At 69.2% G+C, this 56812-nt stretch carries 57 protein-coding genes and 1 pseudogene; 41 read left to right on the forward strand and 17 right to left on the reverse strand.

The features are described from left to right. Window positions 1–45: 45 nt before the first annotated feature. On the reverse strand, window positions 46–828 hold the full coding sequence (locus ACFTZB_RS02510; protein ID WP_378429953.1) for a hypothetical protein: 783 nt from the start codon (window positions 826–828) through the stop codon (window positions 46–48). 317 nt (window positions 829–1145) lie between these two features. Here ACFTZB_RS02510 and ACFTZB_RS02515 point away from each other — a divergent pair, with 317 nt between their 5' ends. Continuing rightward, window positions 1146–2480, forward strand: a complete 1335-nt coding sequence (locus ACFTZB_RS02515; protein WP_378429954.1) for a mannosyltransferase — start codon at window positions 1146–1148, stop codon at window positions 2478–2480. Here ACFTZB_RS02515 and ACFTZB_RS02520 read toward each other — a convergent pair. After that, window positions 2428–2712, reverse strand: coding sequence for a 4a-hydroxytetrahydrobiopterin dehydratase (locus ACFTZB_RS02520; protein ID WP_124389488.1), 285 nt, complete (start codon window positions 2710–2712; stop codon window positions 2428–2430). The two genes, ACFTZB_RS02515 and ACFTZB_RS02520, sit on opposite strands and share 53 nt — an antisense overlap. A gap of 58 nt (window positions 2713–2770) precedes the next feature. On the opposite strand from ACFTZB_RS02520, the gene ACFTZB_RS02525 reads away from it, so the two are divergent. Beyond that, window positions 2771–3151 (forward strand): (deoxy)nucleoside triphosphate pyrophosphohydrolase, encoded by a 381-nt coding sequence (locus tag ACFTZB_RS02525; RefSeq protein ID WP_378430016.1) that lies wholly within the window; start codon window positions 2771–2773, stop codon window positions 3149–3151. A 2-nt stretch (window positions 3152–3153) separates the two neighbouring features. Here the strand turns inward: ACFTZB_RS02525 and ACFTZB_RS02530 are convergent, their stop codons facing one another. Further along, on the reverse strand, window positions 3154–3330 hold the full coding sequence (locus ACFTZB_RS02530) for a hypothetical protein (RefSeq protein WP_005253649.1): 177 nt from the start codon (window positions 3328–3330) through the stop codon (window positions 3154–3156). Window positions 3331–3661: 331 nt separating this feature from the next. On the opposite strand from ACFTZB_RS02530, the gene typA reads away from it, so the two are divergent. The 6 genes from typA to ACFTZB_RS02560 all read left to right on the forward strand — a co-directional run bounded on the left by typA (window position 3662) and on the right by ACFTZB_RS02560 (window position 10663). Continuing rightward, window positions 3662–5569, forward strand: coding sequence for a translational GTPase TypA (gene typA, locus ACFTZB_RS02535; protein ID WP_276142009.1), 1908 nt, complete (start codon window positions 3662–3664; stop codon window positions 5567–5569). A gap of 122 nt (window positions 5570–5691) precedes the next feature. Further along, window positions 5692–7539 carry an ABC transporter family substrate-binding protein gene (locus tag ACFTZB_RS02540; RefSeq protein WP_378429955.1) on the forward strand — a complete coding sequence of 616 codons (1848 nt, stop codon included), beginning with the start codon at window positions 5692–5694 and terminating at the stop codon, window positions 7537–7539. Continuing rightward, window positions 7536–8414 (forward strand): N-acetyl-1-D-myo-inositol-2-amino-2-deoxy-alpha-D-glucopyranoside deacetylase, encoded by an 879-nt coding sequence (gene mshB / locus ACFTZB_RS02545; protein ID WP_378429956.1) that lies wholly within the window; start codon window positions 7536–7538, stop codon window positions 8412–8414. Before ACFTZB_RS02540 ends, mshB begins: the two co-directional genes overlap by 4 nt. A gap of 99 nt (window positions 8415–8513) precedes the next feature. Then, complete coding sequence (locus tag ACFTZB_RS02550; RefSeq protein WP_005239161.1) at window positions 8514–8672, forward strand: hypothetical protein; 159 nt, start codon at window positions 8514–8516, stop codon at window positions 8670–8672. A gap of 14 nt (window positions 8673–8686) precedes the next feature. After that, window positions 8687–9115 carry a hypothetical protein gene (locus ACFTZB_RS02555; RefSeq protein WP_378429957.1) on the forward strand — a complete coding sequence of 143 codons (429 nt, stop codon included), beginning with the start codon at window positions 8687–8689 and terminating at the stop codon, window positions 9113–9115. Window positions 9116–9145: 30 nt separating this feature from the next. Next, a complete protein-coding gene (locus tag ACFTZB_RS02560; protein WP_378429958.1) occupies window positions 9146–10663 on the forward strand; it encodes a catalase in 1518 nt (505 codons plus the stop codon). Here ACFTZB_RS02560 and ACFTZB_RS02565 read toward each other — a convergent pair. Next, on the reverse strand, window positions 10660–11037 hold the full coding sequence (locus ACFTZB_RS02565) for a VOC family protein (RefSeq protein WP_378429959.1): 378 nt from the start codon (window positions 11035–11037) through the stop codon (window positions 10660–10662). The genes ACFTZB_RS02560 and ACFTZB_RS02565 overlap by 4 nt on opposite strands. Window positions 11038–11076: 39 nt before the next feature. Here ACFTZB_RS02565 and ACFTZB_RS02570 point away from each other — a divergent pair, with 39 nt between their 5' ends. After that, entirely contained in the window at window positions 11077–11910 is an 834-nt protein-coding gene (locus ACFTZB_RS02570) for a uroporphyrinogen-III synthase (protein WP_378429960.1), read from the forward strand. Window positions 11911–11930: 20 nt separating this feature from the next. Here the strand turns inward: ACFTZB_RS02570 and ACFTZB_RS02575 are convergent. The 3 genes and pseudogenes from ACFTZB_RS02575 to ACFTZB_RS02585 all read right to left on the reverse strand — a co-directional run. Next, a pseudogene (locus ACFTZB_RS02575) lies at window positions 11931–12575 on the reverse strand (uracil-DNA glycosylase); the annotation flags it as partial. Further along, on the reverse strand, window positions 12560–14101 hold the full coding sequence (locus ACFTZB_RS02580) for a PH domain-containing protein (RefSeq protein ID WP_378429961.1): 1542 nt from the start codon (window positions 14099–14101) through the stop codon (window positions 12560–12562). The gene ACFTZB_RS02580 and the pseudogene ACFTZB_RS02575, both read right to left, overlap by 16 nt. Beyond that, the gene (locus ACFTZB_RS02585) at window positions 14098–14598 is read right to left on the reverse strand and encodes a PH domain-containing protein (protein ID WP_378429962.1); all 501 of its coding nucleotides are present in this window, start codon (window positions 14596–14598) and stop codon (window positions 14098–14100) included. Before ACFTZB_RS02585 ends, ACFTZB_RS02580 begins: the two co-directional genes overlap by 4 nt. A gap of 82 nt (window positions 14599–14680) precedes the next feature. On the opposite strand from ACFTZB_RS02585, the gene ACFTZB_RS02590 reads away from it, so the two are divergent. From ACFTZB_RS02590 to ACFTZB_RS02620, 7 genes are all read left to right on the forward strand, one after another. Then, window positions 14681–14866 (forward strand): hypothetical protein, encoded by a 186-nt coding sequence (locus ACFTZB_RS02590; RefSeq protein ID WP_378429963.1) that lies wholly within the window; start codon window positions 14681–14683, stop codon window positions 14864–14866. Between the two features lie 45 nt (window positions 14867–14911). Beyond that, the gene (locus ACFTZB_RS02595) at window positions 14912–17539 is read left to right on the forward strand and encodes a bifunctional FO biosynthesis protein CofGH (RefSeq protein ID WP_378429964.1); all 2628 of its coding nucleotides are present in this window, start codon (window positions 14912–14914) and stop codon (window positions 17537–17539) included. Continuing rightward, the gene (locus tag ACFTZB_RS02600; protein WP_378429965.1) at window positions 17536–18306 is read left to right on the forward strand and encodes a hypothetical protein; all 771 of its coding nucleotides are present in this window, start codon (window positions 17536–17538) and stop codon (window positions 18304–18306) included. The genes ACFTZB_RS02595 and ACFTZB_RS02600 overlap by 4 nt, the downstream gene beginning before the upstream one ends. 108 nt (window positions 18307–18414) lie before the next feature. Beyond that, window positions 18415–18738 carry a ferredoxin gene (gene fdxA, locus ACFTZB_RS02605; protein WP_005263360.1) on the forward strand — a complete coding sequence of 108 codons (324 nt, stop codon included), beginning with the start codon at window positions 18415–18417 and terminating at the stop codon, window positions 18736–18738. A 2-nt stretch (window positions 18739–18740) separates the two neighbouring features. Next, window positions 18741–19841, forward strand: coding sequence for a succinyldiaminopimelate transaminase (gene dapC, locus ACFTZB_RS02610; protein WP_378429966.1), 1101 nt, complete (start codon window positions 18741–18743; stop codon window positions 19839–19841). Window positions 19842–19886: 45 nt separating this feature from the next. Next, a complete protein-coding gene (locus tag ACFTZB_RS02615) occupies window positions 19887–20765 on the forward strand; it encodes a hypothetical protein (protein WP_378429967.1) in 879 nt (292 codons plus the stop codon). 54 nt (window positions 20766–20819) lie between these two features. Further along, complete coding sequence (locus ACFTZB_RS02620; protein ID WP_378429968.1) at window positions 20820–21239, forward strand: PPOX class F420-dependent oxidoreductase; 420 nt, start codon at window positions 20820–20822, stop codon at window positions 21237–21239. Here ACFTZB_RS02620 and ACFTZB_RS02625 read toward each other — a convergent pair. After that, entirely contained in the window at window positions 21236–21826 is a 591-nt protein-coding gene (locus ACFTZB_RS02625; protein WP_378429969.1) for a hypothetical protein, read from the reverse strand. The two genes, ACFTZB_RS02620 and ACFTZB_RS02625, sit on opposite strands and share 4 nt — an antisense overlap. Before the next feature lie 158 nt (window positions 21827–21984). Between ACFTZB_RS02625 and pruA the strand changes: the two genes are divergently transcribed. The 7 genes from pruA to ACFTZB_RS02660 all read left to right on the forward strand — a co-directional run bounded on the left by pruA (window position 21985) and on the right by ACFTZB_RS02660 (window position 31011). Next, on the forward strand, window positions 21985–23625 hold the full coding sequence (pruA, locus tag ACFTZB_RS02630) for an L-glutamate gamma-semialdehyde dehydrogenase (protein WP_378429970.1): 1641 nt from the start codon (window positions 21985–21987) through the stop codon (window positions 23623–23625). After that, a complete protein-coding gene (locus tag ACFTZB_RS02635) occupies window positions 23622–24599 on the forward strand; it encodes a proline dehydrogenase family protein (RefSeq protein WP_378429971.1) in 978 nt (325 codons plus the stop codon). Before pruA ends, ACFTZB_RS02635 begins: the two co-directional genes overlap by 4 nt. A 55-nt stretch (window positions 24600–24654) precedes the next feature. After that, the gene (locus ACFTZB_RS02640) at window positions 24655–25329 is read left to right on the forward strand and encodes a rhomboid family intramembrane serine protease (protein ID WP_378429972.1); all 675 of its coding nucleotides are present in this window, start codon (window positions 24655–24657) and stop codon (window positions 25327–25329) included. Window positions 25330–25341: 12 nt separating this feature from the next. Further along, the gene (locus tag ACFTZB_RS02645) at window positions 25342–26742 is read left to right on the forward strand and encodes an acyl-CoA synthetase (protein WP_378429973.1); all 1401 of its coding nucleotides are present in this window, start codon (window positions 25342–25344) and stop codon (window positions 26740–26742) included. Between the two features lie 52 nt (window positions 26743–26794). Then, window positions 26795–27835, forward strand: coding sequence for an NADP-dependent oxidoreductase (locus tag ACFTZB_RS02650; RefSeq protein WP_378429974.1), 1041 nt, complete (start codon window positions 26795–26797; stop codon window positions 27833–27835). 145 nt (window positions 27836–27980) lie between these two features. Continuing rightward, a complete protein-coding gene (locus ACFTZB_RS02655; RefSeq protein WP_378429975.1) occupies window positions 27981–29219 on the forward strand; it encodes a PucR family transcriptional regulator in 1239 nt (412 codons plus the stop codon). A gap of 145 nt (window positions 29220–29364) precedes the next feature. Continuing rightward, window positions 29365–31011: a substrate-binding and VWA domain-containing protein gene (locus tag ACFTZB_RS02660; RefSeq protein ID WP_378429976.1), complete on the forward strand. Its 1647-nt coding sequence runs from the start codon at window positions 29365–29367 to the stop codon at window positions 31009–31011. A 44-nt stretch (window positions 31012–31055) separates the two neighbouring features. Here ACFTZB_RS02660 and ACFTZB_RS02665 read toward each other — a convergent pair whose 3' ends face one another. After that, complete coding sequence (locus ACFTZB_RS02665) at window positions 31056–32420, reverse strand: amino acid permease (RefSeq protein WP_378429977.1); 1365 nt, start codon at window positions 32418–32420, stop codon at window positions 31056–31058. 31 nt (window positions 32421–32451) lie between these two features. After that, window positions 32452–33405 (reverse strand): 2,3,4,5-tetrahydropyridine-2,6-dicarboxylate N-succinyltransferase, encoded by a 954-nt coding sequence (gene dapD, locus ACFTZB_RS02670; RefSeq protein ID WP_378429978.1) that lies wholly within the window; start codon window positions 33403–33405, stop codon window positions 32452–32454. Between the two features lie 142 nt (window positions 33406–33547). Between dapD and ACFTZB_RS02675 the strand changes: the two genes are divergently transcribed. From ACFTZB_RS02675 to ACFTZB_RS02725, 11 genes are all read left to right on the forward strand, one after another. Further along, window positions 33548–34504, forward strand: a complete 957-nt coding sequence (locus ACFTZB_RS02675) for an SMP-30/gluconolactonase/LRE family protein (protein WP_378429979.1) — start codon at window positions 33548–33550, stop codon at window positions 34502–34504. Window positions 34505–34545: 41 nt separating this feature from the next. After that, window positions 34546–35619, forward strand: coding sequence for a succinyl-diaminopimelate desuccinylase (gene dapE, locus ACFTZB_RS02680; protein WP_378429980.1), 1074 nt, complete (start codon window positions 34546–34548; stop codon window positions 35617–35619). A 42-nt stretch (window positions 35620–35661) separates the two neighbouring features. After that, entirely contained in the window at window positions 35662–36462 is an 801-nt protein-coding gene (locus ACFTZB_RS02685; protein ID WP_124392210.1) for a TIGR00730 family Rossman fold protein, read from the forward strand. After that, window positions 36456–37019, forward strand: coding sequence for a TIGR00730 family Rossman fold protein (locus tag ACFTZB_RS02690; protein ID WP_378429981.1), 564 nt, complete (start codon window positions 36456–36458; stop codon window positions 37017–37019). Before ACFTZB_RS02685 ends, ACFTZB_RS02690 begins: the two co-directional genes overlap by 7 nt. 84 nt (window positions 37020–37103) lie before the next feature. Beyond that, window positions 37104–38879 (forward strand): long-chain-acyl-CoA synthetase, encoded by a 1776-nt coding sequence (locus tag ACFTZB_RS02695; RefSeq protein WP_378429982.1) that lies wholly within the window; start codon window positions 37104–37106, stop codon window positions 38877–38879. A gap of 74 nt (window positions 38880–38953) precedes the next feature. Next, window positions 38954–39853, forward strand: coding sequence for a dihydropteroate synthase (folP, locus tag ACFTZB_RS02700; protein WP_378429983.1), 900 nt, complete (start codon window positions 38954–38956; stop codon window positions 39851–39853). After that, window positions 39850–40809 (forward strand): glucosyl-3-phosphoglycerate synthase, encoded by a 960-nt coding sequence (locus tag ACFTZB_RS02705; protein ID WP_011598038.1) that lies wholly within the window; start codon window positions 39850–39852, stop codon window positions 40807–40809. Before folP ends, ACFTZB_RS02705 begins: the two co-directional genes overlap by 4 nt. 52 nt (window positions 40810–40861) lie before the next feature. Beyond that, window positions 40862–41173: a DivIVA domain-containing protein gene (locus ACFTZB_RS02710; RefSeq protein WP_378429984.1), complete on the forward strand. Its 312-nt coding sequence runs from the start codon at window positions 40862–40864 to the stop codon at window positions 41171–41173. After that, the gene (locus ACFTZB_RS02715) at window positions 41170–41742 is read left to right on the forward strand and encodes a DNA-3-methyladenine glycosylase I (RefSeq protein WP_378429985.1); all 573 of its coding nucleotides are present in this window, start codon (window positions 41170–41172) and stop codon (window positions 41740–41742) included. The genes ACFTZB_RS02710 and ACFTZB_RS02715 overlap by 4 nt, the downstream gene beginning before the upstream one ends. Before the next feature lie 149 nt (window positions 41743–41891). Further along, complete coding sequence (locus ACFTZB_RS02720; protein ID WP_003936084.1) at window positions 41892–42059, forward strand: DUF3117 domain-containing protein; 168 nt, start codon at window positions 41892–41894, stop codon at window positions 42057–42059. Window positions 42060–42149: 90 nt separating this feature from the next. Then, window positions 42150–42992, forward strand: coding sequence for a putative RNA methyltransferase (locus ACFTZB_RS02725; protein WP_378429986.1), 843 nt, complete (start codon window positions 42150–42152; stop codon window positions 42990–42992). Window positions 42993–42998: 6 nt separating this feature from the next. On the opposite strand, the gene glgA is transcribed toward ACFTZB_RS02725, so the two are convergent. Continuing rightward, entirely contained in the window at window positions 42999–44168 is a 1170-nt protein-coding gene (gene glgA / locus ACFTZB_RS02730) for a glycogen synthase (RefSeq protein WP_378429987.1), read from the reverse strand. 121 nt (window positions 44169–44289) lie between these two features. Between glgA and glgC the strand changes: the two genes are divergently transcribed. Continuing rightward, on the forward strand, window positions 44290–45504 hold the full coding sequence (gene glgC, locus ACFTZB_RS02735; RefSeq protein ID WP_015889769.1) for a glucose-1-phosphate adenylyltransferase: 1215 nt from the start codon (window positions 44290–44292) through the stop codon (window positions 45502–45504). 13 nt (window positions 45505–45517) lie between these two features. Here the strand turns inward: glgC and ACFTZB_RS02740 are convergent, their stop codons facing one another. Continuing rightward, a complete protein-coding gene (locus tag ACFTZB_RS02740) occupies window positions 45518–46156 on the reverse strand; it encodes an O-methyltransferase (protein WP_072949622.1) in 639 nt (212 codons plus the stop codon). A gap of 284 nt (window positions 46157–46440) precedes the next feature. Between ACFTZB_RS02740 and sigE the strand changes: the two genes are divergently transcribed. From sigE to tatB, 4 genes are all read left to right on the forward strand, one after another. Next, window positions 46441–47073 carry an RNA polymerase sigma factor SigE gene (sigE, locus tag ACFTZB_RS02745; protein ID WP_378429988.1) on the forward strand — a complete coding sequence of 211 codons (633 nt, stop codon included), beginning with the start codon at window positions 46441–46443 and terminating at the stop codon, window positions 47071–47073. Between the two features lie 16 nt (window positions 47074–47089). After that, the gene (locus tag ACFTZB_RS02750; protein ID WP_378429989.1) at window positions 47090–47452 is read left to right on the forward strand and encodes an RNA polymerase subunit sigma-70; all 363 of its coding nucleotides are present in this window, start codon (window positions 47090–47092) and stop codon (window positions 47450–47452) included. Window positions 47453–47546: 94 nt separating this feature from the next. Beyond that, complete coding sequence (locus tag ACFTZB_RS02755) at window positions 47547–49067, forward strand: trypsin-like peptidase domain-containing protein (protein WP_378429990.1); 1521 nt, start codon at window positions 47547–47549, stop codon at window positions 49065–49067. 69 nt (window positions 49068–49136) lie between these two features. Beyond that, complete coding sequence (tatB, locus tag ACFTZB_RS02760) at window positions 49137–49568, forward strand: Sec-independent protein translocase protein TatB (protein WP_378429991.1); 432 nt, start codon at window positions 49137–49139, stop codon at window positions 49566–49568. Window positions 49569–49634: 66 nt separating this feature from the next. Here tatB and ACFTZB_RS02765 read toward each other — a convergent pair whose 3' ends face one another. From ACFTZB_RS02765 to ACFTZB_RS02785, 5 genes are all read right to left on the reverse strand, one after another. Then, window positions 49635–50771, reverse strand: a complete 1137-nt coding sequence (locus ACFTZB_RS02765; protein ID WP_072949613.1) for an Mrp/NBP35 family ATP-binding protein — start codon at window positions 50769–50771, stop codon at window positions 49635–49637. 23 nt (window positions 50772–50794) lie between these two features. Then, entirely contained in the window at window positions 50795–51673 is an 879-nt protein-coding gene (locus ACFTZB_RS02770) for a lytic transglycosylase domain-containing protein (protein ID WP_378429992.1), read from the reverse strand. A gap of 293 nt (window positions 51674–51966) precedes the next feature. Beyond that, entirely contained in the window at window positions 51967–53142 is a 1176-nt protein-coding gene (locus ACFTZB_RS02775; RefSeq protein WP_378429993.1) for a lytic transglycosylase domain-containing protein, read from the reverse strand. Between the two features lie 115 nt (window positions 53143–53257). Next, window positions 53258–53779, reverse strand: coding sequence for a DUF1003 domain-containing protein (locus ACFTZB_RS02780; RefSeq protein WP_378429994.1), 522 nt, complete (start codon window positions 53777–53779; stop codon window positions 53258–53260). Beyond that, a complete protein-coding gene (locus ACFTZB_RS02785) occupies window positions 53776–55047 on the reverse strand; it encodes a magnesium transporter MgtE N-terminal domain-containing protein (RefSeq protein ID WP_015889779.1) in 1272 nt (423 codons plus the stop codon). The genes ACFTZB_RS02780 and ACFTZB_RS02785 overlap by 4 nt, the downstream gene beginning before the upstream one ends. Before the next feature lie 71 nt (window positions 55048–55118). Between ACFTZB_RS02785 and ACFTZB_RS02790 the strand changes: the two genes are divergently transcribed. Together ACFTZB_RS02790 and ACFTZB_RS02795 are read left to right on the forward strand one after the other, a co-directional pair. Beyond that, window positions 55119–56081: an HpcH/HpaI aldolase/citrate lyase family protein gene (locus tag ACFTZB_RS02790; RefSeq protein ID WP_378429995.1), complete on the forward strand. Its 963-nt coding sequence runs from the start codon at window positions 55119–55121 to the stop codon at window positions 56079–56081. 67 nt (window positions 56082–56148) lie between these two features. After that, a complete protein-coding gene (locus ACFTZB_RS02795; protein WP_141471962.1) occupies window positions 56149–56640 on the forward strand; it encodes a general stress protein in 492 nt (163 codons plus the stop codon). The last annotated feature ends 172 nt before the right edge of the window (window positions 56641–56812 follow it).

Consider the following 56812-nt stretch of genomic DNA (forward strand, 5'->3'; position numbering starts at 1 on the left):
CTCCGGACGGATCCGGAGGGCCCCTCGCTCGTCAGCTGTGAAGTGCTACGCGACCTGGAACATGCCGACGGTGGGGAGGAAGCTGCACGTGATCGGCGCCGCGCCCTCCTTCTGGGTCGTCAGACCGCCCGACACGACCGCGAGGACGCGGCCCGGGCCGGTGTCCGCGATCGCCGACAGGGTCGCCGGTCCGTCGGGGTTGATCTTGGCCTCGTTGGTGAGGTTCTGGGTGGCGCGCCGCTGGTTGTCCAGGTTGATCCACGTCACGGTCAGCGGATTGGGCTGTTCGGCGGCAACGGAACTGGTTCCGAGGGCGGTGAACACGAAACCGGCCTGACCTGCCTTGGGTCCGGGCGGGGGCAGCTGGGCCGGACCGGGGACCGCGAGCGCGGTGCCCACCGAGTCGGCGCCTTCGCCGATGCAGCCCTTGCCGATGGTCGGGTAGAGGAACTGTGCGATGACGGGTGCGTTCTCCTGCGGGATCTCGGGACCGCCGCCGCCGCTGCCGTCGAGGAACGTGATGACGCGCTCGAGGGTGGACTTGAGTTCCGGCGGGATGCCGGGGGACTCGAGGAGGTTGCGGGCCTGGTCCAGGATCGCGTCCTGGGGTCCTGCGGCGATGTCTTCGGTACCAGCGGCCGCGCCGATGATGGCGGGTGCGAACGATGCGAGCATCTCCACGGGGATGCCTTCGGGTACGGGCGGCGGCGTCGGCTGCGCGATCGCCTGGGCCGGCACTGCCATAGCGGCTGCTGCGGCCACGGCGAGAGCAGTCACTGCTCTGCGCATACCTCGGGTTCGAAGCACAGTCTCCCCATCCTTAGTCATAACAGCGTGGACGACAACTCAATCCACGTCTGACGGCTCGGGGGGTCACTCTATGTACAGCGCCCCCGGGTTGTACAGCTCACGAGTTCGTTCACCGGTAGCTGCGGCACCCCGGTGGGAGTGTATGGCATACAGACCCCGACGGTGATCCTCCGGTGACGATAGCGTGTGGTTCGTGTGGTTCGTGTGATTGGTGATGCAACTGTTACGCACGGCTACGGACACCTCGGGGGCCGCGGGCGGCGCCGTCTACGCTGTGCGGGACCGTTTCGGGATCGGCTGAGACATCTACACACCTCACGGGAGAGCGCCACACTGTGTCCGACCATGCAGCGTCCGACGGCGGAGCAGCCTCCGACGACCCGACATCCGAGCGTTCACCCACGTCGACGCGGGGAGTATCCGCCCTGCACACCCTGTTGCGATGCGCGCCTGTGCTTCTCGTGCTGTCGGTGCTCGGGCGGATGGCGTGGACGCTGTTGAGTCCCAACGGGATGAACCTCGTCGACCTGCACGTCTACGTCGACGGTTCCGAGGCGCTCCACGGTGGCAGTCTCTACGACTTCACCTATTCGGAAGTGACACCGGACTTTCCGTTGCCGTTCACCTACCCGCCGTTCGCGGCGCTCGTCTTCTTTCCCCTGCACTACCTGCCGTTCCCGCTGGTCGGGGTCGGCTGGCAGCTGCTCACCATCCTCGCCCTGTACGCGCTGGCGCGAATGAGCCTGGGGCTCGTACTCGGCGATGCCGCGCGCAGCCCGCACTGGCGTGCGGTCGCGGTGCTGTGGACCACGGTGGGGGTGTGGGTGGAACCGGTGCGCACCACGCTGGACTACGGCCAGATCAACGTCTTCCTGGCGCTGCTCGTGATGACCGCGGTCCGCAGTTCCCGGTGGTGGCTGTCCGGTGCGCTCGTCGGATTCGCCGCCGGGATCAAACTGACCCCGGCGATCACCGGCCTCTACTTCCTGATGCAACGCCGCTGGAAGGCCGCCGTGTTCTCGGGGGTCGCGTTCGCGGCGACCGTCGGAGTCAGTTACCTGCTGATCGGCTCGGAGGCGCGGGAGTACTTCACCCACCTGCTCGGTGACGCCGATCGCATCGGGCCGGTCGGCTCGGTCTGGAACCAGTCGCTGCGCGGTGCGTTGTCGCGGCTGCTCGGATACGACGTCGAGACGGGTGCCCTCTGGCTACTGGCGGTGGCGCTGACCGTCGTCCTCGCCGTCCTGGCCTGGCGGGCGATTGCCCGGGACGATCGGCTCGGCACCCTCGTCATCGTCGAGTTGCTGGGGCTGCTCGTCTCCCCGATCTCGTGGTCACACCACTGGGTGTGGGTGATCCCGATGCTGATCTGGTTGCTGCACGGCCCCTACGGGGCGATGCTCGGCACCCGGATCCTCGCCGGATACTGGCTCGTCACCACCCTCATCGGCGTGCCCTGGGTGCTCAGTTTCTTCCAGGACTCGATCTGGCTGATCTCCCGGCCCGCGGTACTCGCGTGGCTGGGCACCGTCGACGTCGTCGGCGCGTTCGGTGTCTACCTCTGGGTGGCCTACGCCGGGCGGCGCACGAAGCGTGCCGCCGCGGCCGTCGGCGAGATCAGCCCGCCAGTGAGTCGATCTGTGCAGCAAGATCCAGATCCAGCTGCGTGAGACCACCGGCGGAGTGCGTCGACAGCGTGTAGGTGACCTTGCGCCACCTGATGTCGATGTCCGGGTGGTGGTTCGCGGCCTCCGCCGCCTCCGCGACCTTCCGGACCAGCTCCACGGCTTCGGGGAAACTCGGCGATTCCACGGTGCGGGCGAGGGAATCACCCGCCCGCTGCCACCCGGGCAGTCCTGCGAGCGCGGTGTCGATCTCTCCGTCTGACAGCAACTCGGCCATACCTCATGATGGTGCCGTGCCCGAGGAACGTGCAAGACCTGTCGAGAACACCGGTGAGGTGGTGGCGGCCGCGATCATCGTCGACGGCCGGCTGCTGCTGGCGCAGCGGACGCGGCCCCCGGAACTCGCCGGACTGTGGGAGCTGCCCGGCGGCAAGGCGGAGGCGGGGGAGAGCGCCGAGGACGCGCTGCGCCGCGAACTGCGGGAGGAACTCGGCGTCGAGGTGTCGGGCGGCGACCGGATCGGTGACGACGTGCCGCTGCCCGACGGCCGGGTGCTGCGCGCCTATCGCGTCGAACTGGTGTCGGGCACACCTGCTGCGCTCGACCATGCGGAACTGCGGTGGGTGGACGAACGGGAACTGGGCGAGATCGATCTCGTCGGCAACGACCGCGGATGGGTGCCGGACCTGCGGCTGCACCTGAACGGGTGGGCCTGACCTCAGGCCGCGCGGGCCTTCTTGAGCCCCTTCTTCAGTTCCTTCTTGGACGCGCCCTCGTTCTCGAGCTTCTTCATGCGCATGATCACGACCGGACACTTGATGCACCGTGTCTTGCTGCGGCAACACTTCTTCTTCGGCTTGAGACCCGAGACCTTGCTGGCCTTCACCTTGCCCATCGGCTCGGCCTTCCTACTCCGGTGAACGCCGGTATCCACCGGCTCCGATCAGGTTAGCGTCCCCTCAGCTTTCGGCCTCACCGCACAGGCGAGGCAGGCCGAATTCGACGTGGCGCAGATCACTTTACGCTGGTCGGGCATGCCCCGCGAAGCCGGCGATGCGCGAAGTAGCCGTTCGGGCGGGTAGTATTCACGTGGCCGCGATGCCTGTACTGGGCGATTTACCATCGCCTCGACGAGGATTCTGAATCGAGATGACAAGGCGGCCGCCAGAAAGCCGTGCGAGGGAACTTTCGCGTGGCCGAATCAACTCAGCCAGGAGAGCCACCGCGTGACCATCACCAGCTTCCGTAACGTTGCCATCGTCGCACACGTCGACCACGGCAAGACCACTCTCGTCGACGCCATGCTGCGTCAGTCGGGGGCATTCGAGGAGCGCGCCGAACTGGTCGATCGCGTGATGGACTCCGGCGACCTCGAACGCGAGAAGGGCATCACCATCCTCGCGAAGAACACCGCCGTCCACAAGCACCACGGCGACGGCAGTGTCACGGTCATCAACGTCATCGACACCCCCGGTCACGCCGACTTCGGCGGCGAGGTCGAGCGCGGCCTGTCCATGGTCGACGGTGTCGTCCTGCTCGTCGACGCCTCCGAGGGCCCGCTGCCGCAGACCCGCTTCGTGCTGCGCAAGGCGCTCGCCGCGTCGCTGCCCGTCATCCTGGTGGTCAACAAGACCGACCGTCCCGACGCCCGCATCGAAGAGGTCGTCTCCGAGAGCCACGACCTGCTGCTCGACCTGGCGTCCGACCTCGACGACGAGGCCGCCGAAGCCGCCGAGCTCGCCCTCGACCTTCCCGTCCTGTACGCCTCCGGCCGTGAGGGCAAGGCGTCCAAGGTGCAGCCCGAGAACGGTCACGCGCCGGACGCCGAGAACCTCGACGCCCTGTTCGAGGTCCTCCTCAACTACGTGCCCGCGCCCAAGGGCAACGTCGACGCGCCGCTGCAGGCTCACGTCACCAACCTCGACGCGTCCGCATTCCTCGGCCGTCTCGCGCTGGTCCGCATCCACAACGGCGAGCTGACCAAGGGTCAGACCGTCTCCTGGTGCCGCGAGGTCGACGGCGAGCCCGTCGTCACCAAGGCCAAGATCACCGAACTGCTCGCCACCGTGGGCGTCGAGCGCCAGCCCGCCGAGAAGGCCGTCGCCGGCGACATCGTCGCGGTCGCCGGTTTCGCCGACATCATGATCGGCGACACCCTCGCCGACCTGGAGAACCCGGTGCCGCTGCCGCGGATCACGGTCGACCAGCCCGCCATCTCGGTGACCATCGGCACCAACACCTCGCCGCTCGTCGGCCGGGTCAGCGGACACAAGCTGACGGCCCGCATGGTGAAGTCGCGCCTCGACCAGGAACTGGTCGGCAACGTCTCGCTCAAGGTCCTCGACATCGGCCGCCCCGACGCCTGGGAGGTCCAGGGCCGTGGTGAGCTCGCGCTCGCCATCCTCGTCGAGCAGATGCGCCGCGAAGGTTTCGAGCTGACCGTCGGCAAGCCGCAGGTGGTCACCCGTCAGGTCGACGGCAAGGTGCACGAGCCCTTCGAGGAGCTCACCATCGACTGCCCCGAGGAGTACCTCGGCGCCATCACCCAGCTCCTCGCCAACCGCAAGGGCAAGATGGTGCAGATGGCCAACCACGGCGCGGGCTGGGTCCGGATGGAGTTCATCGTCCCCTCGCGCGGCCTGATCGGGTTCCGCACCGACTTCCTCACCGAGACCCGCGGCACCGGTATCGCGAACGCCGTCTTCCACGGCTACGCGCCGTGGGCCGGCGAGATCCGCGCGCGCCACACCGGCTCGCTCGTCTCGGACCGCACCGGCTCGGTCACCCCGTTCGCGATGATCCAGCTCGCCGACCGCGGAACGTTCTTCGTCGAGCCCGGCGCCGACACGTACGAGGGCATGGTCGTGGGCATCAACCCGCGCCAGGAGGACCTCGACATCAACGTCACCCGCGAGAAGAAGCTCACCAACATGCGTCAGTCCTCCGCCGACGTGATGGAGACCCTCGCCAAGCCGATCAAGCTGGAGCTCGAAGGCGCGATGGAGTTCTGCGCCGGCGACGAGTGCGTCGAGGTCACCCCGGAGGTCGTGCGGGTGCGCAAGGTGCACCTGTCGGCCACCGACCGTGCCCGTGAGCGTTCGCGTTCCAAGGCCCGCGACAAGGCGGCACTGTAGTCGGCACGTCCGACCACGTCGAACACAACCGGGCGGATGTACCTTCGATCGATCGTCGACCGAAGGTACATTCGCTCGTGGGTTTCCGGAGCCTTCCGGTATCTCTGAGGAAAGGCGGCGCGGTGGGTGCTGGGGGTCGACTCGAGAGGGTCCGAGCAGTTCGCGGAGTGCGGGCAGTTCGGGGAGCGCGGGGCCGAAGGCGCGGGAACGGTACGGCGGTGACCGCACTCCTGCTGGCCCTGTCGACGGCGGTACTCACGTCGTGCACCGCCGATCCGCCGCCCCCGGTCGAGAGCACCGACAGCCCCAAGCCGACGGTGTCGCCGACCGAGAAGCAGCCCGTCGTCGTCGCGATCGACGACGTGGGCAGCGGATTCAACCCGCACCTGCTGTCGGACCAGTCGCCGGCGAACTCCGCGGTCAGCGCTCTCGTGCTGCCCAGCCCGTTCCGGCCGGTACCCGCCCCGGCGCACCCGGGCGGCAGCACCTGGATCCCCGACTCCTCCCTCGTCGTCTCCGCCGACGTCACGTCGCAGGAACCGTTCACGGTCACGTACCAGCTGCGCAACGAAGCGCAATGGTCCGACGGCGCGCCCATCGCCGCCGAGGACTTCCGCTACCTGTGGCAGCAGATGATCAGCGCCCCCGGCGTGGTCGACCCCGCCGGCTACGACCTGATCCAGGACGTCCGGTCCTCGGGCGGCGGCAAGACGGTCACCGTCGTGATGAAGGCCGCCTACCCGGCGTGGCGTGAACTCTTCACCGACCTCCTGCCGTCCCACCTCATCAAGGATTCGCCGGGCGGCTTCGCGACCGGGCTGGCCGAGAACATCCCGGTGTCGGGCGGGCACTTCCACATCAAGTCGATCGACCGCGGCCGCGACGAGATCCTGCTCGAACGCAACGACCGGTTCTGGGACAAGCCGGCGACACCCGACCAGATCCTGATGCGTCGCGACGGCACCCCGTCGCAGCTCGCCGACTCGATGCGCAACAACGACACCCAGATCGTCCAGATTCACGGGGGCACAGCGACGTCCGCTCAGCTCGCGGCGATCCCGACGGTGCGGACCGGGGCGTCGTTCCAACCCCGCGGCCTCGACCTCACACTGAACGGCCGGGTGCCCGAACTCGCTGACGTCCGGGTGCGGAAGAGTCTGCTGAACCTGCTGGACACCGAACTGCTCGCCGTCGTCGGCGCGGGCAGCGAGGCGTCGGCGGTCCCGGCGCGCTCGCAGGTCTACGCCCCCTCCGATCCCGGTTACAGCGCGACCGCACCCGCTCGGCCGAGCCGCGAACAGGTGCTGGCACAGCTGGCCGAATACGGCTACGTCGCCGAAACGCCTACGGACACCGTCGTTCCCGCGGGCACGGTGCCGCCCACCCGGCTCGTCCGCGAGGGCGTCCCGCTCACGCTCGTCATCGGCACGCCCGAGGGCGACGACACGGCGAGCGCCGTCGCCAACACGGCGGCCGACCAGTTGCGCGGCGCCGGCATCGACGCCACCGTGACGTCGCTGCCGGCCGAGGAGTTGTACGGGGAGTCGCTGAGCAAGGGCGACATCGGAGCGGTCGTCGGCTGGTCGCGGGCCGGGTCCGACCCGGCGACGGCGCTGGCGTCCCGGCACAGCTGTCCGCCCGCAGTGGTCGCGACGACCCAGCCGAACGCGGAAACCGCCGGACCCGAGCGTGATTCGGTGTCGGAGGCCGAGGCCCCGTCGAATCTGTCGGGAGTCTGCGACCCCACCCTGCAGCCGTCGATCGACGCCGCGCTGCGCGGGGTCGGTGACGTGCCGCAGGCCCTCGCCGACGCCGATCGCAGGCTCTGGGACCTGGCCGCGGTGCTGCCGATCATGCAGGACCGCACGCTGGTCGCGGCCGGGCCCGGTGTCGACGGAGTATCGCTGTCGGGCGCGGTGCCGGTCGGAATATTCAGTGACGCAGCAGACTGGAGCAGGATCAAGGAATGAGTGAGCGGCGACTTCTGCTGGTCCATGCCCATCCCGACGACGAGACCCTCACCACCGGCGGCACCATCGCGCACTACGCCGCCGACGGTGCCGACGTCCACGTCCTGACGTGCACACTCGGCGAGGAGGGGGAGGTGATCGGCGACGAGTGGGCGCACCTGGTCGCGGACGCCGCCGATCAACTCGGCGGGTTCCGGATCGGTGAGCTGACGTCCGCGCTGGCGTCTCTTGGTGCCGGGCGGCCGCGATTCCTCCTGGGAGCGGGGCGCTTCCGTGACTCCGGCATGGCGGGCGCGGCGTCGGCGGCGAACCCGCGCGCCTTCGTCAACGCCGACCGCGACGCGGTGACCGCGGCGATCGTGGCGGTCATCCGCGAGGTGCGGCCGCACGTCGTCGTCACGTACGACCCGGACGGCGGATACGGGCACCCCGACCACATCCAGGCGCACGGGATCGTCACGGCGGCCGTCGAGGCGGCGGGAACGGAACAGTTCCCCGACGCGGGCGTCCCCTGGGAGGTCGCGAAACTGTACTGGACGGTGACCGAGGCGAGCGCGCTCGAGGCGGGACTCTGCCGCATCGGTGATCTTCCGGACGGCTGGCGGCTGCCGGAGCCCGGCGAATTGCCGAGCGTGCCGGACGCCGACGTGACGACGGTGATCGACGTACGGGGTGTGCTCGACGCGAAGCGGAACGCGCTGTCGGCGCACGCCACCCAGGTGACCGTGGCGCCGAGCGGCACCGAGTACGCACTCTCCAACGACATCGCGCAGCCGATCCTGGTGGAGGAGCACTTCGTGCTGGTCCGCGGCGCCCTCGGGGATCGGGACGCCGACGGCCGGGAGCGGGACCTCTTCGGTGGCGTGGGTCGCTGACCGCAGGTGTCTGTGACCGGTGTTACGTATTACACTGTGGCGCACGTCACGCAGCGGCCGCGGTCGAGTCCGCGTGGCACCCGTCAGGAGAGGCGATAGATGTACAACTGGGATGTTCAGAACGCCATCGTCGCGTTCGTCGATACACTCCGGCCCTCGTGGCCGGCCCAGCACGACCTGTACTACAGCGTGCTGTACGGATTCGCCGACATGCAGAGCCATTTGCTGACCCTGCTGGGCTACCCGCCCGTCGCCTGATCCACTATTGACACATGACCGTCGGCACCGCAGCGCAACCCGGGCACCTCGACGCTTTGGGGAGGGTCACCCTCGCGCTGCTGGTGTTCGACGGTTTTCTGTGCGCCGTCCTGTCGGTGCTGTTCCTGCCCAGCTATCTCGGTGCCACGCCGTTTCCGATCAGCATCCTCGCCGCCGCCGTCGCCAATCTGGCGCTGGTGATCGCCGCCCGGTCCACGACCGGCCGGGTCGGGTCGGGAGTGCTGCCACTCGCCGGCTGGGGGGCCGGTTTCCTGCTGTGCATGTTCGGCGGTCCGGGCGGCGACGTGCTCATGCTCGCGTCCGTCTGGACGCTCCTGCTCCTCATCGGCTCGCTGCTTCCCGCCGCGGTCTACCTGTGGAAGGTCAGTGTCAAAGCGGCTTTCGGGGCTGTTTCACCTCCGGAACGCGGGGGTACGCGGTAGCGACCAGCAGCCTGCTGAAGGAGCATCGCGATGACAGATCAGAACTTCACGACCGACGACGCCGGCATCCCGGTCACGAGTGACGAACACTCGCTCACCATCGGGACGGACGGGCCCATCCTCCTCCAGGACCACTATCTGATCGAGAAGATGGCCCAGTTCAACCGCGAACGCGTTGCGGAGCGCCAACCGCACGCGAAGGGAGGCGGGGCGTTCGGACGGTTCGAAGTCACCGAGGACGTCTCCGCGTACACGAAAGCCGATCTCTTCCAGCCCGGGAAGAAGACGGATCTGCTGATCAGATTCTCGTCGGTCGCCGGCGAGCGCGGCAGCCCGGACACGTGGCGCGACCCCCGCGGATTCGCGGTGAAGTTCTACACCGAGCAGGGCAACTACGACATGGTCGGAAACAACACGCCCGTCTTCTTCGTCCGCGACCCGATGAAGTTTCAGGACTTCATCCGCTCGCAGAAGCGGCGCGCCGACAACAACCTTCGCGACCACGACATGCAGTGGGACTTCTGGACGCTGTCCCCGGAGTCGGCGCACCAGGTCACCTGGCTGATGGGCGATCGCGGCATTCCGCGCACCTGGCGGCACATGAACGGCTACTCCAGCCACACATACATGTGGGTCAACGCCGCCGGCGAGAAGTTCTGGGTGAAGTACCACTTCCACACCGACCAGGGCATCGAGTTCTTCACCCAGCACGAGGGCGACCAGATGGCGTCCGTCGACACCGATTACCACACACGGGACCTGTGGGAGCACATCGACGGCGGCGAGTACCCGAGCTGGACGCTGAAGATGCAGATCATGCCGTTCGAGGATGCGGACGACTACCGGTTCAACCCGTTCGACCTCACCAAGGTGTGGCCGCACAGCGACTACCCGCTGATCCCCGTCGGCAGAATGACCCTCGACCGCAACCCCACGGACTACCACTGCGAGATCGAGCAGGCCGCATTCGAACCGAGCAATCTGGTCCCCGGCATCGGCCCGAGTCCCGACAAGATGCTCATCGGCAGGCTGTTCTCCTACCCGGACGCCCACCGCTACCGGATCGGCGCCAACTACAAGGAACTGCCCGTCAACCGGCCACACGTGCCCGTCCACTCGTATTCGAAGGACGGCAACATGCGGCACCACAACCCCGGGGACCCGGTGTACGTGCCGAATTCCAAGGGCGGCCCGCATGCCGACCCTTCGCAGGTCGGGGAGACCGCCACCTGGTACGGCGCCGGCGACATGGTCCGCTCGCCCTACGCACTCCACCAGGAGGACGACGACTTCGGTCAGGCCGGGACGATGGTCCGGGACGTGCTCGACGACGCCGCCCGGGACCGTCTGGTGGACAACGTCGTCGGGCATCTGCTGAACGGCGTCACCGAACCGATCCTGGCGAAGGCGTTCGAGTACTGGCGCAACGTCGACAAGACGCTCGGCGACCGGATCGCCGACGGGGTGTCGACGAAACAGTCGGAGACCGATCCCAAGGCGGGGGAGCAGGCCAATCCGGCGCGCAGCAGCGCGCAGGCGAAGGCTTAACGCTCGAACGCCACCGGGTGCCGAGGCTCGTACAGCATCATCTCACCCGCTCCGGGGATCTTCAGGGAGGTGGTGAGGCCGTACCCGTCGTCGCGGATTCCGCGGCTGAACTCGGCACCCTTGGCCTCGAGTTCCGCCACGGTCGACTCGATGTCTTCGCACATCAGCGAGATCTCGTGGTGCGGCCGGGTCGACCACGGCTCACCGCCCCGATCGTCCGAGGTGGGATGCACACCCATCTCGGACGGCCCGGTGCGGAAGATCAACCAGCCGCCGCCGGCGTCGACGTGCCGCCAGCCCAGCACGTCGCGGAAGAAGTCGCGGGCGGCTTCGGCGTCGTCCGCGTAGACCAGAGTGTGCACAGCTGTGATCATGTGCGCAGCCTAGTGCGATTCGTCCGTCACACTGAGAGAATGTCGAACGACGAACTGTCCGGACTGACCATCGCCGTCACCGCCGAACGCCGGGCCGCCGAATTCATCACGCTGCTCGAACGGCACGGCGCCGCCATCGTCCACACCCCTGCCATCCACGTGCTTCCGCTCGTCGACGACTCCGATCTGCGCGCCCGCACCGCCGAGATCATCGCGTCGCCGCCGGATCTCCTCGTGGTCAGCACCGCCGTCGGGTTCCGGGGGTGGCTTGACGCGGCACGGGCCTGGGACGAGGAGGACGCGCTGCTCACCGCCCTGCAGTCGGCGCGGATCATCACCCGCGGTCCCAAGGCGAAGGGCGCCGTCCGCGGCGCCGGCCTGCGCGAGGAGTGGTCGCCCGACACCGAATCGTCCGAGGAAGTGCACGAACACCTCGTCGCGGAGGGCGTGCGCGGACTACGCGTCGCGGTCCAGTTGCACGGCACCATCACCGAATGGGAACCGATGACCGACCTCAGCGTCTCCCTCGCCGGCGCCGGGGCCCGGACGACGGCCGTGTCGGTGTACCGGTGGATCCGGCCCGAGAATCAGCAGCCGCTGCTCACGCTGCTCGACCGGATCATCCGAGCCGACGTCGACGCCGTCACGTTCACCAGCGCACCCGCCGTCTCCTCGCTGCTCAGCACCGCGAAGGACACCGACAGGGTCGACGCCCTCCTGCGGGCGTTCCACGGTCCGGTCGCACCCGTCTGCGTCGGATCCGTGACGGCCTCGCCGCTCACCGTCCTCGGGGTGGACACCCTGCAACCGGCCCGCCCCCGGCTCGGCAGCATGGCCAAATACATCATCGAGGAGCTCCCGAAGCGGCGCTGACGGTCCTCCCCGCCGGACGAGCCGGTGAACGTGTTCTGCTGGCTGACGTGGTAGCACCCGAACAAGTGCAAGGGACGTTCGGTGCCGGCCAGTTCGACGTGCGCGCCGTGCCCGAACCTGGGTCGCGGCCGGGGGACGGCCCAGCCGACGTCGTCGAGGACGGGCAGCAGCGACTGCCAGCCGAACCCGCCGAGCACGATCACGGATCGCAGGTGGGGTTGCAGGATGCGCAGCTCGGCGTCGAGCCAGTGGCGGCAGTTGTCGCGTTCCTCCGGGGTGGGTTTGTTCGCGGGCGGTGCACAGTGCACCGGGGACGTGATCCGGACGCCGAACAGTTCGAGGCCGTCGCCGATGCGGGTGGCTGTCGGCTGGCTCGCGAGACCCACGGCGTGCAGGGCGGTGTAGAGGAAGTCGCCGCTGCGGTCGCCGGTGAACATGCGTCCGGTCCGGTTCGCACCGTGCGCGGCGGGCGCGAGACCCACGATCAGCAGGGACGCATCGGCCGGACCGAATCCGGGAACCGGACGGCCCCAATAGGTTTCGTCACGGAACGACGCGCGCTTCTCGCGTGCGACGGTCTCCCGCCACTCGACGAGGCGGGGGCAGGCCCGGCAGTCGATCAGCTGGGCGTCGAGACCGGCGATGTCGGTCAGCGCCGCGCCCACACGTCACCTCCGCCGGGCGTCACCGACTCGACGAGCGACCACGCCTGATCGGCAGGCAGATCGATCACCAGGTACTTCCCGGTGCCGGCGGGGGTCGCGGCGATGACGGTCGCCACCCCCGCCCGCCGCTGGAAGAACGTCTGGCGGACGGTCCACCCGATGATGCCGTCGGCGTCGAGGCTGTCCCGGGCGCGGTCGAGGGAGCCGCTGCGGGTGATCAACCACCCGGGCAGCACCGCGTGACCGAGACCGCGGTACCGATCCCACGCCAGCGCCACGCCGCCGACGGCGAGCACCGCGATCCCGGCCCACACCGCCCAGAACACGGGCCGGTCGAGGATCCGGAACACGAGGGCGGCGGCCAGCGCGACCTCCGCGGGGATCAGCGCCCGGGTGTAGCGGCGCCGCTGGGCGACCGGCCCGTGCGGGGTGAGCGGGACCGCGGCCTGGCGGTGGTCGCCGATGACGGTGGCCATCACCCGCTCCGCTTCCGCGCGTGGCGCCTGCGGGAGCAGCAGCGACGACTCCCGTCTCTCGGCGCTGACACCGGTCATCACGGCATCCAGCCGGGCGCCGCCGGCGAGCCGCAGGAGCAGTGGTTCCTTCAGGGTCGTTCCGCGCAAACGGGCGCGGTCCAGGGTGGTCTGGCGGGTCTTCAGCAGGCCGTGGCTGACGTGCAGGGTGCGGCCGTTGTCCGTCACCGTCATGTTGCCGTACGTCAGCAGGTACCGCACGCACGCGAGGCCGCTGGCGGCGATCAGGAGGACGACGATGCCGACGACGATGGCCACGGCGATCCCGACGCGCTCGGCGGATTCGATCCCCTCGGCCACCGTCGACGAGCGGGCGATCTTCGCGCCGATTCCGTACTGGAACGCGAGTCCGACGATCGCCGCGATGGTCACCACCCCGGTCACCGAGAACGGGGCGTAGCGCACCCAGGCGGGGGTCCAGCGGCCGATCTCGGTCACCGCGGGTTCCTGCGCGACCGCGGCTTGCCCGACGTCGACTGCGGGCTGCCGGGCGAGGAGTGCGGCCCGCAGGTCCGGAACGAGCCCGGCGGAGAGGGCGTTGAGTTCGAACTTCGCCGCGTCGGGTGTGGAACCCACCTGCCGGCCGGTGCCGATGCGCACGATCGACAGGCCGAGCAGGCGATGCAGGACCCCCGCCTCGACGTCGACGGACCGGATGCGGTTGCGCGGAACGGACAGCAGTCGTTTGTTGAACAGGCCCTGCCGCAGTTGCACGTGCACCGGGCCGATGCGGTAGCTCGTCGTGAACCAGCGCGCGACGCCGAGCATCACGAACACGACGACGGCGACGAAGCTCCACACGTGGTTACCGCTCTGGGTGCCGATCACCAGCGAAATCAGCAACACCGGCAGGAGTTTGACGATCTCGTTGACGGGGTGGACCAGCAGCATCCGGCGGTCCAGGCGCAACCAGGGTTGCTCCTCCTCCGCCGCGACCGCGGCCTCGCCCTGCGCGATGGGCGGAGCGATGCCCGGTTCCGGTGCCGCACTCATGTGGCGTCACCGACGTTGGTGCCCGCGATCTCGGTGAGCCGCGCGACGGTGCGGTCGGCGGTGTCCTGGTCGAGTGCGGCGATCTCGACGGCGCCGGCGGACGACGCGGTCGTGACGGTGACGGTCGCCAGCCCCAGCATGCGGTCGATCGGTCCGCGTTCGGTGTCGACGGTCTGGATGCGGGAGATGGGCGCGATGCGCCGTTCCTGGGTGAACCAGCCGCTGCGCGTGTAGACCGCCGTGTCGCTGATCTCCCACCGATGCACCCGGTACCGCCAGAACGGGACGACGGCGACGTGGACGATCGCGAGCACCGCGGTGATCGCGAGGACCGTGAGGTGCACCCACACGGGCCACCAGTGGAAGACGAGCGCGACGGCCTGCACGACGAAGACGGGAAACCAGAGGAGGGCGGCGTTGATTGCCCACAGCTGCTTGGCTTTGGGGCTGGGCCGCCACAGCGGCTCCGCCATGGTGACGGTGGTGGGCACACTCATGCCCCTACTTTGGCCGTGCCCCGCCATTCTGTCGAGAACGGACCTAAGGTGGGAGGACCCCCGAAGTGAAAGGAGCGCAGACATGACGTCATTCGATGCGGCCGATTCTCCGGAGGTTCCCGAGGCGGACCGGCTCGAGCAGGAAATCGCCGTCGACGACGACAATTCCGACGAAGTCGAGGAAGCGTCGTCGCTGGAGGTGAACGAGGCGGACGCTGCCGAGCAGAGCAGGGCGGTTCCGGTCGACGAGGACTACCCGCGCGGGTAGCGATCCGCGCCGCTCGCGGAGTCTGGGTGGCACGGCTCGTCGTCGATGGCGCATGATCGCTGGGTGACCCATTCAGGTGAAGAGTCCGGCCGGCCCACGATGCTTCCCATGCCGGGTGTTCCGGCGGCACCCCCGTCCGGCGCATCGGCGCAGGAAGTGGCCCCCACCGCGTCTGCGATGCGGCGGGTGTTGCGGCGGGCGCGGGACGGTGCCACGTTGAACGTGGACGAGGCGGCGGTGTTGTTGCAGGCGCGCGGCGAGGATCTGGTGGATCTGTGTTCGTCGGCGGCGAAGGTGCGCGATGCCGGGTTGCTGGCGGCGGGCCGACCGCGGGCGGTGACGTACTCGCGGAAGGTGTTCATCCCGCTGACCCGGTTGTGCCGGGACAGGTGCCATTACTGCACGTTCGTCACGGTGCCCGGCAAGTTGCGGGCGGAGGGGCGCGGGGCGTACCTGGACCCGGACGAGGTAGTCGAGATCGCCCGGCAGGGCGCCGAATTGGGCTGCAAGGAGGCCCTGTTCACGTTGGGGGACCGGCCGGAGGAGCGGTGGCCGGAGGCCAAGCAGTGGCTCGACGAGCGGGGCTACGACTCGACGCTGGACTACCTGCGGGCGATGTCGATCCGGGTGCTCGAGGAGACCGGGCTGCTGCCGCACCTGAACCCGGGCGTGATGAGCTGGGAGGAGATCTCCCGCCTCAAGCCGGTGGCCCCGTCGATGGGGATGATGCTCGAGACCACCTCCACCCGGTTGTTCACCGACAAGGGCGAATGCCATTACGGCAGCCCGGACAAGGACCCGGCGGTGCGGTTGCGCACCCTGACCGACGCGGGCCGGCTCAGTGTGCCGTTCACCACCGGGATTCTGGTCGGCATCGGTGAGACGGTCCGGGAGCGGGCCGAGTCGATCATGGCGATCCGGAAGTCGCACAAGGCGTTCGGGCACGTCCAGGAGGTGATCGTGCAGAACTTCCTGGCCAAACCGGACACCGCGATGCGCGATGCCCCCGACGCCGGCCTCGAGGAGTTCACCGCGACGATCGCGGTGTCCCGGCTGCTGCTGGGCCCGGGGATGCGGATCCAGTCGCCACCGAATCTGGTGTCGATGACCGAGTGCGCGGCACTGCTCGGGGCCGGGGTCGACGACTGGGGTGGGGTCTCGCCCCTGACCCCGGATCATGTGAACCCGGAACGGCCGTGGCCGAACCTGGACACCCTGGCCGAGATCACCGCGGCCGCCGGGTTCGAGCTGACCGAACGGACGGCGGCGCAGCCGCAGTTCGTGCTGGCCGGCCCGCCGTGGATCGACCCACGGATCACCGGGCACGTGCAGGCCCTGGCGGACCCGGACACCGGGCTCGCCAAGGTCGATACCAGGCCGGTGGGGTTGCCGTGGCAGGAGCCGGACGAGTCGTGGGAGTCGACGGGGCGGGTGGATCTGCACACCGGGATCGACACCGACGGCCGCAACACCGACACCCGCAGCGATCTGGGTAGCGCGTTCGGGGACTGGGAGACCGTCCGCGAACAGGTCCTCGAACTCAGTGGCCCGGTGCGGGTGGACACCGACGTCCTGGCGGCGCTGCGGGCCGCCGAACGCGACCCGGCGGGGTTGTCGGACGACGAATACCTGGCGTTGGCGACCGCCGACGGGGCCGGGCTCGAGGCGGTGGTCGCGTTGGCCGACGCACTGCGCAAGGACGCGGTCGGCGACGAGGTGACGTATGTGGTGAACCGGAACATCAACTTCACCAACATCTGCTACACCGGCTGCCGGTTCTGCGCGTTCGCGCAACGCAAGGGCGACGCGGACGCGTTCACCCTGTCCACCGGCGAGGTCGCGGACCGGGCGTGGGAGGCGCACGTGGCGGGGGCGACGGAGGTGTGCATGCAGGGCGGTATCGACCCGGAACTGCCGGTCACCGGGTACGCGGATCTGGTACGGGCGGTGAAGAAGCGGGTGCCGTCGATGCACGTGCATGCGTTCTCGCCGATGGAGATCGTCAACGGCGCCTCCCGGGGTGGGCAGAGCATCCGGGACTGGCTGACCGAACTGCGCGAGGCGGGTCTGGACACCATCCCGGGCACCGCGGCGGAGATCCTCGACGACGAGGTGCGGTGGGTGCTCACCAAGGGGAAGCTGCCCACCGCCACCTGGGTGGAGGTGGTGACCACCGCCCACGAGGTGGGGCTGCGGTCGAGTTCGACGATGATGTACGGGCACGTCGACAACCCGAAGCATTGGGTGGGGCATCTGCGGGTGCTGTCCGGGATCCAGGACCGCACCGGTGGGTTCACCGAGTTCGTGCCGTTGCCATTCGTGCATCAGAGTGCGCCGCTGTATCTGGCGGGGGCGTCGCGGCCGGGTCCGACGAACCGGGACAACCGGGCCGTGCACGCCCTCGCCCGGATCATGCTCCACGGGCGGATCCCCAACATTCAGACCAGCTGGGTCAAGTTGGGGGTGACCGGCACCCAGGTGATGCTCAACGGTGGGGCCAACGACCTCGGGGGCACGCTGATGGAGGAGACCATCTCCCGGATGGCGGGATCGGAGCACGGATCGGAGAAGACCGTCGAAGAACTGAGGGCCATCGCCGAGGGCATCGGCCGCCCCGCCCGCGAACGCACCACCACACACGCACGACGCGAGGGAAGGTCACCGGCCGCATGACCGAGACCGATCGGCTGGGCGACGACACCGTCGTCGGCATTCTGGATCGCGCCGCGCGGGGAATCAACCCCGTGCTCGATCTGGCCCTCACGGACCCGTTCGGCATCAAGGGCCGGACGTTCACCCCGACAGCGGCGCAACGGGGCGCCGCCGAGGCGCTGCTCGACGGCGTCGCCTGGGTGCTCGACACCGTGCGGTTCCCGGGGACGGCGTCGTGGGAGAAGTCGAGCGACGACGAGCGGGCACGGTGGTGGGTGACGCGGATCGGCGCGCTGAACACGATCGCGGTCGCGTCCCCGGGCATGTTCGGTGTGCTCCTCAACCGGCTCCCGATCCAGGACGTGCTCGGATTCGCGAATCAGGCCGTCGTGCTCGTCGCCGTCGCACGGGAACACGGCGTCACGGACCGGTCCGAGCAGGTGGACCTGCTGGCGTCCGTGCTGTGCCGGCGAGAAACGGACGCGCGTGCGGTGCTCGCCGGTTCGGCGGAATCTGCGGGTGCCGCGGACGGCGACTCGGTGTGGCAACCGTTCGGACTGATCGGTGCGCTGTGGCGCACGGCCCGCACGGTGAGCGCGCTCAGTGACGAACTCGACAAGCGCCCGCAGCCGGGCGGGACCTCCGCGCTGCTGGGGAACATCCCGGTGGTCGGTGTGGTGGCCGGGTATCTCGGCGAACGGGGCGCGCTGGTGAGAGCCGTGAAACAGGCCGAGAAACGGATCGCGGCCCGGGCGCCGCTGCCCGCGGCGATCCGCCGGGTCAGGTAACCCTCACCGCAGAGGGGTCCGCCGGGCAGGCGATAATGATTGCTTCCGCGAGGTACCAGCGGCCCGTACCTCGCGCTTACTCGTGTCAGAAAGGCAGGGAGAGCGGCAGTGCCCTACACGATTGCTGAACCGTGCGTGGATGTGCTGGACAAGGCGTGCATCGAGGAATGCCCTGTCGACTGCATCTACGAGGGCGGGCGGATGCTCTACATCCATCCGGACGAATGCGTGGACTGCGGCGCCTGTGAACCCGTCTGCCCCGTCGAAGCCATCTTCTACGAAGACGACGTCCCGGACCAGTGGAACGGCTACATTGCCGCGAACGTCGACTTCTTCGACGACCTCGGTTCCCCCGGCGGAGCTGCGAAGCTGGGCAAGGTCGACTACGACCCGCCATTCGTCAAGGCGCTGCCCCCCATGGGCGAGGACTAGAGGTGCCTCGCATCCCGGTAGCTGCAGCACTTCCCGACTTTCCGTGGGACTCGCTCGAGTCGGCGAAGGCGAAGGCCTTCGCCCACCCGGGTGGCATCGTCAACCTGTCGGTGGGAACCCCCGTCGATCCGGTCGCCCCGATCATCCAGGAGGCGCTGACCGCCGTCGCCGCGATACCGGGATACCCGACGACGCACGGCACGGACGAACTCCGCACCGCCGCGGTCGAGGCGCTGCGCCGCCGCTACGGAATCACCGGCATCGACCCGGCGGCGGTGCTGCCCGCGATCGGCACGAAGGAGCTCATCGCCTGGCTGCCACGCCTTCTGGGGCTCGGCGCCGACGACCTCGTGGTCATTCCGGAGCTCGCGTACCCCACCTACGAGGTGGGTGCACTCCTCGCGGGGGCGCGGGTGCTCCGCGCCGACGGGCTGAACCGGCTCGGCCCGGAGGGCGCGTCGCTGATCTTCGTGAACTCGCCCTCCAACCCGACCGGCAAGGTTCTCGGCCTCGAGCATCTGCGGAAGGTGGTCGACTGGGCGCGCAGCCGGGGCGCCATCGTGGCGTCCGACGAGTGCTACCTGGGGTTGGCCTGGGAAGGGGAAGCCCTCTCCATCCTCGACGAGCGGGTGAACGACGGCGACCTCACCGGTCTCCTCGCGGTGCACTCGCTGTCGAAGACGTCCAACCTCGCGAGCTATCGCGCGGGCTTCGTCACCGGTGACCCGGCATTGGTCGCCGAACTCCTCGAGGTCCGCAAACACGCGGGCATGATGGTGCCGTTGCCGATCCAGTCGGCGATGACCGCCGCGCTCAGCGACGACGACCACGAGAACGAGCAGCGTGAACGGTACCGCCGGCGCCGGGAGATTCTTCTCGCAGCGGTGCGCGGCGCCGGATTCACCGTCGACGATTCCGAGGCCGGGCTGTACCTGTGGGCGACCCGCGGCGAGGCCTGCCGGGACACCGTCGAGTGGTTCGCCGAGCGGGGCATTCTCGTGGCGCCGGGGGAGTTCTACGGTCCCGGCGGCGGCACCCACGTGCGGATCGCGCTGACGGCCGACGACGAACGCATCGCGGCCGCAGCGGAACGACTGGCCTGACCCGACTCGCCCCGGACGGAACGGTCGCGGTGAAAGTATGGTGCCGTGACCCTCGACGACGTCGCCGACGAACTGTACGGCCTCGACCCCGGTGAGTTCGTCGAGGCGCGCACCGCGCGGGTGACGGCGGCGCGGGAAAGCAAGGACCGCGCACTGGCCACCGAGATCGGGAAGCTGCGGAAACCGACGGTCGTCGGCTGGCTCGTCAACCTGCTCGCCCGTGAACTGCCCGACGAGGTCGGTGCACTGCTCACTCTCGGCGACGCACTGCGGGATGCCCAACGGCACCTGTCCGGCCCGGACCTCCGGCGGCTGAACACGCAACGGCAGCAGGTCGTGCGGGCGTTGGCGCGCAAGGCCGGCGAACTCGCCGCCGAGCGGGGCCGGACCGTCGGCGAGGACACGCTGCGCGATGTCGGGCAGACGCTGCACGCCGCGCTCGCCGACGCCGACACCGCCGAGGAGGTGCGGCGGGGCCGGGTGGTGACGGCGGCGAGCTACAGCGGATTCGGGCCCGCCGGACTCACCGTCGTCCAGGGAAAGACGGCGAAGAAGCCGCCGAAGTCCGAGCCGGCCTCCAGGCCGCCGGCCGACAAGCCGAAGAAGTCGCAGGAGCGTGATCTCGACGCCGAACGTGCCGCGGCCGAGGCGGAACTGGCGGACGCCACCGCCGGGGCCGACGAGATCCGCGGCGCCCTGGACGACGCGAACACCGAACTCGGTCAGGCGCGATCCACATTGACCGAGATCGACCACCGGATCGAGGACCTGCGCGCCGAACTCGAACACGCCGAGCAGGAGCGGCAGTTCACCCGGAACGCGGAGAAGGCGTCGGCGGAGGCGGTGCACCGGGGAGAACGCGAACTGGAGGCGGCGGAGCGACGGGTCGAGGAGGCCCGCCGCACACTCGACGACCTCGGCTGAGACGAGTGCCGGAAACCTTGACCTCGAGCGCAGTTCAGGTTCTAACGTGACCTCATGTCCTTCACCGAGCAGGAACTCGAGTACCTGGCATCACAGCGCATCGGCAGGCTCGCCACGGTGCAACCCGGCGGAACCTTGCAGGTCAGTCCCGTCGGCTTCCACTACAACCCCGACACGTCCACGATCGACATCCAGGGCTACAACATGGCGGCGAGCCGCAAGTTCCGCAACGTCGCCGACAACGGGAAGGTGGCGTTCGTCGTGGACGACGTGCCGTCCGTCGACCCGTGGCGGGTCCGCTGCGTCGAAATCCGCGGGCGCGCCGAGGCCCTCGACGCCGATGCCGCCGAGGCGGGCGGTCTCGGCGGCCCGACCATCCGCATCCACCCGGAACGCATCATCAGCTTCGGGCTCGGCGCCACCGACCTGGACGCCCACCAGCTCGTCGCGAACGCGCGCGACGTGGAGAGCTAGGCGATGTCCGGGCGGTAGCCGGCCGAGAGCACGGCGACGGTGGACGGCGGTGTCAGGACGGTGGCGGTGCCGGTCGGCCGGTTCGACGGCGTCCCGTATCCCTCGGCCGACCACGGGACGACGGTGTCGTCGAGCACGACCGCAGGTCCGTCGTCGAACAGCACGAAGGCGCCGCGAGGCAACGACGACCACGCGGCCCGGTGCGTGCGCTGACGGGAGCCGTCCAGTCGTTCCCCGTGCAACCGGGCGTCCATCTCGTCGGCGCCCGGCAGCCCGCCGCCGTTCGCGGACCGCCACGCGGCGCGAAAGTCGTTGTACCGCCCGCGCCTGCAGAGGGCGCACGGCCGGTGTCCGGCGGCCAGCGCCACCGCCTCGTCGTGGAAGAACAGCACCGTGTAGTGGCCCTCGCTCCACTGCGGGACCGTGCGCGCCGGGTAGTCGGTGACGCAGATGATCCACCGCGTGCCGGAATGATGGCGCACCACGGAGTGCCCGCGATGCAGGCAGCCCCGATTGCCCATGAACCGGCCGCGCAGGGGAATCGCGACGATGTCGGATCGGGGTGACACGCGGTTCCGTTCGGCCATGCGCCGATGCTAGCCAGCCCGTCGGCGCGTCAAAACCGGATGGCTGCCCCCGTACAGAGCTAACCTGGGCTCGAGGGTTCCGTTCGGACGGGTGTCCCGTCCGGCCGCGGTTCCCGGTCACAGTTCCTCACACGATCTGAGGGCAGGAGGCAGGCAGCATGGACGCCATCACCCAGGTTCCGGTGCCCACCAACGAGCCGGTCCACACGTACGCGCCGGGCAGTCCCGAACGTTCCCGAGTGCAATCCGCGCTCACCGACATCGCCACCAATCCCGTCGACATCCCGCACGTGATCGGTGGCAAACACCGTCACGGCAACGGCGACCGCGTCGACGTCGTGCAGCCACACCGGCACGCCGCCGTGCTCGGCACGCTGCGCAGCGCCACCCACGACGACGCGTCGGCGGCGATCGAGGCGGCGACGGCCGCGGCGCCGCACTGGCGGGCGCTGTCGTTCGACGACCGGGCCGCCGTGATCCTGCGTGCCGCCGACCTGTTGTCCGGGCCGTGGCGCGAGACGCTCGCCGCGGCGACGATGCTGGGGCAGTCGAAGTCGGTCCAGCAGGCGGAGATCGACGCGCCGTGCGAGCTGATCGACTTCTGGCGCTTCAACGTTCACTTCGCCCGCCAGATCCTCGCCGACCAGCCCATCTCGTCGCCCGGGGTGTGGAACCGGCTCGAATACCGTCCGCTCGAGGGTTTCGTCTACGCCATCACGCCGTTCAACTTCAGTGCGATCGCCGGCAATCTGCCGACCGCGCCCGCGCTGATGGGCAACACGGTGATCTGGAAGCCGTCGTCGACGCAGACGGTCGCCGCGTACTGGACGATCAAACTGCTCGAAGCGGCGGGCATGCCCCCGGGCGTGATCAATCTGCTCACCGGCAGCGGGCAGGCGGTGTCGGAGGTGCTGCTCAGCGACCCCCGGCTCGCCGGAATCCACTTCACGGGTTCGACCCGCACGTTCCAGCACCTCTGGAGCGAGGTGGGCGCGAACATCGGGAAGTACGCGGGCTACCCCCGGCTGGTGGGGGAGACCGGCGGCAAGGACTTCGTGGTCGCGCACGCCTCGGCCGACGAGGACGTGCTGCGGACGGCACTGATCCGCGGCGCATTCGAATACCAGGGCCAGAAGTGTTCCGCCGCCTCCCGGGCCTACGTCCCGAAGTCGCTGTGGCGGAGGATGCGGGACACGTTCACCGCGGAAGTCGACGCCCTCACCTACGGGGACGTGACCGATCTGGAGAACTTCGGCGGGGCCCTCATCGACCGGCGGGCCTACGACAAGAACGTCGCGGCCATCGAACGCGCCCGCGGCGCGGCAGGCCTCGAGATCGCCGTCGGCGGCAAGTACGACGACAGCGTCGGCTACTTCGTCCGCCCCACCGTGCTCCTCGCGGACGACCCCGCCGACGAGGCGATGACCACCGAGTACTTCGGCCCGATCCTGACGGTGCACGTGTACGACGACTCGACCCCGAACGCGTTCGCCGACGTACTCGCCACGGTCGACTCGGCGGCGCCGTACGCGCTGACCGGTGCGGTGATCGCCGACGACCGGCAGGCCGTCGAGCAGGCCACGTCGGCCCTGCGGTTCACCGCCGGAAACTTCTACGTCAACGACAAGCCGACCGGCGCCGTCGTCGGGCAGCAACCGTTCGGCGGGGCCCGCGCGTCCGGCACCAACGACAAGGCCGGGTCCAAACTCAACCTGCTGCGCTGGGTGTCGGCCCGCACCATCAAGGAGACGTTCGTCCCCGCCACCGATTACCGATATCCGCACATGGGGTCGGAATGAAAGCGCCGACGGTTCTGGCGAATCCGCTCCGCCCGGCGATCCTCGCGGCGGCCCGGTCGTCGCGCGTCAAACGCGCCGTCACCGGTGCCCCGGTCACCCGGAAACTGGTCGACCGCTTCGTGGCGGGCGAGAGCCGGGAGTCGGCGCTGGCGTCCGTTCGGGAGATCCTCGATTCGGGCCGGTCGGTGTCGATCGACTTCCTCGGTGAGGACACCCGTGACGCGGCGGGCGCGCAGGCGACGGTCGACGAGTACCTGGCGCTCGTCGCCGATCTCGGTGCCCTGCGGGAAGCGGCGGACAGGACGTCGGGGGTCCGCAGGCTCGAGGTGTCGATGAAGCTGTCGGCGCTCGGGCAGGCGCTCGCCGGCGACGGCACGCGGATCGCCACCGGCAACGCCCGCACGATCTGCGCCGCCGCCGAGGCGGCCGGGGTGTGGGTGACCGTGGACGCAGAGGACCACACGACCACCGATTCGACGCTCGCGATCGTCCGCGAACTCCGCACCGACTTCCCGTGGCTCGGTGCCGTCGTGCAGTCGTATCTGCGCCGCACCGAGGACGACTGCCGTGCCCTCGCAGGCCCCGGTTCGCGGGTCCGGCTCTGCAAGGGGGCGTACCGGGAACCCGAATCCGTGGCATTCAAGGACCGCGCCGCCGTGGACGCCTCGTATCTGCGTTGCCTGACGATCCTCATGGACGGCGCCGGGTACCCGATGGTGGCCTCGCACGACCCGGCCGTCATCGACGCGGTCGCACCGCTGGTCGGGCGCACCGGCCGCGCCGCGGACGCCTACGAGCACCAGATGCTGTTCGGGATCCGGGACGTCGAGCAACTCCGGCTCGCGAACCAGGACAAGCAAGTTCGGGTGTACGTACCGTACGGAAGCCAGTGGTACGCATACTTCATGCGGCGACTGGCCGAGCGTCCCTCGAACCTGCGGTTCTTCCTGCGCTCGGTGGTCACCAGGGACTGACCGGCGCGGCCCGCTGACCCGTTCCGGTGCGGGCGCGTCGTTGTAGAGTTTCGCGGTGACGACTTCTGGCGGGGGATGGATCAGCGCGGTCCTCTTCGCCGTCGTTCTCGTCCTCGCCTCCCTGATCGGATCGGTGCGCATCGGTGAGGGGCGCATCGGCGAGGGGGGATTCACCCGTCCGCCGCGCACCGCGGTGGTGCTGTGGCTGCTGATCGCCGTGCCGTCACTGCTACAAATCGCCGTGCCGGCCGTCCTCGACGCCCTCGAGCGCGACCCCACCCAGATCCGGGACCACCAGTGGTGGCGGATCGTCACGTCGGTCGCGGTGCAGGACGGGGGAGTGGCCGGAACCGTGGTGAACCTGCTCGTCCTCGCCTGGGTGGCGCCGCTCGCGGTGCGGGTGTGGGGCGGAGTCCGGGCGGTACTGCTGTTCGTGGCGAGCCAGATCATCTTCGGCCTGTTCACCGCGTTCCTGTTCCCGTCGCCCGGCGCCGGCAACTCGGGTGCCACGCTCGCGCTGGCCGCGTCGTTCGCGGGACTGGTGGTGATGCAGTCCAAGGAGCGTCGGGTCCTCGCCGCGAGCGGGGGCATCGTGCTCGCCGGTGTCCTGCTGGTGGTGGTCGACGACGCCCACGGACTGGCCGTCCTGACCGGGGCCCTGCTCGGTGCGGCACTCGCCACCGTCAGTCCGCCGCCGGGAGACCCACCGGACCGCGCCCGGGCCCTGTGAGAAGCTGTCGATGTGCTGCTGCGATCTCTGAATCCTCTGGCCGTCGCCCAGGGCGACGACATTCCCGACGCCATCCGGATCGGCGACACCACCCTGTCCCGCGGCGACGTGCTCGGTGCGGCGACGTCGGTGGCCGAACGGGTGGCACGCGCGGATCGGGTCGCGATTCTCGCCACCCCCACCGTGACCACCGTCCTCGCCGTCGTCGGCTGCCTCATCGCGGGTGTGACCGCCGTGCCGGTGCCGCCCGACTCCGGACCCGCCGAACTCGAACACATCCTGCGCGATTCCGGTGCGCAGGCGTGGCTCGGTGAGGCGCCGGCGGACGCGGCGGGCCTGCCCGTCGTGCCGGTGCGCGTCCACGCCCGGTCGTGGCACAGTTACCCCGAACCGCCCGAGTCGAGCATCGCGTTCGTGCTCTACACGTCCGGCACCACGGGACCGCCCAAGGGGGTCTTGATCAGCAGGAAGGCCATCGCCGCCGGCCTCGACGCCCTCGCGGACGCCTGGCAGTGGACCCGCAACGACACGCTGGTGCAAGGACTTCCGCTGTTCCACATCCACGGGCTCATCCTCGGTGTGCTGGGTCCGTTGCGTATCGGCAGCAGACTCGTCCACACGGTCAAACCCACCCCGGCGGCCTACGCCGCGGCACGGGGAACGATGTATTTCGGTGTCCCCACGGTGTGGAGTCGCATCGCCGGCGACCCCGAATCCGCGCGGGCGCTGTCGGGTGCGCGACTGCTGGTGTCGGGGAGTGCCCCGCTGCCCGTCCCGGTGTTCGAGAAGGTGCAGGAGCTGACCGGGCTCGCACTCGTCGAGCGGTACGGCATGAGCGAGACGATGCTCACGCTCAGCACCCGCGCCGACGGCGAGCGTCGCCCCGGGTGGGTCGGTGTGCCGGTCCGCGGCGTCGAGACCCGGCTGCGCGACGAGCGCGGCGGCGACGTCCCCCACGACGGCGAATCCATCGGCGGTCTGCAGGTGCGGGGGCCGATGCTGTTCGACGGCTACCTCGGCAGGCCCGACGCGACCGCCGAATCCTTCACGGACGACGGCTTCTTCAAGACCGGCGACGTCGCGGTCATCGACGCGGGCGGATTCCATCGCATCGTCGGCCGCGAATCCACGGACCTCATCAAATCGGGTGGATTCCGCGTCGGGGCCGGTGAGGTGGAGACGTCCCTCCTCGGCCACCCGAGCGTGCGGGAGGCGGCGGTCGTCGGCCTCCCCGACCCGGACCTCGGTCAGCGGCTCGTGGCGTTCGTGGTGGGGGACGACGTGTCGGAGGTCGCACTGATCGATCACGTGGCCACCGAACTGTCGGTGCACAAGCGGCCCCGTGAGATTCGCGTCGTCGAGTCGCTTCCCCGCAACGCGATGGGCAAGGTGCAGAAGAAGGAGCTGTTCTGAAATCGGTAAGGTGGCGGGCGATACCGGCCCAACACGGATTGGCAGGCGCACAGTGAGTGTCGAGAGCATCGTCCAGAGCACCCGGATCGTCCTCGCCTCCCGGCCGGACGGCGCGCCCACCGCCGACAACTTCCGGCTCGAGGCGGTGAATCTCCCCGGCCCCACCGACGGCCAGGTGCTGATCCGCGTCATCTACCTGTCACTCGACCCGTACATGCGCGGGCGGATGAGCGACGCCGAGTCGTACGCCGACCCGGTGGAGATCGACGAGGTCATGGTCGGTGGCACCGTCGGGCAGGTCGTGGACTCGCGGCACCCGGATTTCGCGGCCGGTGACTACGTTCTCGGGTATGCGGGCTGGCAGTCGCACGCAGTGGTCGACGGCAACCACCTCCGCGCACTCGACCGCGACGCCGCGGCGTTGTCGACCGCTGTCGGAGTACTCGGCATGCCCGGTTTCACCGCGTACTCCGGCCTGCTGAAGATCGGGCAACCGACGGCGGGGGAGACGGTGGTCGTCGCGGCGGCCAGCGGTCCGGTCGGCTCTGCCGTGGGGCAGATCGCGAAACTGAGGGGCGCCCGGGCCGTCGGCATCGCGGGCGGGCCGGAGAAGTGCGCCTATCTGCTGGACGAACTCGGATTCGACGCCGCCGTCGACCACCGGTCCCGGACCTTCGCCGAGGACCTGCGCGCCGCGTGCCCGGACGGCATCGACGTCTACTTCGAGAACGTCGGCGGTGCGGTGGCCGCGGCGGTGCTGCCGCTGCTCAACCTGTACGCGCGCGTTCCCGTGTGCGGCCTGATCGCGCAGTACAACGACACCGAGGTCCCCGAGGGGCCGGATCGGCTGCCCGGGTTCTTTTCCCGGGTGCTCGTCAAGAGCCTCACGATCCGCGGGTTCATCCAGAGCGAGTTCGTCTCCGAGATGTACGCGGACTTCCAGCGCGACGTGTCCGGGTGGATCCGGGAGGGCCGATTCGCCTATCGCGAGGACGTCGTCGACGGGCTCGAAAATGCGCCCGCGGCGTTCATCGGGCTCCTCCGGGGCAGCAACTTCGGCAAGCTGGTCGTCCGGGTCGCCGAGGAGAACTGACCGACCATCGGCTGTGGTGCCGGTATTCGCCCTGGACAGGGCGCTGTCGTGATACAACGGTGACAGAAGCGGACCCTCGTTATGTTTGCGTGATGTCGATGATGCGGGAGTTCGGTGTCATCCACGTATGGGAGCGGTCAGACCTATGACGAATCACAGTCCGGGGACGGGTCCGCAGATCCTCGTCGACGGCAGGCCCGCCTCCGCCCCGCTGCGCGACACGCTGACGGTCGCGCAGAAACTGGTCCGGCACTTCGCCGACAACGTCACCCCGTGTGGTTCGCTGCCCGGCGAACAACTGCAGAGCGACGTCATGGATTTCACGATCGTCTGTCTCGGCCTCGGCATCCAGATGCTCGACGAGGGCATCAGCCCGACCGACGAGGACCTCGCGGAGGTGCGCAACAGTTCCGCGCGCTGGGCCCGCGAGGGATTCCCGCTGAAACTCGTGCTCCGCATCCTCCACGAAGGCATCCGTGAGGCCGGCGATCTCGTCGCCTCGAACGCCCGCGACGAAGACCTGCCCGAACTCCTGGTCATCCAGAAGGTGATGTTCACCCTCCTCGAATGCGTGACGGTCGCCGCCACGACCAGCTATGTGGAGGAACTCGAAGCGGTCAACAGCGAACGCGACGGCGCCGCAGTCAATCTCGTCACGGCGCTGCTCAGCGGCCGAAAGGCGGCGACGGCGGCCCGGCACGCAGGTGTGGAGCTGGCCGACGAGTACGTGGTGCTGGCGCTGTCGATTCCGTCGCACCCCACCGAGGCCGTGACCCACCGGCGCAAGGCCGTCGTCGCCCGGCAGAAGCTGCGCCGATTGCAGATCGAACTGGCGGACGCCGCGGGTGGGGCGGCCCTCTGTTCGCTGAGCCCGGACGGCGGAACGCTGCTGCTGCCGGGCTCGCCGGAGCGGGCGTGGATGGTCTCCCTGCTCGACCGGATCGGAGCGGCCGCCGGGGTTCCCCTCACCGCCACGGCGACGCGGGTCCGGACTGCCGGAATCCCCGCGGCGGCGGACCAGGTCCACGAACTCCTCGGCCTCGCCCATCAACTGGGCCTGGAGCCGGGCCTCTACGAGATGGACGATCTGGCGCTCGAGTATCAGCTCACCCGGCCCGGGCCGGGCAGGACCCACCTCGCCGGGCTCCTCGAACCGCTGCAGGGCTCACCCGAACTGATCGAGACGCTCGAGGTGCACATCGGCCACGATCTGAACCGGCAGCGCACCGCGAAGCAGATGCACCTGCACACCAACACGGTGGACTACCGGCTCAAGCGGGTGGCTCAGCTGACGGGCTGCGATCCGACCCGCCCCTCCGGGCTCCGGCGGATCCAGGCCGCGCTCGTGGCCCGCCGGCTCGAGGCCGAGCAACCCGATCGCTGACCGTCCGCTCGCGCGACTGGACGGATCATCCTCGTCACCAGCACAAAGTCGTACCACGCCCCGTTCGCTACGATGTGGGCCGGATCATATTCGGTCCGGTGCGACGGTGGTCGTCTCGTGACCGAACTGTTAGAGGGGGCAGGCGATGGCCGGAGGGCGTCATTCGAGCGCGGGGCCGGAGCGGGAGGGGCGCTCACCCGCGTTCTACGCGGTGTGCGCTGCCGCCGTGATCGGGATCGTGGCCTCCGTCGTGGTCGTCGTTCAGTCGGTGCGCTCCTGGGCGGACGAGTGCGACCAGGTCGCCGACTACACCCTCGCCGCCGACCCGAGCATCGCTCCCGCCCTCGCCGGCATCCTCGGCGAAGCGAGGAGCACCGACCTGGGCTGCGCGAACATCGCCGTCAGCGGCGCGACGTCCGGCGACATCGCGGGACGGCTCGGCAAGGGAACAGGAGCCCCGGATCTGTGGATCCCCGACAGCGGCGCCTGGGTGGGCAAGGCGGCACTCACCGCGGCCGGACCGGTCGAGGTCATGACGGGGTCGGTCGCGTCCTCGCCCGTCGTGCTGGCCTCCCGCGCGGAGGACGCCCCCACGTCGCCGACGTGGCTGGCGGCCCTGCAGATCAAGGACATCCAGCTGGGCAACCCCCTCGTGACCGGGGTCGCGCAGGCGCCGATCAACGCGGCACTCGCCGAGGGCCGGGCCGACCCCGTGTCCGCCGGGACGGTGCGGGCGGCGCTGGTACCGCTCGCGCAGGAGGAAAGCGCGCGCACCGCGGACGAACCCGTCGGGGAGGAGATGCTCCAGGGTGTCGTCGACAACGGTGGCGTCGCCGTCGCCACCGAACAGTCCGTGCTCGAATTCACCAACGGTGACGGCGCCCGCACGCTCGCCGCGACGGTGCCCCCGACGGGCAGCAACTTCATGAACTTCCCGCTCGTCGTCACGTCGCCTGCCCCGGACCGGCACTACAAGGCTACCCAGGTGGCACGTGCCGTCGCCGCGGTCCTCGGCGGCGAGGAGGCCCGCGCGGTGCTCGCCGAGCACGGATTCCGCGGACCGGACGGAAGTCCACCGGCCGACGGCCGCGGCGTCGGCAGGGTCACCACGCTCGCGCTCGACGACGAGTCGCCGTTGCAGGACGCCCTGGGCGGGTGGGCGTTGATGGCACTGCCGATCCGCACACTCGTCGCGATCGACGTGTCGGGGTCGATGGAGACCCCGGCCGGCGACCGGTCGCGGATGGATCTGACGGTCGATGCCGCCCTCGCAGGCAACGCGATGTTCCCGGACAGCGTGTCCGCCGGGTTGTGGGCGTTCTCGCAGGGGCTCGGCGGGGGACCGCAGGACTACCAGGAACTGGTCCCGATCCGCCGCTACGACACCGTGGTGGACGGACTCACGCAGCGTGCGCTGATGGCCCAGCAGGCGGGAAAGGTCGAGGGGCTGATCGGCGGCGGCACCGGCCTGTACGACACGACGCTCGCCGCGTTCCGGACGGTGCAGGACACGTACGACCCGCGCGCGGTGAACAGTGTGATCATCCTGACCGACGGCGCCAACGAGGACCCGGACTCGATCACGAAGGAACAGCTCCTGAGCATCCTCGAGCGTGAGATGGATCCGGCCCGGCCCGTCATCATCGTGACCATCGGCATCACCGACGATGCCGACGCGGCCACGCTCGCCGAGATCTCGCGGGTGACCGGAGGGTCGAGCTACGTTGCGAAGGATCCCGCCGACATCGCCAACGTGTTCGTCAACGCGTTGGCCGCCCGCGGCCGCAGCTAGCACCCACCGTGACGCCTGGAACCGGTGAGTGGCCGGAACCCGGGTCACACCGCCCGGGAACGCCTCCGCAACCGGGTGTTGAGCACGCCGAGTGCGGTGATGACGAGGAACAGCACGCACGTGGAGATCAGCTGGGTGCGGGCGTCGGTGTCGAAGAGCATGAGCACGACGAAACCGGCGAGCATCGCGAGCGTGAGATAGCTGAGCCAGGGGAACAACCACATCCGCACCGTCAGCTTGCCCTCGCGTTCGAGCCGTGGGCGCAACTTCAGGTGTGAGACGACGATGAAGATCCAGATGACGAGCAGCGCCGAACCGACGGCGTTCAGGAGCAGTCCCAGCAGGTCGTCCGGCAGCCACCAGTTGAGCAGCACGCTGACGAAACCGAAGAACACCGACAGCAGCACCGCATTGAGCGGCACCCCGGAATTCGAGATCCGGGCCATGAACGCGGGACCGTCGCCGCGCCGCGACAGCGAATACGCCATCCGCGACGTGCCGTAGATGTTGGCGTTGAAAGCCGACAGCAACGCCACCACGACAACGAGTTCCATGAACCCGGCGACATACGGAATGTGCGCCCGGTTGAGAACGGCCACGAATGGCCCGCTCTTCAGATCCGACGAGTCCCAGGGAAGAACGAGGACCATGATCGAGATCGAACCGAGGTAGAAGACGCTGATGCGCCAGACGACGCTGCGCACCGCCACGGCGATCGAACGCTCCGGGTCCTCGGATTCGGCGGCGGCAATGGTCACGATCTCGATGCCGCCGAACGCGAACGCCACCACCAGCAGTCCCGCAGCGACACCGGCGAAGCCCTCCGGCATGAACCCGCCATGCCCGAAGAGGTTGGTGGTGCCCACCGGTTCGGTGTCCGGGAGCAGGCCGAACACCAGCAGCACACCGATCACCAGGAACCCGATGATGACGGTGACCTTGATGGCCGCGAACCAGAACTCGAACTCGCCGAAATTACTGACCTTCGCGAGGTTGACGGCCGCGAAGAAGATCACGAACGCGAGCGCCACGACCCACTGCGGCATCCCGGGCAGCCAGCCGCTCACGATGCCGGCGGCGCCCGTGATCTCGGCGCCGAGCACCATGATCAGCATGAACCAGTAAAGCCACCCCATCACGAATCCGGCCCAGTCGCCGATGCCGATCCGCGCATAGTGCGAGAAGGATCCGCTGGCGGGGATCGCCGCTCCCATCTCGCCGAGCATCCGCATCACGAAGACGACGATGATGCCGGCGAGCAGGTAGGAGACGAGGACGGCCGGACCGGCGGTCGCGATGCCGACACCGGTACCGAGGAACAAGCCGGCACCGATCGCGGAACCGAGGCCCATCATCGTCAGGTGACGGACCTTCAGGCCCCGGCCGAGAGTGCCGGTCGAATCGGTCATGGTGCCGGGCGTTCGCGAACCGCTCACAGTGTCAGTCGTTGGCGTGCAGCGCGGCGTTCAATTCGACGCCGGTGCCCTTCCACGGCACGACCTCGACCGCCCCGGACACCGAGTTGCGACGGAAGAGCAGGTTGGACTGGCCGTTGAGGTCCTTCGCCTTCACGACGGTGCCGTCCGGGCCGGTGACCTTGGTGCCCGCGGTCACGTACAGGCCGGCCTCGAGGACACAGTCGTCGCCGAGCGAGATTCCGAGACCGGCATTGGCGCCGAGCAGGCAGCGCTTGCCGACGGAGATGGTCTCCTTGCCGCCACCGGACAGGGTGCCCATGATCGAGGCGCCGCCGCCCACGTCGGATCCGTCGTCGACGACGACACCCGCGGAGATACGGCCCTCGACCATCGAACTGCCGAGCGTGCCCGCGTTGAAGTTGACGAAGCCCTCGTGCATCACGGTGGTGCCGCTGGCCAGGTGCGCGCCGAGACGGACACGGTCGGCGTCGGCAATACGGACACCCGACGGAACAACGTAGTCGACCATGCGCGGGAACTTGTCGACACCGAACACGGTGACGACGCCGCGGATACGCAGGCGGGACCGCACCTTCTCGAAGCCCTCGACCGCGCACGGTCCGAAGTTGGTCCACACCACGTTGGACAGCAACCCGAACAGTCCGTCGAGGTTGACGCCGTGCGGGGCCACCAGGCGATGCGAGAGGAGGTGAAGGCGCAGGTAGGCGTCGTGGGCGTCGGCCGGCGGCGCGGACAGGTCGGCGATGGTGGTACGCACCACGACCTGGTCGACCTCACGTGCCTCGTCGGGTCCGGCGAGAAGTGCCAGATCGGAGGGGATGTCGCCACCCTCGATCCGCACGGTGCCCGCGCTGTCGAAGGTCCCCAGCTCAGGCGCCGGGAACCAGGTGTCGAGGATCGTGCCGCCGACGGTCACGTTGGCGATGCCTACTGCTGATGCTCCCTGTGTGCTCACGGCAGTAGAGGTTACTGCCTCATTACTCGGGCATCCTCGAGCGGTCGTTATCCGGGCGTGATCGATTCGAAACCAAGCGGTTTCCGGGCTCATGGGGGACCATGCACGGGGCACGTGCGAGACACCGGGAAAGGGCGTGGCAATGCGTATTTCGGAGTGGAGCCGAGTCACGGGACGCGGCCTGCGGGCCGTGGCCGCGGGCGCGCTGCTCGCCGGGGTGGTGTCGGTGGCGGCGCCGCAGACCGCGTCCGCCGCGCCGGTGTGCCCGGGTGCAGGCCAGCCACCGGTTCTCGTGGGGCGGGTGCCGGGTGCCGCGCTGGAGGGCGTCGCCGTGGACGGCGGCGGCCGGCTCTACACGACCGACCTCCTCAGCGGGCGCGTGTTCCGCCTCGACGCGCCGGGAGCGCCCGCGGTCCCCGTCGCGACGGTCCCCGGTGGCAGCGGCGCGGGCGCCCTCGCCTGGGCGTCGGACGGATCACTGCTGGTGGGGTACGGCGCGGACGCCCGCGTCCTCCTCGGCGACATCCTGCGTCCGGGCGCGATCGCGAAGCTGAACACCGCCACCGGCAGGCTGACCCCGTTCGTGTCGGGCCTGAGCGCGGCGAACGGACTCGACGTCGACGCCGCCGGGACCGCGTACGCCACCAACGACTTCGGAACGCAGGTCGGGCGGGTGTTCCCCGACGGCCGCGTCGAACCGAACTGGGCGACGCTGCCCAGCGCGAACGGTGCGGTGCTCGGTGTGGACGACCGGTACCTCTACGTGTCGCGGACATTCGTGAATCCGGGCGTGAGCCGGATCCCGATCGCGAACCCGGGCGCCCCCGAAAGCATCCTCGACCTGTCCGGCCTCGACACGTTCGCGGCACCGGACGGCCTGACCCTGGATTCGCGGGGCCGCCCGGTGGTCCCGGCCAACGTGCGCGGCGAGATCTGGCGCGTCGACGCGCCGGGGCAGTACTGCGTGCTGGCATCGGGACTGCCGACGTCGAGCATGGTCGTGTACGGGCAGGGGTCCGGCGGCTTCTCCGCGGGGCGGTTGTTCCGCATCGGTTTCGACGGTGCGATCTACGAGATCCCGGGTGGCTTCGACGGGTAGCAACGCCGCAGCGGGAAGACGGGTCGGCTTAGGGTGGACGGGTGAGCACACTCGACCTCCACGCCGATCCCATCGACCTCACCGCCGCGCTGGTGGACATCCCCAGCGTCTCCCACGACGAGTCGGCGATCGCCGCCGCCGTCGAGTCGGCGCTGCGGGAGCAGACCACCGGTTTCGAGATCATCCGCAACGGCAACGCGGTGCTCGCCCGCACCGATCGGGGACTCCCGAGCCGGGTGATGCTCGCCGGGCATCTCGACACCGTGCCGATCGCGGACAACGTGCCGTCCCGGCGTGAGGGCGACCTGCTGCACGGGTGCGGAACGGTCGACATGAAGTCGGGCGACGCGGTGTTCCTGCATCTCGCCGCCACCGTGGAGAACCTCGGGCACGACCTGACGCTGGTGTTCTACGACTGCGAGGAGATCGCGGCCGTCCACAACGGGCTCGGACGGATCGAACGTGAGATCCCGGAGTGGTTGCGCGCGGACGTCGCCATCCTGGGCGAGCCGACGGGTGGGCTCATCGAGGCGGGCTGCCAGGGCACGCTGCGGGTGACGCTGACCACCCGCGGCACCCGCGCGCACTCCGCGAGATCGTGGCTCGGCGACAACGCGATCCACCGGTTCGCCCCGGTCCTGCAGCGGCTGTCCGACTACACCGCGCGGTCGGTGGACATCGACGGCTGCGTGTACCGGGAGGGCCTGTCCGCCGTGCGGATCGCCGGCGGTGTCGCGGGCAACGTGGTCCCGGACGCCGCGGAGATGGACGTGAACTTCCGCTTCGCGCCCGACCGCAGCGCCGAGCAGGCCATCGACCACGTGCGGGAGGTCTTCGACGGCCTCGAGCTGGGTTTCGAGGTCACGGACCTGTCGCCGGGTGCCCTGCCGGGGTTGAGCGATCCGGCGGCTGCGGCCCTGATCGCGGCAGCAGGTGGCGAGTTCCGCGCCAAGTACGGGTGGACCGACGTGTCCCGGTTCTCCGCGCTCGGCATCCCCGCCGTCAACTACGGTCCCGGCGATCCGAACCTCGCCCACAAGCGGGACGAGCACGTCCCCGTCCAGCAGATCACCGACGTGACGACCGTGCTCCGCGCCTATCTGAGCACTCCGTGACTGCCCGCTGCCCCGAGCGGGCCACCCGCTAGCCTGGGGCGCATGGCACCCGAGAAGAACACTCACGGACGGAAGTCCTCGTCCGTGAAGCACCGGGGTCCGGTGCAGTTGAGGCGCGCCCGTAAGGACGATACGACCACACTCGACGAGCGGTTGCTCGACGAGAGGGGCTCGACCGACTGGGTGCACACCGACCCCTGGCGGGTCCTGCGGATCCAGAGCGAGTTCATCGAAGGTTTCGGTGCCCTGGCCGAGGTGCCGCGGGCGGTCACCGTCTTCGGTTCCGCTCGCACACCGGACGGCCACCCGGAATACGAGGCGGGGCGGGCGCTGGGTGCGAGCCTGGCCGAGGCCGGCTACGCCGTCATGACCGGCGGCGGCCCGGGTGTCATGGAGGCGGCCAACCGCGGCGCCAGCGAATCGGGTGGATACTCCATCGGCCTCGGTATCGAGCTGCCGTTCGAGGAGGGCCTCAACGAATGGGTCGACCTGGGTATCAACTTCCGCTACTTCTTCGCGCGCAAGACGATGTTCGTGAAGTACTCGCAGGCGTTCATCTGCCTGCCCGGCGGGTTCGGGACGCTCGACGAACTGTTCGAGGCGCTGACTCTGGTGCAGACGCGCAAGGTCACGAGGTTCCCGATCGTCCTCTTCGGCTCCGAGTACTGGTCCGGGCTCGTGGAGTGGTTACGGGGAACTCTCCAGCACGGCGGCAAGATCTCGGAAGGTGACGTCAACCTCCTGCACGTCACGGACAGTGTCGAGGAAGCGGTGCAGATCGTCGTACGATCGCAGCAGGGTGTCGACGAGGCTGCCCTGCTCGGAACGGAGGACCAGTGGTGAGGTCGGAAACCGTTCCGTCGCAGCCGTTCTCGGTATGCGTGTACTGCGCCTCGGGTCCCGTGGGCGACCACTTCCTGGAACTCGCTGCCCAGGTGGGCACCGAAATCGGAAAGCGCGGTTGGCAACTCGTGTCCGGCGGTGGCAACGTCTCGATGATGGGGGCGGTGGCCGAGGCTGCCCGCGCCGCCGGGGCGATCACCGTCGGGGTCATCCCGAAAGCCCTGGTGCACAGGGAAGTCGCCGACGTCGACGCGGACGAGCTCGTCGTCACCGACACCATGCGCCAGCGCAAGCAGGTCATGGAGGACCGGGCCGACGCCTTCGTCACGCTGCCCGGCGGTATCGGCACGCTCGAGGAGCTGTTCGAAACCTGGACTGCGGGTTATCTCGGCATGCACGAGAAGCCGGTCGTCCTGCTCGATCCGCACGGCCACTACACGGGCCTGCTGGACTGGATCGACGGTCTGCGCGGCGGCGGCTTCGTGGCGCAGCGCGCCCTCGACAGGCTGCTCGTCCGGACCGACGTCGGGGAGGCGCTGGACGCCTGCCTCTCCTGAGGGGGCGCCCGATCGCCGTCGTGGCGCACGTTGTTACCGTGCAGTAAGGTGACCTGGTTCATACTGCTGGCTCGAGGGGATGTCATGCGTTCTGAAGCACGTTCGACAATCGGTGTGGTCGATCTGGCCAGGCGGTTGCCTGCCCTGATCCCGGAGCTGCCGACCATGGCGAAGGGAGTCCTCGGCCTCATCCGGACCCCCGACGCGAAGGAGTCGATCGGCCTGGTCTTCCAGCGCGCCGCCGCCGCGCACCCGCGCCGCACGTTCCTGCGGTTCGAGGGCGACTCCCTGAGTTACCGGAACGCCAACATCCGCGTGAACCGCTACGCCCACGTGCTCACCGACCTCGGCGTGTCGCGCGGGGACGTCGTCGGGATCCTCGGCAAGAACGCCCCCGAGACACTGCTCATCGCACTCGCCGCCGTCAAGCTCGGCGCCACCGCCGGGATGCTGAACCACAATCAGCGCGGAGACGTGCTCGCGCACAGCATCTCGCTGCTCGACAGTCGCGTCCTCGTGGTGTCCGAGGCGTGCGGCGAGGCCGTGGACTCGCTCGGCGAACCGCCCGCCGTTGCCTCCGTGGTGTATTTCGACGACCTCGACCGGCTCGCCGAGAAGGCCGGCGACGGCAACCCCGAGGTGTGCGAACAGATCCAGGCCCGGGAGAAGGCCTTCTACATCTTCACTTCCGGCACCACCGGACTGCCGAAGGCCAGCCTGATGAGTCACTTCCGCTGGCTCAAGAGCATGTCCGGACTCGGCAACATGGGAGTCCGGCTGCGCGGCAGCGACGTCCTCTACTGCTGCCTGCCGCTCTACCACAACAACGCGCTGACAGTGTCGCTGTCGTCGGTGCTGGGGTCGGGGGCGACGCTCGCGCTGGGCAAGCAGTTCTCGGCGTCCAAGTTCTGGGACGACGTCGCGCTGAACCGGGCCACCGCGTTCACCTACATCGGTGAACTGTGCCGGTATCTGCTGAACCAGCCCGAGAAGCCGGGCGACCGCGACAACGCCATCCGGCTGATGGTCGGCAACGGGCTCCGTCCGGAGATCTGGTCCGAGTTCACCACCCGGTTCGGCATTTCCCGGGTCGCCGAGTTCTATGGCGCCAGCGAATGCAACATCGCGTTCGTCAACGCCCTCAACGTCGACCGGACCGCAGGCATCTGCCCGCTCCCGCACGCCGTGGTCGAGTACGACGAGGACAGCGGATCCCCCCGACGGCACTCCGACGGCACACTGCGCAAGGTCCGCACCGGCGAGGTCGGTCTGCTGCTGTCGAAGGTGACGGACCGGGCGCCGTTCGACGGCTACACCGACGAGGACGCCACGAACAAGAAACTCGTCCGCGACGCCTTCGACGACGGCGACTGCTGGTTCGACACCGGAGACTTGGTGCGCCGCCAGGGCTGGTCGCACGTCGCGTTCGTCGACCGGCTCGGCGACACGTTCCGCTGGAAGGGCGAGAACGTCGCGACCACCGAGGTCGAGGGCGCGCTTCTCGCGCATCCCGCGGTCGAGCACGCCGTCGTGTACGGCGTCGAGATTCCCGGCACCGACGGTCGCGCCGGAATGGCCGCGGTGACGCTGCACGAGAACCAGGACTTCGACGGTTCCGACGTGGCGGAGTTGCTGTTCCAGCGGCTGCCGTCGTACGCGGTGCCGCTGTTCGTCCGCGTCGTCGACTCGCTGGAGCAGACGTCGACGTTCAAGAGTCGCAAGGTGGAACTCCGCAAGGAGGGCTACGACGTCGAGGACACCGACACGCTGCACGTGCTGTCCGGCCGCAGCGACGGCTACCAGCGTGCATACGACGGGTACGTCGAGGAAGTGGCGAAGGGTGCGCTGCCGCGCCCGTGAGTACTTGTTAACCGCCCGCCGTTAACAAGTACTCACGGGTGGTTTCGATTTCGCTGCGTGCCAATATTGGTGGCATGGCCGAGACAGACGCACCGCCCGCGCCCGACCGTCCGTCACCCACGCTGTGCGGGCGGCCCGTGGCGGTCGACCGTGCGCTGGTGATGGCCATCGTCAACCGGACACCCGATTCGTTCTACGACCGCGGGGCCACGTTCACCGACTCCGCGGCGATGTCGGCGGTCGAACGTGCCGTGGACGAGGGCGCCGACCTCGTCGACATCGGCGGCGTGAAGGCCGGTCCCGGCGACGTGGTCGACTCGGCGGAGGAGACCCGGCGGGTGGTGCCGTTCGTCGCCGCGATCCGCGGACGCTATCCGGAATTGCTCATCAGCGTCGACACCTGGCGCAGTGACGTGGCGCGGCTGGCGGTCGCCGAGGGTGCCGACCTGATCAACGACACGTGGGCCGGCGCCGACCCGGCGCTGGTCGAGGTGGCCGCGGAGACGGGTGCCGGCATCGTCTGTTCGCACACCGGGGGAGCGGTGCCACGGACGCGGCCGTTCCGCGTCCGCTACTCCGACGTCGTCGCGGACGTCCTCGGGGAAGTGGTGTCGGCCGCCGAGAATGCGGCCCGGCTGGGCGTGCCCGCCGACTCGATCCTCATCGATCCCACCCACGATTTCGGGAAAAACACCTATCACGGGCTCGAGTTGTTGCGGCGAGTGGAAGATCTTGTAAATACGGGGTGGCCTGTGCTCATGGCGCTGAGCAACAAGGACTTCGTCGGGGAGACTCTAGGGGTAGATCTCGTCGAGCGGTTGGAGGGAACATTGGCAGCGACAGCGATGGCCGCCGCAGGAGGCGCCCGAGTCTTCCGTGTCCACGAAGTTGCCCCCACGCGTCGAGTGGTGGACATGGTGGCCGCGATTCAGGGCCGACGCGCCCCGGCCCGCACCGTGCGGGGGCTGGCATGAGTGCCGTGGGGGCCCGGGCGGCCCGCACGATGGTGGCGGAGGAGCGAACCCCTCGCAGCTGGGCCGAGGCGAACAGCTGGGATCAGCCGTCGTGGAGCATCGCCGAACTCGAACGGGCCAAGGCGGGGCGCACCGTGTCGGTGGTCCTGCCCGCGCTCAACGAGGAGGAGACCGTCGCCGCGGTGGTGGACACGATCCATCCGCTGCTGGGTGGTCTGGTGGACGAGTTGATCGTGCTCGATTCCGGATCGACGGACCTGACGGCGGAACGCGCACGCGCCGCAGGCGCCACCGTGATCAGCCGGGAGGAGGCGGTGCCCGCCTTCCCGCCCGTCGCCGGCAAGGGGGAGGTGTTGTGGCGCTCCGTCGCCGCGAGCACCGGCGATCTCATCGCCTTCGTCGACTCGGATCTCATCAACCCGGATCCGGCATTCGTCCCGAAACTGCTCGGACCGTTGCTGACGGCCGACGGCATCCATCTCGTGAAGGGCTACTACCGGCGTCCGCTCCGGCTCAGCGGGACGGAAGACGCCAACGGCGGCGGCCGGGTGACCGAACTCGTGGCCCGCCCGATGCTGGCGTCGCTCCGGCCGGAGCTGACGTGCGTGCTGCAGCCGCTGGGCGGCGAGTACGCGGGCACCCGGGAGTTGCTGTCGGCGGTTCCGTTCGCCCCCGGCTACGGCGTCGAGATCGGGCTGCTGCTCGACACGTACGACCGTCTCGGTCTCGGTGCGATCGGCCAGGTCAATCTGGGGGTGCGCAAGCACCGGAACCGTCCGCTGTCCGAACTCGGGGTGATGAGCAGGCAGATCATCGGCACCATGATGCGGCGCTGCGGGGTGCCCGATTCGGGGGCGGGCCTGACCCAGTTCCTGGTGGACGGCGACTCCTTCGTGCCGACGACGACGGACGTCGCGTTGGCCGATCGTCCGCCGATGAACACGGTGTGCCCCTGACCGGGCGCCCCTGACGCGGGAGGCTGTCGGACGTCCGTGACAGGATCGGGGCATGGTGACAGCCCTGCTCTATCTGCTCGTCATGGCGTTCGTCGGCGCGATGCTGTTCCTCGCCGCCAGTGCGGTGTTCGGCCGTTCGGAGGAACTCGCGCCGCTGCCGCCCGGCACCACACTCACGGCCCTGCCCGCCGAGGGCGTGACGGGCGCCGACGTGGAGGCGCTGCGATTCCAGCAGACCCTGCGGGGGTACAAGGCGAGCGAGGTCGACTGGGCGCTGGCCCGGCTGGGTCGCGAAATCGATTCGCTGCGTGAGCAGTTGGCGGCGGTCGACGCCGCGTCCGAAGATCCGGGTGACGCCCGGTGAGCGCCGAGGACAGGGTGCGGTGCGCGTGGGCGGTCGACTCGGACGGGTCCAGCCTGTACCGCGACTACCACGACCTCGAGTGGGGCCGCCCGCTGCACGGCCGCGACGAATTGTACGAACGGCTGTGCCTCGAAGCGTTCCAGTCCGGGCTGTCGTGGATCACGATTCTCCGCAAGCGTGACGCCTTCCGGGCGGCGTTCGCCGGCTTCGATCCGGAGGCGGTCGCGCGGTACACGGAACATGACGTGGAGCGCCTGCTCGGGGACGCGTCGATCGTCCGGAACCGCGCCAAGATCGAGGCGTCGGTGAGCAACGCGCGGGCCCTGCTGGAGTTGTCGGACACCGACCTGGACACGCTGCTGTGGTCGTTCGCCCCGCCGCCGCGCCCGAGCCGCCTCGCCACCCTCGGCGACGTCCCGGCCGTCACACCCGAGTCCACCGCGATGGCGAAGGAATTGAAGCGGCGAGGGTTCAAGTTTGTGGGCCCTACCACCGCTTATGCACTCATGCAGGCCACCGGGATGGTGGACGACCACGTCGTCGGCTGCTGGGTCCCGATCACTGCCTGAAGTACCGGGAACCTGCGTATTCGTGACTCAGGTTCCCGGTACTCGTGTCCATAGGGAAGAATGGATGTCACAAGCCTCGCCGAGTGTTGGCGGGGTGCCAAAATTTGTCGAGGCGCAAGCAGGCAGCGCAGATCTGGAGGGAGCAGAGGATGGCGGCCATGAAGCCCCGGACCGGGGACGGTCCCCTCGAAGCAACCAAAGAGGGACGAGGAATCGTCATGCGGGTTCCGCTCGAGGGTGGTGGACGTCTGGTTGTCGAGCTCACCCCGGAGGAAGCTGCCGCACTCGGTGAAGAGCTCAAGGGCGTCACCAGTTAGTCGAGTGCGGAGAGAACCTCACAGGGCAGGCCCCGTCGCCATTCTCGGTGCGGGGCCTGTTCCGTGTCCGGAACAGGGAGGCGAACGTTCGTGCTGTCCGATGTGACCGACCTGCTGGCCTGCCCGCAGTGCCGGTCGCCCGTGGAACTCGACGAAGGCGCGATCCTGTGCGACGCAGGGCACACCTTCGACGTGGCGCGTCAGGGCTACGTCACCCTGATGACCGGGGCAGGCGGCAAGTTCGACGGCGACAGCCCCGAAATGATCGCCGCACGTGCGGACTTCCTCGGTGGCGGCAGCTTCGACCGGCTGATGGATGCCGTGGCGGACGCGGTGGTGGCGGGCACCGGGGCCGGCGACGATCCCCGGATCCTCGAGATCGGCGCGGGCACAGGCCACTACCTGGCGCGCGTCCTCGACGCCGCCCCGACCGGCCGGGGAATCGGGCTGGACGTGTCCAAGTACGCGGCCCGTCGCATCGCCAGGGCCCACCCGCGTGCCGGGGCGGTGGTTGCCGACGTGTGGCAACACCTTCCGGTGCGCGACCACGTCCTCAGCCACGTCCTGTGCGTGTTCGCGCCCCGCAACGCCGACGAGGCGCACCGGGTGCTGGCCGAGCACGGCTCCCTCGTGGTCCTCACGCCCACGGAGCGGCACCTGGGGGAACTCGTGGACCTGCTCGGCATGGTCCGGGTCGACGACCGTAAGGTCGAGCGGCTCGGGGCCGCCGTGTCCGGGCGGTTCGAGCGCACCGGCCATGTGGCGGTGGAGTACCCGATGTCGTTGTCGCATCTCGACGTGACCCGCCTGGTGGGGATGGGGCCGTCGGCGCGGCACCTGACACCCGAGCGGCTCGCATCCTCGATCGCGGCGCTGCCGCAGGACTATCCGGTGACGGCGTCGGTGACGGTGTCCACCTACACCCGGCTCTGAGCTCCGTCAGCGGCGCGCCAGCGCGTCCTGGTAGACGTCGAGGGTCTGCTGCGCGATGGCCGCCCAGGAGAACTCGGCGATCGCCCGCGCCCGCCCGGCCTTGCCCATGGCCTCGGCGGTGCCGACATCGGAGGCGATCGCGTTGACCGACTCGGCCAGCGCCTGCTCGAACGCTTCCGGCTCGTACGAGTTGTAGTGCACCAGACGGCCGGTGACCCCGTCCTCCACCACCTCCGGGATGCCGCCGACGTCGGACGCCACGACCGCGGTCTCGCAGGCCATGGCCTCGAGGTTCACGATCCCCAGCGGCTCGTACACGGACGGGCACACGAAGACGGTTGCGGCCGAGAGGATTTCCCGCACCTGTTCGGTGGGGAGCATCTCGCGCACCCAGAACACGTTGCCGCGGTGCGCCGCGAGGGCGGCGACGGCCTGCTCGGTCTCGGCGGCGATCTCCGGGGTGTCGGGGGCGCCCGCGCACAGCACCAACTGGATCTCGGGCGCGAAGTGGTGTGCCGCGGCGATCAGATGACCGACGCCCTTCTGCCGCGTGATGCGGCCGACGAACGCCACCATCGGCTGATCCGGGTCGACGCCGATCTTCGCCAGCGCGGACTGCCCCGGGCCTGCCGGTCCCGCGTGCCAGACGGACGTGTCGATCCCGTTGCGCACCACGTGGACCCGGTGCGGGTCGACGAACGGGTACGCGTCGAGGACGTCGAGTCGCATGCCGGCGCTCACGGCGATCACCGCGTCCGCGTGCTCCACCGCGTTGCGCTCGGACCACGACGAGATGCGGTAGCCGCCGCCCAGCTGCTCCGCCTTCCAGGGCCTGCGCGGCTCGAGGGAGTGGGCGGTGAGGATGTGCGGCACGTCGTACAGCGCGGATGCCAGATGGCCGGCGAGGCCGGTGTACCAGGTGTGCGAGTGCACGACGTCGGCGCCCGTCGCGGCGTCCGCCATGCGCAGTTCGGCGGACAGCGTCGCGAGCGCCGGATTGGCCCCGGCCAGCGCGGGATCGGGGGTGTGCACGACCGCCCCGACGCGCGGAGCACCCATACAATGCACGTCCACCTCGCACAGCTGCTTCAACTGAGCAACCAGTTCGGTGACGTGTACACCCGCACCGCCATAGATCTCCGGTGGGTATTCCTTCGTCATCATCGCCACCCGCACCGGCCTAACGTAACCGCCCGGGCCGCTTCGGGCCACCGCTCTCGGACACATTCGGGTATCGGAGAAATTGTGAGTCGGCGCTTCGCTGGCGGGGGGAGTGGCCGCCCGATAGGTTGACAGGGTGAGGAGCCAGCCACATGTGCTTGGAATCGTGCTCGCCGGCGGCGAGGGCAAACGTCTCTATCCGCTCACCGCGGATCGGGCGAAGCCCGCTGTGCCTTTCGGAGGCGCCTATCGGTTGATCGATTTCGTGCTCAGCAATTTGGTCAATGCGGGATACCTCCGCCTGTGTGTTCTGACGCAGTACAAGTCGCACTCGTTGGACCGCCACATCTCTCAGACGTGGCGACTGTCCGGGTTCGCGGGTGAATACATCACTCCCGTTCCCGCGCAGCAACGTCTGGGCCCGCGCTGGTACACCGGCAGTGCGGACGCGATCCTGCAGTCGCTGAACCTCGTCTACGACGAGGACCCCGAGTACATCGTCGTGTTCGGTGCCGACCACGTGTACCGCATGGACCCCGAGCAGATGGTGCAGCACCACATCGAGTCGGGCGCCGGAGTGACGGTGGCCGGGATCCGGGTGCCGCGCAGCGAGGCGTTCGCGTTCGGCTGCATCGACAGCGACGAGTCGGGCCGCATCGTGCAGTTCCTCGAAAAGCCGGCGCATCCGCCGGGAACCCCGGACGACCCCAACATGACGTTCGCGTCGATGGGTAACTACGTGTTCACCACCAAGGTGCTCGTCGACGCCATCCGGGCCGACTCCGAGAACTCCGATTCCGACCACGACATGGGCGGCGACATCATCCCCGCGCTCGTCGAGGCGGGCGAGGCGTCCGTGTACGACTTCAAGGACAACGTCGTCCCCGGTGCCACCGACCGCGACCGGGGCTACTGGCGGGACGTGGGAACACTCGACGCGTTCTACGACGCCCACATGGACCTCGTGTCGGTCCACCCCATCTTCAACCTCTACAACCGGCGCTGGCCGATCCGCGGCGAGACGGAGAACCTGGCGCCCGCCAAGTTCGTGCAGGGCGGCCTCGCGCAGGAGTCCGTGGTCGGGGCCGGCTGCATCCTGTCGGCGGCCACGGTGCGAAACTCGGTGCTCAGCTCCAACGTGATGGTCGACAGCGGCGCGACCGTGGAGGGCAGCGTCCTCATGCCGGGTGTGCGCATCGGCAAGGGCGCCGTCGTGCGCCGCGCGATCCTCGACAAGAACGTCGTCGTCGGCGACGGGGAGATCATCGGCGTCGACCTCGAGCGCGACAAGCAGCGCTTCGCCGTCAGCAACGGCGGAGTCGTCGCCATCGGCAAGGGCGTCTGGATCTGACGGACGCGGCCCCTCAGAGCTTGGATGCGCAGAGCAGGCCGTCGCCGATCGGCAGCAACACCCGGATCAGCTTGTCGTCCTCGGCGAGCGCCTTCGCGGCCTCGCGGACGGCGACGGTCGCGGCGTCCCGCTGGCTCGGGTCGACGACCCGGCCCCCGTGCAGGGCGTTGTGCAGGACGATCGCCCCGCCCGGGCGCAGCAGCCGAACCCCTTCGCGGACGTAGTGCGGGTGGTCGACCGGTGCACTGTCGACGAACACCAGGTCGTAAGCGCCGTCGGCGAGTCGCGGCAGGACGTCGAGCGCCCGGCCGTTGATCAGCCTCGTCCGGGCGGGTGCGATGTCGTTGGTCCGGAACGACAGCTTGGCGGCTCGCTGGTGCTCGGGTTCACTGTCGATGGTGGTGAGGACGCCGTCCTCGCGCATGCCCCGGAGCAGCCACAGGCTGCTCACACCCGCGCCGGTGCCGACCTCGACGACCGTCTTGGCGTCCAGCATGCGGGCAAACAGGGCGAGAGCAGCACCGACCGCGGGAGGTACTGGTTCGGCACCGAGGTCGTCCGCCCGCTCCCTGGCCGCACCGAGGGCCTCGTCTTCACGGACAGCCCCTTCTGCGTGGGTGAGTATCCGTTCGGCGTTTGTCTGCACGCACATGAGGCTATCGGGGTCTCGTCATCGCCGCTGCGAGGCGCGCTCGACAACAATGCCGTGACCCGGCCGGTCGCGATTCTCAGGAATACCTCAGCTTGCTCACACCACACACATATCGGGGTGGGAAAGAGTAAGCCCAACGCCAGATCCGAAGACCGCCCGGCGGGGAGATCACGACGACGCAGGAAAAGTCCGAGAGCCCGGGAACAAATCCCGGCTCCCGAGAGTTGACGCCTATAACACGTTCAGTGATCTGCGGTCCTGAGTAGGAGGATCCACTTAACTCGATGAGCAACCACACGATGGCTCCAGACGAGAGAAACACCGACGAGCAGCTGTCGGAGGCCGAGCTGACGGGCACGGCTGTGTTCGACGCCACAGGCGAGAAGTCCGCCATGCCGTCGTGGGACGAACTCGTCCGCGAGCACGGCGACCGAGTCTACCGGCTGGCCTACCGGCTGTCGGGTGACGCGCAGGACGCCGAGGACCTCACCCAGGACACGTTCATCCGGGTGTTCCGATCCCTGTCCGACTACCAGCCCGGCACGTTCGAGGGCTGGTTGCACCGCATCACCACCAACCTCTTCCTCGACATGGTCCGCCGCCGGAACCGCATCCGCATGGAAGCGCTCCCCGAGGACTACGATCGGGTCCCGGCCGACGGGCCGAACCCCGAGGAGATCTACCACGACGCCCGCCTGGACGCAGATCTGCAGGCAGCGCTCGATTCGCTGGCCCCGGAGTTCCGCGCCGCGGTCGTGCTGTGTGACATCGAAGGACTGTCCTACGAGGAGATCGGTGCCACACTGGGTGTGAAGCTCGGGACCGTGCGCAGCCGCATCCACCGCGGCAGGCAGGCTCTGCGCGAGCATCTGGCTGTGAACGGAAAGGTTGACTCCGATCAGATCGGCGTCGGGTAGTTACCAGGAGGGACGAATGACGCAGGGGCGTGTACCTCGCCAGTTTGGCTCCACCGAACATCTGGCGAGTGAGGCGATCGCCGCCTTCGTCGACGGTGAACTCCGCATGTCCGCTTATCTGCGCGCCGCCCACCACCTGTCGATCTGCGCCGAGTGCGCGTTCGAGGTGGACTCCCAGCAGCAGGCACGTCGTGCCCTGCGCCGCAGCGGCGACGTCGCGATGCCCTCGGGCCTGCTGGGACTGCTGAGCCAGATCCCCAGCTGCAACCAGGGCGATCCCGCCGACAAGTCCCCGTTCGACTCCCGCACCCCGGACTCGCCGGTCGGGAGCGAGTACTCGATCACCAGCCGGATCTGGTCCCGGCGCTGGCGCCGTTGAGCGCAGCCGCACCGACGACGGCGGTGTCCGTGTCCGGCGGGGCATCGGTGATACTGGGGCGCGTGACTGACGCACACGAGGGGGACACGACAGCGTGACGGCGGATTACAAGACTCCGGGTTCCGATGCGACGGCTCCCGACGGTCCCGTGGCGGACGAGTCGGGCACGCTGCGTCCGGCGGACGCCCCCCGGCTCGATCCGAGACCCGTCTACCGGCCGCAGATCGATGCGGCGTCCAGCCGCGCGTTCGGCCGACCGGGTGGTGTCACCGGTTCCTTCGCTCCGTCGGACGCCCGGCGTGCGAGCGAACCTTCCATGAAGGTCGGTGCACCCGACCCCGTGCTGGCGGAGGCGTTCGGCCGACCGGACGGCGAGGTCGACACCATCCAGCGCGATCCCCACCGCACGCCCTCCGTCCCGGCAGGCGAGGCGCCGCCGGCGGACCCGTGGCGCGACCCCGCGGCGGGTGTCGAACTCGGCTCCCCGGCGCTGCACGCCACGGAACACTCGCAGCCGCCGGCTCCCGCCCTCAGCGCCCGGGAGGTTCTGTTCGGCGGGAAGGTGGCGCCGAAGGCGCTGGCCGCGCTGGGCGGAATCGCACTCGCGATCGGTCTGGTCGGTGGCCTGCTCGCGGCGGTGATCACCGCCGATCGCAGTTCGCTGACCAGCGACAGCGTCACTCTCGTGCAGGGCGGCGACGAGGACCTCGGGCAGTCGCCCGTCGCGCAGGTCGCGGACGCCGTCCTGCCCTCCGTCGTGTCCATCCAGGTGGCGGTCGGCGACCAGGGCAGTACCGGTTCGGGTGTCGTCATCGACGGCGCCGGGTACATCGTCACCAACAATCACGTCATCTCCGCGGCCGCCACCGCCCCAGACGGCGGCAAGATCCAGGTGATCTTCTCCGACGGAACGAAGGCGGACGCCCAGATCGTCGGTCGCGACATCAAGACCGACCTGGCCGTGCTCAAGGTCTCCGCCGACAATCTGACGGTCGCCGAACTCGGCAGGTCCGGGGACGTGCAGGTCGGGGAGGACGTCGTCGCCGTCGGTTCGCCCCTCGGACTCAGCAAGACCGTCACCCGCGGCATCGTCAGTGCCCTGCACCGCCCGATGCGACTGTCCGGCGAGGGCTCCGACACGAACGCCGTCATCGACGCCGTCCAGACGGACGCCGCCATCAACCACGGCAACTCGGGCGGTGCGCTCGTCGACGACACGGGCCGGGTGATCGGCATCAACACCGCCATGCTCAGCGAATCCGGGGGCTCGGTGGGTCTCGGCTTCGCGATTCCCATCGACGACGTCACCACGGTCGCCCAGACCCTCATCCGGGACGGGCAGATGCATCACCCGGACATCGGCGTCAACGCCCGCACCGTCGTCAACGACAACACCAGCGGCGCCCAGGTGGCCAACGTCCGCTCGGACAGCCCGGCCGCGCGGGCGGGGATCGTCGAGAACGATGTCATCGTCAAGGTCGGCGACCGCACGGTCACCAGTGCCGACGAGTTGGTCGTCGCTGTCAACCTGCAGAAGATCGGTGAGCCCGTCCGGGTTCAGCTGATCCGCGAGAGCCGGCTCGTCGATGTCGACGTGACCCCGGCCTCCGATTGACTCGAGAGGTTGCTGTGAAATCGCTCCGCCACCTGGGCATGCACCCGCACCGCACAGTAGGCTGACCACGTGTTCGGCAACATTGGTTGGGGCGAGTTCATGGTCCTCCTCGTCGCAGCTCTGGTCATCCTGGGACCCGAGCGGCTTCCGGGTGCGATCAGCTGGGTTACGAAGTCACTGAGGCAGGTCCGCGAGTATGCGAGCGGCGCCAGCCAGCAACTCAAGGACGAACTCGGTCCGGAGTTCGAGGATCTCCGCAAACCGCTGGCGGATCTCAATCAGCTCCGCGGAATGACCCCGCGTGCCGTCATCACCAAACACCTTCTCGACGGTGACGATTCGATTCTCACCGGCAACTTCGACAAGCCGAGTTCGGTCTCGTTCGACAAGTCGAACCCGGGAACGAAGGCCGTCAGCGCCGATCCGTCGACGCCCACTGCTCCGCAGAACAAGCCGCTCGCGGCGGGCGAGCGCCCCCCGATCGACCTCGACGCCACGTAGGCCCTTCGGGCTCGTGCGCCGTTGTGGTTGCGGGAACAACCAGAAAGGCGCACGAGCGCGGAGCGCCTAGAGGTGCCGGGTGGTGTCGATTCCCAGCGACATTCCGGCGAGCCCGCGCTTGCGGACGGCCAGCTTGTCGGCGATGTCGCGGAGCGCCGTCGCGGCCGGCGAATCCGGCTGGCCGAGGACGATGGGAACGCCGCCGTCGCCGCCCTCCCGGACAGCCTGCTCGAGCGGTATCTGGCCCAGCAGCGGCACCTTCGCACCCACGGCCTTCGTGAGGCGGTCGGCGACGGCCTGACCGCCACCGGAACCGAAGATGTCCATTCGGCTGCCGTCGGGCATGTCCATCCACGACATGTTCTCGACGACGCCGACGATGCGCTGACGGGTCTGCAGGGCAATGGCGCCGGCGCGCTCGGCCACCTCGGCGGCGGCCTGCTGCGGGGTGGTGACGACCAGGATCTCCGCGCCGGGGATCAGTTGCGCGACGGAGATGGCGACGTCGCCGGTTCCCGGCGGCAGATCGAGCAGCAGGACGTCGAGATCGCCCCAGAAGACGTCGGCGAGGAATTGCTGCAGGGCGCGGTGCAGCATCGGCCCGCGCCACACGACCGGGGTGTTGCCCTGGGTGAACTGGGCGATGGAGATCATCTTCACGTCGTGCGCGACGGGCGGCATGATCATGCGTTCGACCTGCGTGGGCTTGGCGTCGGTGCCGAGCATGCGGGGCACGGAATGGCCGTAGATGTCGGCGTCGAGCACACCCACCGACAGTCCGCGGGCGGCCAGCGCGGCGGCCAGGTTGACCGTGACGCTGGACTTGCCGACGCCACCCTTGCCCGACGCCACCGCGTAGACGCGGGTGAGCGAACCGGGCTGGGCGAACGGGATGACCGGCTCGGCGGAGTCTCCGCGCAGCGACTTGCGGAGTTCGGTGCGCTGCTCGTCGCTCATCACGTCGAGTTCGACGCGGATCGCACCGACGCCGGGGACGTCCGCCACGGCCTTGGTGACACGGTCGCTGATCTCGGTCCGCATCGGACAGCCCGCGGTGGTCAGGTAGATCGCGATGTCGACGCTGTCGTCGGCCGCGATGTCGATGCTCTTGACCATCCCGAGTTCGGTGATCGGTTTCCGGATCTCGGGATCCTGGACGCGCGCCAAGGCGCTACGTACAGCGGACTCGCTCAGGACTGGCATGACTCAATGGTAAGGATGTGCGCTCAGTGGATGCGCGGCAGGTCCGCGGCCGCCGGGATGATTCCGCTGGAGTAGCCGGCGGACCATGCGAGCACGTTCGCCACGTAGGCGGCGGAGTTGTTGTAGCGGTGCACGGCCTTGGCCGCCTGGATCGGATCCTTGACGTTCAATCCGCCGTCGCACAGGTACTTTCCGGTGGTGAGCGCGGAGTCGAAGACGTTCTGCGGGTCGGCGACGCCGTCGCCGTTGCCGTCGCCCGCGTAGCGGTTCCAGGTTTCGGGCAGGAACTGGGTGGGGCCGACCGCGCGGTCGTAGTTGGCGTCGCCGTCCAGCTTGCCGCCGTCGGTGTCGCGGATGACGGCGTTGCCGCCGAGGCTGCCGTCGAGGACCGGGCCGAGGACGGGCTTGAGCATGTTGCCCTTGTCGTCGGTCTTGCCGTCGTAGGCGTGGGTGGACTCGACTCGGCCGATTCCGGCGATGAGCGTCCAGTACATGCCGCAACCCGGCTGCTCGACCGCGAGAATGCGTTCGGCGTTCTGGTAGGCCGCGACGTTGACGGCGGGGATGCCGAGTGCGCCCTGCGCGATGCTCGCCGGGAGCGGCGGCGTGGCCTGGACGGGTGCGAGTGCCGGCGGCGCGGGCGCTGCCTCGACCGCGGGTGTGGACTCGGCGGCGGTCTCCGCGACCGGGGTGACGGCTTCTGCGGCCTCGGGTGCGGTGTCGGTCGCCTCCTGGGCGACGTCGGCGACCTCCGACGAGGAACTCGTGGACAGGAACGGGACCTTGGGTGCGGCGCCGGCCGTGTTGGCTGCGGTGATCAGTCCGATGGGGACGAGTCCGGTAAGCGCGATGACCGAATTGCGGCGGATATGGGAATCCGTCTTCTTGTTGTGCCGACCCACTCGATTGCCTCCTGCGACCCCCGTCTTGGGGTGTTCCGTTCAACTGACCGGATCGAGGCTACCTGATTCGATATCTTTCCGTTATTCAACCGTGATCAAATGGACTTGTATCGGAGGGTTCCGTTACTCGGAACGCACGTAAGCGAGGGTAACGAACACGGCAAGGTCACGCCAGGACGCAACGGGGGCTGGTGAGAGCGTGTGGGTCGACGGCACACGCACCCGGCGACCCGCGCATGCACGTCACCGCGCGCCCTGCGAATGGGCAGAGCGCGCGGCGGGCGCGGGGGTGACTACCGGGGAACGGCGACAGCCGGAGCGGTGGCCGGGGGCGCGACCGGGGCGGGCACGGCGGCCGCGGGAGCCGACGGATCGGCGGGCGGGCAGAAGAGCAGACAGGGCAGTTGCGGCAGCGGCGGGAGCCCGGGAATCGGCGGGGCCGGATCGGGCGTCGTGGGGGCGGCGGCACCGTCCGTCGACGGCTGCGGGGTGGTCGCGAGATCGCGGGGGAGGTCCGACTCGGCCGCGGCGGCCGCGGCGTCGGCGACCCGTCCAGGCGTCGGCGAGGCCGACTCCGACAGCTGGCTCGGCGTCGGAGTTCCTCCGTTCCTGTACGCATTCGACCAGGTGATGACGTTGGCGGCGTATGCGGCCGAGTTGTTGTAGCGCAACACGGCACGGGTCTCCTGGAGCGGATCGCGGAGGTCGAGACCGCCCGAGCAGAGGTACCGGGCGGCCGCCAGCGTCGCGTCGAACACGTTGTTGGGATCGGCCACGCCGTCGGCGTTGCCGTCCGACGCGTACTTGGCCCATGTGGACGGAATGAACTGCATCGGTCCGACGGCGCGATCGTGCCCGGGGTCGCCGTCGGTGGCGCCGCGGTCGGTGTCGCGGATGATCTCGTTGCCCGCCAGCCTGCCGTCGAGAACCGGACCCAGGATCGGGGTGATCGTGGTGCCCACCGAGTCGGTCCGGCCGCCACCGGCGTGCCCCGATTCGATGCGGCCGATCCCGGCCAGCAGATGCCACGGCAGACCGCACTTGGGGGACTCCGCCATCATCTCGAGTTCCGCGGACCGGTAGGCGTTGAGCACGATCTCCGGGATACCCAGAGCGCTCAATATCACCGGTGCGGCGATGAGCCCGGTGCCGGACGGCGACGCCGACGAACGAGGGGATGTGGGATTTGTCACGGCGGGCGCCGGTGCGGGCGGCGGGGGTGCGGCCCGCTGCGACCGCGCGACCCGTGGTGTGGGTGCCACGATTCCCGCGGGCGGAAGGTACGCGGCCGGGGGAGTGCTTCCCGGCGTGATCGACGACACCGCGAGGGCCGTCGCCGCACCCGTGGACGAGTAGGCGGTGGTGCTCACGGTTGCGCCGCTGATCGCGGAACCGCCGGTCGAGGACCCGAGGGTGGCAACTGCGCCCACGGTCAGGGCAGTCACCGTCAACAGTCCACGTATCCGCACTCGATCACCCCCTGCGGTGCTCTTCGCCTGTGCACACCGCATACATCCGAGAAGATGTGACTGACGTTACATATCCGTGATGGGCCCTGCCGAGGTTTGGGGGGATTCGCCGGACTCATTTCCGGCGGATGCGCGTGTCTTCCTCGTCGGCCAGCAGCGTCCTGATCTCGTCGAGTTCGCGCCGCAGGTAATCGCGTGTCGCCACCTCGCCGATCGCGATGCGCAACGCGGCCAGTTCCCGGGCGAGGAATTCGGTGTCCGCCTTCGTCTGCTCGGCGCGGGAGCGGTCCTCCTCGAGGGCCACGCGGTCGCGGTTCTCCTGGCGGTTCTGTGCCAGCAGGATCAGCGGCGCGGCGTAGGCGGCCTGGGTGGAGAACGCCAGGTTGAGGAGGATGAACGGATACGGATCCCACTGCAGGCGGACGGCGAAGACGTTGACGAGGATCCAGACGATCACGATCACCGTCTGGATCATCAGGTAGCGCCCCGTACCGAGGAACCGGGCGAAGTTCTCGCTGGCCCGGCCGACGGCCTCCACGTCGTACGAGACCCTGAATCGGCGGGTGCCGCGTGGGGTGTCGAGGCGCTGCCGGTCCGACAGGTTCCGGGCGGCCGCGCTGGGGGACTTCTCGCTCATACGTCGATCTCCTCTTCACGCCAGTCCTCGGGGAGGAGATGGTCCAGGACGTCGTCGACGGTGACCGCGCCGATCAGGTGTTCCTCGTCGTCGACCACGGGTCCGCACACCAGGTTGTAGGTCGCGAAGTACCGCGTCACCGCCGTCAGGGAGTCCTCGGGCGCCAGCCGCGGCATGTCGGTGTCGAGCAGTCCGCCGACGAGGCTCGCGGGCGGCTCGCGCAGCAGTTTCTGCAGGTGCACGCATCCCAGGTAGCGGCCGGTCGGCGTCGCGGTCGGAGGACGGACGACGAACACCATGCTCGCGAGCGCGGGCGTGACGTCCGAGATGCGCGCCCGGGCCAGGGCCTCGGCGACCGTCGTCGACGCGGTGAGGACCACCGGCTCGGGAGTCATCAGACCGCCCGCCGTGTCGGGTGAGTGCTCGAGCAGGCGGCGGACTGGCTCGGAGTCCTGCGGATCCATCAACTGCAGCAGCGATTCGGCCTCGGTCTCGGGAAGCTCACCGAGGAGGTCGGCGGCGTCGTCGGGATCCATGGCCTCGAGGACGTCCGCGGCGCGCTCCACCTCGAGGTGCATGAGCAGATCCGTCTGGTCGTCGGCGGGCAGTTCCTGGACGACGTCGGCGAGGCGCTCGTCGTCGAGTGCGAGGGCGAGTTCGTGGCGGCGTTTCTCCGGCAGGAGGCGCATCGCGTTCGCGACGTCGGCGGCGCGCATCCCCTCGAACTGCGTGAGCAGGGCCGAGACGCCCTGACCGGGCATCGCCAGGTCGGTCTGCGTGAGGCCCTGCACGTGCTGCCACCCGACGACGTGCATGGCGGCCCGACGGCCGAGCCTGCCGCGGTGCCCGCGCACCGCCACCTTCGACACCACCCAGTCCCGCGTGCGGGTCTGCTCGATGCCCAGGTCGACGACGATGATGTCGGCGTCGCGCAGTTCCTCGAGTTCCGGGTCGTCCACGCGCACGTGGGAATCCGCGACCTGGGCGAGGGCCAGGACCTCGCCGGGTCGTTGCTGGAAGCGGCGGAGACTGACGTTGCCCGTGGTGAGGGTCACGGAGCTGGGCTCGATGGCGGTGACGCGGAGCATCGGGACGAAGATGCGTTTGCGCGTGAACAATTCGATGACCAGCCCGAGCACGCGCGGCTGCTGCCTGCCGACGCGGGCCGTGATCACCACGTCCCGGACGCGGCCGATCGACTCCCCGTCGGGGCCGAGCACCACCAGGCCGGCCAGCCTGGCTGCAAAAACCTTGTTCGCAGCTGCCATGATTGCCAGGCTAGATCGTTGTTCAGAGATACAGGGAATCGAACACCTGCGAAAGTGGAGGATCGTCCGTCATGAGTTCCGTCTACAGGCCACGGCGATCCGTTCTCGCCGTTCCGGGCAGCAGCCGCAAGATGATCGACAAGGCGAAGGGGCTGCCCGCCGACGAGATCTTCCTCGATCTCGAGGACGCGGTGGCACCGCTCGCCAAGCAGGAGGCGCGCGGCACCGTCGGCGACGCGCTCGCCGAGGGCGGGTGGGGCGAGCAGATCAAGGTGGTCCGGGTCAACGACTGGACCACCGAGTGGACGTACGCCGACGTCGTCGAGGTCGTGGGGCGGGCAGGTGCCCACCTCGACGCGATCCTGCTGCCGAAAGTGCCGGATGCCAGCCATGTTCAGGCCCTGGACCTGCTGCTGACCCAGGTGGAGAAGGCCAACGGGCTCGAGCTCGGCCGGATCGGCATCGAACCGCAGATCGAGAACGCGATCGGGCTCACCAACATCAACGCGATCGCGACGGCGAGCCCGCGCGTGCAGACCCTGGTGTTCGGTCCCGCCGACTTCATGGCGAGCATCAACATGCGGACGCTGGTCGTCGGGGAGCAGCCGGACGGCTACGACCGCGGCGACGCCTACCACCACATCCTGATGACCATCCTGATGGCGGCCCGCGCGCACGGGGTCCAGGCCATCGACGGTCCCTACCTCCAGATCCGCGACGTGGAGGCGTTCCGGCGGTCGGCGCAGCGCACGGCCGCGCTCGGCTTCGACGGCAAGTGGGTGCTGCATCCCACCCAGATCGAGGCGGCGAACGACGTGTTCAGCCCCCGCCAGGACGATTACGACCGGGCCGAACTGATCCTGGACGCCTACGAGTTCCACACGTCCGCGGCGGGCGGCGGTCGCGGTGCCGTGATGCTCGGCGACGAGATGATCGACGAGGCGAGTCGCAAGATGGCGCTCGTGATCTCCGCCAAGGGGCGTGCCGCGGGCATGAAACGGACCACCGAGTTCGTGCGACCCGACGCGAAGTAGTCCCGGCAGGCAGAATGGTTCTCACAGGACCGATCCTGCGGTAACCACACGAGGAGACCAGCTGACGATGACGAATCCACTCGGACAGTCCAACGGGGCGCGGCGTGGGGCTCTGCCGGAACCCCCCACGGGCTGGCCCATCGGTTCGTATCCCACCTACGCGGAGGCGCAGCGCGCCGTCGACTACCTCTCCGATCAGGAGTTCTCGGTGGAGGACGTCACCATCGTGGGGGTCAACCTCATGCAGGTGGAGCGGGTGCTGGGCCGCCTCACCTGGGCGAAAGTGATTGGCGGGGGCATCGTTTCGGGCGCGTGGCTCGGTGTGTTCTTCGGTCTGCTGCTGGGCATCGTCACGGGCGGGTTCCTGGCGCCGCTCGTCGTCGGCATCGTCGGCGGCATCATCTTCGGGCTGATCTCCACGACGATCCCGTACGCGGCGACGCGGGGCACCCGGGACTTCGCGTCGACCATGCAACTGGTCGCCGGGCGGTACGACGTGCTGTGCGAGCCGAAGTCGGCGGAGAGGGCCAGGGACATGCTGGCCAAGCTGGCGCTCTGATCGGCGCGACCACGTCGAGCGGCGGGTTGCGGTCGGGTCACGGATTGCGTCCTATTCGCGACGTTCGCCGCGATTTCACCCGGTTCGCCGGTGATGTCGGATAGGTTTACGGCGCAATGCGTGGGCCCCGGCCCTCGCCGAAACCGTGACCTGTCGGTGGAGCGCGCGTTCC

Source organism: Rhodococcus sp. NPDC057014, from assembly GCF_042673295.1.
Lineage (GTDB): Bacteria > Actinomycetota > Actinomycetes > Mycobacteriales > Mycobacteriaceae > Rhodococcus_F.

Coding starts and splice junctions, on each gene's coding strand:
- ACFTZB_RS02510 (WP_378429953.1), bottom strand. CDS start 828: ATGACTAAGGATGGGGAGACTGTGCTTCGAACCCGAGGTATGCGCAGA.
- ACFTZB_RS02520 (WP_124389488.1), bottom strand. CDS start 2,712: ATGGCCGAGTTGCTGTCAGACGGAGAGATCGACACCGCGCTCGCAGGA.
- ACFTZB_RS02530 (WP_005253649.1), bottom strand. CDS start 3,330: ATGGGCAAGGTGAAGGCCAGCAAGGTCTCGGGTCTCAAGCCGAAGAAG.
- mshB (WP_378429956.1), top strand. CDS start 7,536: ATGAGTGAGCGGCGACTTCTGCTGGTCCATGCCCATCCCGACGACGAG.
- ACFTZB_RS02550 (WP_005239161.1), top strand. CDS start 8,514: ATGTACAACTGGGATGTTCAGAACGCCATCGTCGCGTTCGTCGATACA.
- ACFTZB_RS02555 (WP_378429957.1), top strand. CDS start 8,687: ATGACCGTCGGCACCGCAGCGCAACCCGGGCACCTCGACGCTTTGGGG.
- ACFTZB_RS02560 (WP_378429958.1), top strand. CDS start 9,146: ATGACAGATCAGAACTTCACGACCGACGACGCCGGCATCCCGGTCACG.
- ACFTZB_RS02565 (WP_378429959.1), bottom strand. CDS start 11,037: ATGATCACAGCTGTGCACACTCTGGTCTACGCGGACGACGCCGAAGCC.
- ACFTZB_RS02570 (WP_378429960.1), top strand. CDS start 11,077: ATGTCGAACGACGAACTGTCCGGACTGACCATCGCCGTCACCGCCGAA.
- ACFTZB_RS02580 (WP_378429961.1), bottom strand. CDS start 14,101: ATGAGTGCGGCACCGGAACCGGGCATCGCTCCGCCCATCGCGCAGGGC.
- ACFTZB_RS02585 (WP_378429962.1), bottom strand. CDS start 14,598: ATGAGTGTGCCCACCACCGTCACCATGGCGGAGCCGCTGTGGCGGCCC.
- ACFTZB_RS02590 (WP_378429963.1), top strand. CDS start 14,681: ATGACGTCATTCGATGCGGCCGATTCTCCGGAGGTTCCCGAGGCGGAC.
- ACFTZB_RS02595 (WP_378429964.1), top strand. CDS start 14,912: ATGGCGCATGATCGCTGGGTGACCCATTCAGGTGAAGAGTCCGGCCGG.
- ACFTZB_RS02600 (WP_378429965.1), top strand. CDS start 17,536: ATGACCGAGACCGATCGGCTGGGCGACGACACCGTCGTCGGCATTCTG.
- ACFTZB_RS02620 (WP_378429968.1), top strand. CDS start 20,820: ATGTCCTTCACCGAGCAGGAACTCGAGTACCTGGCATCACAGCGCATC.
- ACFTZB_RS02625 (WP_378429969.1), bottom strand. CDS start 21,826: ATGGCCGAACGGAACCGCGTGTCACCCCGATCCGACATCGTCGCGATT.
- pruA (WP_378429970.1), top strand. CDS start 21,985: ATGGACGCCATCACCCAGGTTCCGGTGCCCACCAACGAGCCGGTCCAC.
- ACFTZB_RS02635 (WP_378429971.1), top strand. CDS start 23,622: ATGAAAGCGCCGACGGTTCTGGCGAATCCGCTCCGCCCGGCGATCCTC.
- ACFTZB_RS02655 (WP_378429975.1), top strand. CDS start 27,981: ATGACGAATCACAGTCCGGGGACGGGTCCGCAGATCCTCGTCGACGGC.
- ACFTZB_RS02660 (WP_378429976.1), top strand. CDS start 29,365: ATGGCCGGAGGGCGTCATTCGAGCGCGGGGCCGGAGCGGGAGGGGCGC.
- ACFTZB_RS02665 (WP_378429977.1), bottom strand. CDS start 32,420: ATGACCGATTCGACCGGCACTCTCGGCCGGGGCCTGAAGGTCCGTCAC.
- ACFTZB_RS02675 (WP_378429979.1), top strand. CDS start 33,548: ATGCGTATTTCGGAGTGGAGCCGAGTCACGGGACGCGGCCTGCGGGCC.
- ACFTZB_RS02685 (WP_124392210.1), top strand. CDS start 35,662: ATGGCACCCGAGAAGAACACTCACGGACGGAAGTCCTCGTCCGTGAAG.
- ACFTZB_RS02695 (WP_378429982.1), top strand. CDS start 37,104: ATGCGTTCTGAAGCACGTTCGACAATCGGTGTGGTCGATCTGGCCAGG.
- folP (WP_378429983.1), top strand. CDS start 38,954: ATGGCCGAGACAGACGCACCGCCCGCGCCCGACCGTCCGTCACCCACG.
- ACFTZB_RS02705 (WP_011598038.1), top strand. CDS start 39,850: ATGAGTGCCGTGGGGGCCCGGGCGGCCCGCACGATGGTGGCGGAGGAG.
- ACFTZB_RS02710 (WP_378429984.1), top strand. CDS start 40,862: ATGGTGACAGCCCTGCTCTATCTGCTCGTCATGGCGTTCGTCGGCGCG.
- ACFTZB_RS02720 (WP_003936084.1), top strand. CDS start 41,892: ATGGCGGCCATGAAGCCCCGGACCGGGGACGGTCCCCTCGAAGCAACC.
- ACFTZB_RS02740 (WP_072949622.1), bottom strand. CDS start 46,156: ATGTGCGTGCAGACAAACGCCGAACGGATACTCACCCACGCAGAAGGG.
- sigE (WP_378429988.1), top strand. CDS start 46,441: ATGAGCAACCACACGATGGCTCCAGACGAGAGAAACACCGACGAGCAG.
- ACFTZB_RS02750 (WP_378429989.1), top strand. CDS start 47,090: ATGACGCAGGGGCGTGTACCTCGCCAGTTTGGCTCCACCGAACATCTG.
- ACFTZB_RS02765 (WP_072949613.1), bottom strand. CDS start 50,771: ATGCCAGTCCTGAGCGAGTCCGCTGTACGTAGCGCCTTGGCGCGCGTC.
- ACFTZB_RS02780 (WP_378429994.1), bottom strand. CDS start 53,779: ATGAGCGAGAAGTCCCCCAGCGCGGCCGCCCGGAACCTGTCGGACCGG.
- ACFTZB_RS02785 (WP_015889779.1), bottom strand. CDS start 55,047: ATGGCAGCTGCGAACAAGGTTTTTGCAGCCAGGCTGGCCGGCCTGGTG.
- ACFTZB_RS02790 (WP_378429995.1), top strand. CDS start 55,119: ATGAGTTCCGTCTACAGGCCACGGCGATCCGTTCTCGCCGTTCCGGGC.
- ACFTZB_RS02795 (WP_141471962.1), top strand. CDS start 56,149: ATGACGAATCCACTCGGACAGTCCAACGGGGCGCGGCGTGGGGCTCTG.